A 57,671-nucleotide genomic window follows, 5' to 3' on the forward strand; every position below is an offset into this window, starting at 1 on the left:
TATTTAGTCCCGGGTGCGGCGAGTCGCAAGCGCTTTTTTACAGGAAAATGAAAAAACTTCACCGACTGACCATTTTTTTCGCAAAACCTCCAATTTTTAAGGGGTTTGAGAGAGTGGTATTTTATCGGGTTTTCGGTTTTGGGCAAACCCGCCCGCCCCACCGGTGGCTCACATTGCGAACCACCTGGCTTTTAGGAAGGCACAGTCACCTTGACGTCCGCGCCGCTGCAAGGAGTCACCACCTGAACTTCAGCATAGCTCATTGTGATCAGGGGCGTCGCGACATCAGCGACAGCAAATCCGCGGCCAATGGCGTCAATCGCGCACGCGCGGCGCTCACCAAAGACGCAGCCTTCTCGGTGACCTGCACGGGCACCCCTTCGCTCACAGCAGCAGCCAGCGCCTGCGCGGATTGAGGACCCGAGGAAATGCACCGCGCCAAACCCGCAGCATCCAAATCCAAATAGTCCTGTGCAAAGTTGTGGGTGATCGGACCGTGCAACACAGGGCACCCAAGGCAAAGTGCTTCCCAGGGGTTATGACCACCGACGTCATCAAACGATCCTCCCACAAAGGCGGACTGCGCCAAACGATACCACAGCCCAAGCTCACCAAAGCTGTCCGCAACAAACACCATGTGCTGGGGCTTTGGCCTGCCCCCTTCGCTGCGAACGATATATGTCAGATTGCGCGCTTTGACGGCCTCCACAACCGCGCCCACGCGATCTGGTGCGCGCGGCGCTATGATCAGAAGCGCCTCGGGGTCGCGCGCCAAAATCTCTTGGTGCGCCTCCAGAACAACAGCTTCATCCTTTGCATGTGTGGAGGCCGCCACCCAAACCCGCCGCCCCAATAGCGCATGGCGCAGCTGTTCTAGTTCCGCGTCATCAACGGACAAGGGCAATGCAGCAGGTTTTAAAGATCCCATAACCTCTGGCTTGGGCACGCCGAGATCACTTAAGCGACGCGCCGTTTGTGGATCTTGCGCGTAGATCCGGTCAAATCGCGACATCAACGCCGTAAAACCCGACTGAAACCGGCGGCGGCGAGCCATTCCATCTTCACTCAGACGTGCATTGATATAGGCCAAAGGAATCCCGCGCTTTGCCACATCACAAATCGCGCCGGGCCATAAATCTTGCTCAGACCATACCGCCAAATCCGGCTGCCAGTGGTCAAGAAAACGCCGCACAAAGACCGGACCGTCCAAAGGAAGAAACTGATGCACAGCATTGCCAGGAAGGTTGGCGCCCACAACCTGTGCAGAGCTACGGGCCGTGGAAGTCACCAGAAAGGACATTTCAGGCGCCTGCTGCGCCAACTCCGCCAACAAAGGCCGCAGCGCCAAGACTTCCCCCAGACCAACGGCATGAAGCCAAATCAAACGCCCCTCAGGTCGCGCCAGAGTGGCCCGCCCAAACTTTTCTCCGCAGCGCTCCGGATCTTCTTTGCCCTGACGGACACGCCGCGCAACAATCAAGCGCATCAAAGGTTGCAGAAGCGGACGTAGCATCAAATAGCTACGCAGCTGCATCCCAACCGCCTTTGAACCTTGCTCCACGCTTCTCGCCCCACACTTACAGATGACGTATCACCTTCGCCCACACGTCCAAACTGTTTCGCACAGACATGCATAACTTGCCACAACCTCTCATCCGCACCACAAAACTTCTGGCGTTACCATCTCTGCTGATGGGGGGCTGAACTCGCCGAATCGTTGGCCGTTACCATTAAGACATGATGTCCAAACCAACTAGGTTCCGCGCCACGCGATCAACGCAAACAGCGTTGTTTCGCGCTCACAGACGCCTGCGGGGCTCAATTCACACCATATACCTTTGCAAAAATCACGGTTCTTTCTAAGATCATTGTTGTTTGCGCTTGACGACGATTGCTCGACGAAAGTCACAACCATTCGACAAAGCGCCCCGCACGCGCATTAACGGCTGAAGAAGTTTATTGTGCTAATCTTGGCCATTAAACAGTTAGCTGCTCACTTAGGATCGATCACGCATGCTTCCTCTGACTTCCTTTCAGGCTGTGACTCGGTTTTTGGGTACACGGCCTTATGTGTCATCTGTGGTGGCAATGGCGGTTGTGCTCGTATTTGCTGTTATCGCGGAAATGCAAAATCGGACGATCGCGCTACAGGAGCAGCGCACTCTGGCACATAGTGAGACAAGTCGCCTGCGCGCGCAGATCGAAGGACACATCGGCGCCAATATTCAACTGGTGCGCGGCATGGTGGCTGCTTTGTCCTCCAACCTAGACATGTCTCAGAACGAATATAGCCAAACCGCAAGGCTTGTTGTTGGTGACCATCCGGAGTTCTTAAACATTGCCGCCGCGCCCAATTTGGTGGTCACCCGCGTATTCCCTTACGTACCCAACATCGCCGCACTGGGACTGGACTACAACCAAAACGAAGCACAGCGCGCCGCTGCATTTCGGGTCCGCGACGAAGAGGACATGGTTCTGGCTGGGCCTGTCGACCTTGTGCAAGGTGGGCAAGGCTTTATCGGCCGCTTTCCGGTTTGGGACACACGCAATGGAACGCGCGTGTTCTGGGGCATTGTGTCCGCAGTCATTGATGCGAAGCAGCTATATCAGAAAACTGGTCTCCTCGATGAGACGCTATCACTAGATATCGCCTTGGTCGGTAAGGATGGTACTGGCGCGCAGGGCAGCCTGTTTTTTGGGTCTCCCGATATATTTGCCGACGACCCCATCTTGGTCGACGTCCAGCTGCCAAGCGGCACGTGGCAGATGGCAACGCGTCCAAAAGAAGGCTGGACCGCCAAACCGCAAAACATCTGGGGCACGCGCCTCTTCTATTTGCTGGCATGTGTTCTGATACTCGTGCCAATTATTTCCGCCGGGCGGCTTTCAAACAGCCGACAGGACGTCATCAGAACTCTGCGCGCCCGAGAAACCGAGCTTGAGCGTCTATCGCTTGTGGCGAAACACGCATCAGACAGCATTGTTCTGTCCAACGCAGACGGTAAGATAATCTGGGTAAATGCGGGTTTCACGCGCATGACGGGCTACGCAGCGGAAGAAGCCCTCGGCAAAAGTGTTGGTACGCTTCTCAACGCGGATGAGACCGCACCTTACACAATTGAAGCGATCAAAAGTCACCAACGCAGGGGACAGCGCTTTCAAACAGAGATTCTGAACAAAACCAAATCTGGAAAGCTCATCTGGGTCGACACAAACCTGTTCCCGGTCCTGGACGACGACGGCAAAGTCGAGCTCAGTATCGCCATCGAGCGCGAGATCACCCAAGCCAAGCGTTACGAAACCGAACTGGCGGAGGCCAAAATTGCGGCAGAGAAGGCAGATCGGGCAAAGTCCGAGTTCCTTGCCAATATGAGCCATGAAATCCGCACACCGATGAATGCCATTATAGGGATGTCGGAGCTCTTGGCGGATTCACCTCTGTCCAAAGAGAACAGTCAAAGCGTGGCCACCATCCGAGATTCCGGCAATGCACTTCTGAAAATCATCAATGACATTCTGGATCTGTCTCGCCTTGAATCTGGAAAACTTGAGATTTCGGAAGTTGATTTTGACCTACATCGCTGTGTCGAAAGTGTGGTTGATCTTCTCAAACACAAAGCTGAGCAAAAAAAGATCCACCTCAGCGTTGAGTTTGATGACGATGTCCCAACCGACATCCGGGCCGATGATGGGCGGCTTCGCCAAATCCTACTCAATCTGATTGGGAACGCGATCAAATTCACATCAGAGGGCAGTGTCCGGATCCTGGTTCAGCACGATGCCGCATCCCCCTACTGTATTACTGTTAAAGTATGTGACACGGGCATTGGCATCTCAACAGAGCAAGCCAAGCACATCTTTGACCGCTTTTCTCAGGCGGATGCCGCCACCACGCGCGCGTTTGGTGGCACCGGGTTGGGACTGACCATTTCAACCATGTTGGCCCGCCGCATGGGCGGCGATATCACACTGGATGCAGACTATACTGAAGGCGCGTGTTTCGTCGCAACCATCCAGGCATCGGCCCCTTACGGAGATCAAGCAGCGCAGGCCAGCCAACCGCAGTTTGACCCCAGCCGCCTTGAAGGCGCGCGGGTTCTGCTCGCCGAAGACAACAAGACCAACCGTATGTTGATCCGAAAATATCTCGATGACTATGACCTCGAGCTCACCGAAGTTCAAAATGGGTTGGAAGCCGTGGAACATTGCCGCCTGCATACGCCGGATATTGTGCTCATGGATATGTCGATGCCAGAACTGGACGGCGTGACTGCCACCCGTATCATTCGCAGCCTGTCGATTACACAACCGCCAATCATCGCGTTGACGGCAAACGCCTTTGAGAGCGACAAGAAAACCTGTCTAGATGCGGGAATGAACTATTTTCTGTCGAAGCCGATCAACAAGACCCACCTTCTGCAAGCCTTGTCGACCCATCTGGAACATCGCCTGGCCTCCTGACCGCCGCGTTTCCAGATAACCGGCCGCACCTGTTCGTGCGGCCTTACAATTTTACTTAAACTGCTGGCATCCGTTTTTCAACTATTTCCGCCCACCAGCTGCATCCGGCCGGAATCGCATCATCATTAAAGTTGTACTCTGGGTGGTGCACCATGGCGCCATCTTCACCGTTGCCAACCAAAATATAGGCGCCGGGACGCTCTTCCAGCATAAAGGCGAAATCTTCTCCGCCCATCACAAGTGGCGCCTCATCACACTGTCCAGAAATGGATGTCGCCACCTCCGCCGCAAATTCGGTCTGAACGTCGTGGTTCACCATCACAGGGTAGCCCCGATGATATTTGACATCCACGGTCCCACCAAAGGTTGCCGCAACCCCGTCACAAATGGCACTGATCCGAGCTTCCGCCAAATCCCGCATCTCTTTGGACATGGTCCGAACGGTCCCTTTGATATGCACTTTTTGAGGGATCACATTGAACGCATTTGAAGAGGTCTCAAAGCTGGTCACAGACACCACAACTTGATCCACCGGATCCGCATTGCGGCTTGCAATCGTCTGCAGCGCCAAAATCGCCTGCGCCGCCATCACAGTTGTGTCCACCGTGTCATGCGGCTTAGCCGCATGGCCACCGCGGCCCTCAAAGTGGATGTCAAACTGATCTGTGGCGGCAAAAAACGCGCCGGGCCGGATCGCAAAGCTGCCCAAAGGCCGTCCGGGCCAATTGTGCATGCCGTACACTTCTTGAATGCCCCAACGGTCCATCATGCCATCTTCACACATCTCACGACCGCCGCCGCCGCCCTCTTCGGCAGGCTGGAAAATCACCACAACCGTTCCGTCAAAATTGCGCGTTTCCGCCAGATACTTCGCTGCGCCCAGCAACATCGCTGTATGTCCATCATGGCCACAAGCATGCATCGCACCAGGTGTCTTGGACGCATATTCCACGCCGGTCTGCTCATGAATGGGCAGCGCATCCATATCTGCGCGCAACCCGATCACTTTTCCAGATCCGGTTGCCTTACCTTTGATCACACCAACAACACCTGTGCGGCCAATGCCGGTCACAACCTCATCCAACCCAAACTCTTGCAGCTTTTCGGCGACTATGGCGCTGGTGCGGTGGGTTTCAAACAGGATCTCTGGGTTCTCGTGCAGATCGCGTCGCCAAGTGGTGATCTCATCATGTAGCTCCGCAAAACGGTTCTTAGTGGGCATCTCGTATCCTCGCTTTTTTTGGTTTAGTCCGCGACCGGCATGCGCTGTTCGATCAGTTCTACAAACCAGCTACAGCCCGCCGGGATGGCATCGTCGTTGAAGTTAAATTCCGGATGGTGGCATTGCGCACTGTCGCCGTTGCCAAGACAAATGTAGGCACCTGGGCGCTCCTCCAGCATAAAAGAAAAATCCTCGGCTGGCATGATGGGCTCGACGTTTGGGTCAACTTTGTCCACCCCAACCACCGCCTGCGCCGCTTTGATGGCGTATTCGGTTTCTGCCACGTGGTTCACTGTGACCGGGTAGCCGTCTTCCCAAACAACCTCAGCCGTCGCACCAAATGCCAGCGCCGTATGTGTCGCGATATCTCGAATGCGCTGCTCCACCAACGCGCGGTTGGCATTATCAAGCGTGCGCACTGTGCCTTTCATGCGCACCGAATGCGCAATCACATTTGACGCGTTGCTGTCGGTGTCCAATGTGCCAACCGTCAAAACCACACGTTCGATTGGCTTCACGTTTCGCGCCACGATGCTTTGCAACGACACAACGATTTGCGCAGCCACCAATGTCGTATCCACCGCCATATGCGGCTCTGCGGCGTGACCACCCTTGCCGGTCACCACAATTTCAAATTCATCTGCACTGGCCAATTGTGCCCCGGGACGGATGGCAAATTCTCCAACAGGCAATCCCGGTGCGTTGTGGAGCCCATAGACTTCATCAATGCCCCATCGGTCCATCAAACCATCGCGACACATCTCGCGCCCACCCGCGCCGCCTTCTTCAGCGGGTTGGAAAATCAACACCGCTGTGCCGTCAAAGTTGCGGGTCTCCGCCAGATATTTGGCCACACCCAACAACATGGACGTATGTCCATCATGACCGCAGGCATGCATTTTCCCCTCAACCTTTGAGGCATAGCTCAGCCCCGTGGCCTCATGAATGGGCAGCGCATCCATATCCGCGCGCAGCCCAACGGTATGACCTTTTGTATCCGTCTTACCTTTGATCACAGCCACAACGCCGGTGCGACCAATACCCGGTGTGATCTCGTCCACACCAAAGTCTTTCAGCCGCGCCTGAACAAAGGCGGCCGTGTCGTGCACATCATACATCAACTCTGGATTCTCATGCAGGTGGCGGCGCCACTCTGTGATCTCTTCCTGCAACTGTGCAAAACGGTTTCTGATTGGCATTGCGACCCCCTGCTGATTTGACGGCAGACTGAACGATTGTTCACCGCAGGGCAAGAGCATGGAAGTAAAGAACTTCACATATCAACAAAACTGTTACTCGGTGCCACAAACTCACGCCGCCAAGTACTTCTATAGGCAGTGTTTTCACAGCAGTGCACGAATATTGGAGCCCTTCCGACCCACGGGTAAACCCGATAGTCTTACGGGTATGACGACATGGATCCGCCACCGCGCGGCGATTCTGGCTGTATTTCTTCTCATCCTCTTGGCTGTGGCCACTGGGGTATGGAACTATGGATATTCGCAGGCGCTCGATCAACTCGCCCGGCGCGGAGAGGCCGATCTCGCGCTTGGCGCTGATCGGCTCATTTCACAGCTTAAGCGCTATCAAGAACTGGCGGTTTTGACCTCCGACAACCCCACTTTGGTTGGCCTCACCAACAACACAACATCCAGCGCAGAGGGCGCAAAGCTGTTACGAGAAATCGCGGACAAAATGACCGCCCGTGACATGGTATTTGCTGCGGCGGACGGCACCATTCTTGCGACGGCGCAGGATCAGGTCGCATCGTTCACCAGCCTGCGCGAAACCCCTTATTTTGCGCGCGCTTTGCACGGCGCACTCGGCATGCACCACACTGTGGACACCCACTACAACGAGCGCGCGTTCTACTTCTCTGCGCCAAGCTTTGACATCACAGGTCAGGTGATTGGCGTGCTGACCGTGGTGGTCGATGTCGAAGATGTGGAAGAAAACTGGCGGGGTGATGGCCCAACGGTGTTCTTCATTGATGATGCCAACGAGGTCTTCATCTCAAATCGCTCGGAGTTGATTTTCTGGCGGCGCCCTGCCGGACAAGCTGGTTTGGTGCCGCCCCAATCAACCGACATCACCCACGCTGCATTTTCTGCCTACACGCAAAAAGGGTACGACATTTGGCAATTGGATTGGGGGCCCTATATCCCCAAACGCGGCTTGCATTTGGTGCAGGACCTGCCGATCATCGACATGGCTGCCGAGGCCATTGTGGACGTGAGCCCGGCACGCCGCATTGCCGCGCTACAAGCAGGCGCCATAGCGGCAGTGGTGATGGTGTTTGGGCTGATAATGCTGCAAGTTCTGGAACGTCGCCGGGTCCTGTCACAAGCCAACACGGAACTGGAACAGCGCGTGGCTTTGCGCACACAGGCTCTCAGCACGACCAACGAGGCCCTGCGCCATCAAATCAAAGAACGAGAGGAAGCTGAAGCCGCGCTAAAACAGGCGCAAGCTGACCTGGTCCAAGCGGGTAAGCTTTCCGCCCTTGGCCAAATGAGCGCCGGCATCAGTCATGAGCTCAATCAGCCGCTGCAAGCGATTCAGACCTTTGCCGACAACGGCACGCGTTTTTTGGAGCGCGACAATGTTGGCAAAGCGGGCGACAACCTCATCCGCATCTCACAAATGGCGATCCGGATGGCGCGTATCATCAAAAACCTCCGCGCCTTTGCCCGCAACGAAAGCGAACCCATGGGCCGTGTCGATTTGGTGGCAGTGATATCTCAAGCCGTGGAGCTAACAGAGCCGCGCCTCAAAGAACACGAGGTCTCACTCACATGGAGACCTGACGCCGCCGGGCCGGTCTTTGCCCTTGGCGGCGAGGTCCGCCTGACGCAGGTGTTTGTAAACCTCATCAACAACGCCATTGACGCAATGTTGGCACAAGAGGACCGGCTGATTCATATCGAGATCAACACGGGGCGTAAGCTCTGGGTCACGGTGCGCGACATCGGCCCTGGACTCGCAGACCCCGAGCGCGTGTTTGATCCGTTCTACTCCACAAAATCTGATGGCACAGCAGACGGCATGGGACTGGGCTTGTCGATCAGTTACGGATTGGTACAAAGCTTTGGCGGCAATATCCGCGGCTCCAATGCCCCAGACAATGGCGCGGTGTTCACGGTCGAGTTAAACCACTGGCAGGAGGAAAGCCTTGCATGACATCTCCAGTTCTCATTGTGGATGACGACCCGATCGTGCGCGAAGCCCTTGCTCAGACCTTGGAGCTTGAAGATTTCTCGGTGATCGCCACAGGCTCCTTTATTGAGGCCAAGGACCATATCAGCCCGACATTTGCAGGCGTGATCCTGTCGGATATGCGCATGCCGGGCCGCGATGGCTTTCACCTATTGGAGTACACCCGCACCACAGATACCGAGTTGCCCGTGATCCTGCTGACGGGCGAGGGCGACATTCCCATGGCTGTGCGCGCCATGACCCAAGGTGCATTTGGTTTCTTGGAAAAACCCTGTGCCCCAGTGGAATTGGTGGCCGTGATCCAACGGGCACAAGGCGCGCGCGCCATGGCGCTGGAAAATCGCCGCCTTAAAGCTCAGTTGGAAACCGGTGACGCCGCGGCCCGTCTGATCTATGGCACCTCACCTCAAGCAGATGCCCTGCGCCGCCGTGTCCGCTCGGTGGCCCGCATCACCGCCGAAACTCTTGTGGCTGGGCCAACCGGCGCAGGCATTTCCAAAGTCGCCGAGGTGATCCACCTCTGTGGTGCGCACCCCGAAGGCCCCTTTGGCAAAAACACCGCCGCCGGCATGTCCCCCGTGGCCCTCACAGAGGCGATCGACACCGCCAAAGGTGGCAGCCTGTTTCTGGACGAAATCCAATCCATGCCGATGCAGACCCAGTTTGCGCTGCTCACCCTACTGGAGACACCAAATCACCCGCGCCTGATCTTTGGCAGCGCGGCCGCGCTTGATGAAGCTGTGCAATCTGGTGCGCTCCACGCAGACCTCTATTACCGCCTTGAAGCCCTACAGGTCCGCATCCCGGCCCTCGCTGACCGGCCCGAAGACATCCCTGTGCTGTTCCGACACTACGTCGCCCAAGCCTCTGAGCAAGCTGGTGTTGAGGCCCCCGAAATCACCCCAGAGGTGATCTCACATCTTATGGGGCAGGATTGGCCCGGCAACGCCCGTGCGTTGATGAGTGCAGCCATGCGGTTCACCCTTGGTCTGCCCGGCGAAGACGCCCCAGACAATGGGTTGGGGCTGGCTGAGCAAATGGCGCAGGTCGAACGATCCCTGCTGGCCGAAGCACTACGCAAACATCGCGGTCGCGCCGCCGCCGCGGCGGAAACGCTCAAGCTTCCCCGCAAGACCATGTATGACAAACTGACCAGATACGGGCTCAAACCGGAAAGTTTCCGATGACCACCACTGATTTCAACGCGCCTGACACCCTGTCCCGCCGCGGAACTTGGGTGGCCATAGCCGCCATGTTTGGCCTCAACGGCGCGCTCTTTGGTCTTTGGGCCAGCCGTATCCCCGCGCTGAAGGCCACCCATGAGCTCAGCCACGCTGGCCTTGGCGCGCTGCTTCTTCTGCTGGCTGGCGGCGCCATATGCGCCTTCCCGCTTGCTGGTCGTCTTGCTGATCACTACGGCGCGGCGCGCGTTACAAAGGTCTTTGCGCTTGTAAAAATCTCCGCCCTGTTAGCGCTCGCAATCGCCCCCGACGTCCCCACACTTGCCGGTGCACTCTTTGTTTTTGGTGCCATTCACGGCGGCATGGATGTCACGATGAACGCCTGGGGCGCCGAGGTGGAACGCTGGGCCAAACGCCCGCAAATGTCCTCCTACCATGCCATGTGGAGCCTCGGCGCAGGGCTTGCGGCTGGAACAGGATTTGCCGCCATCTCATTGGGGGCCAGCCCGTTTGTACACTTTGCGCTCATCGGGTTGCCTCTGGCTGTCCTGCTGTGTTGGCTGGGCAATATCCCATGGGCGTCACCCGTCAACCGTGATGCCAAAGCGCCGATATTTTCGATCCCCAAAGGACAGCTTGTGCTGGTCGGCCTCTTGGCGTTTGGTGCGTCAATGGGCGAAGGCGCCATCGCGGATTGGAGCGCGGTCTATCTGGTCGACGTGGGCGGCGCGCCCGAAAACTGGGCGGTGATGGGATATGCTATCTTTTCGATCACGATGGTTGTGATGCGCCTGTTGGGGGACTGGATAACCCGGCTAACCTCACCCGAGATCGCCGCCCGCGCCAGCGGCCTCGCCGCCGCCAGCGGCGCAGCCGTCACCGTGCTCTTCCCCACACCTCCTATGATGCTCGCCGGCTTCGTGCTTATGGGGGTCGGCTATGCCTTGATCTTCCCGCTGGCCTTTAGCCGCGCTGCCAATGACCCTGTCGAAAGCCCCGGCAAAGCGCTGGCTGGCACAGCCACCTTTGGCTATGGCGGCATGTTGCTTGGCCCACCCCTGATTGGATTTGTGGCCAACGCAACCTCGCTGCGCGTGTCCTTTGGCGTGCTGGCGGTGTTGGCGCTGATGATCGCGGTACTAAGCGGTGCGCTTAAAAGAGACTAATCGAAAGTATAGTTTCTATAAACCAAGGGTCATTGGATCATGCAAAAGCTCCGCCCTGAAAACGACAGAACTCGTATGATGAACGCCTGCACATTGTTGGGAATGAGTCATGATCTTAAAGCGTCCCTCACAACCGCAAAACATGCTCATGTCGCGAATGAGATCGATGCGAACCTTCATCTTTCTGGCATTGGTATTTGTGGTTTTGGCACCGATGGCTTTGGTGGTTCAAAATCGAGAACGCGTTGCCTTTGAGAGGGAACTCGCGAAAGTTGAGCAGGCCCATCTGATCATCGCTCAAAACCTCGCATCATCCATGCAAAGGTTTGCCACAGACCTCACAACCACCTTTGAGTTTCTGTCTCGAAGCGAAATTGACATCCAGAACACCTCAGCCCTGTCTGATCTACTTTCAGTATACGGTGTCTATGCAGTCGCCGAACTTGATGAACAGTCCACCGTCATTCGCGGGATCGTTGGCTCGCCCAACTCCGTGCCCTCCTCCGCCATTGTCCGACAGCTGCAAGCCACGGCTGTTGCAACCGAAGCGAACTTATCAGGCGTCTACCAAGTTGGCGGCCAACCGACCATGTACGTCTACCAAAAAACCGCATCAGGGTCGCTCCTGATTGGCACCATGGACACCAGTTATGTTCGGACGCAACAAAAGCAAATTGCATTCGGCGACCGTGGCCATGCGATGGTTGTTGACCAAAATGGGCGTGTCTTGGGTCACCCAAAACAACAGTGGACAGATATTTCGAAAGACGCCTCTGGGCTTGAAGTTGTCCAACGAATGGTGTCCCGTCAAACTGGCGTCATGCAGTTTTTCTCCCCTCCGTTACAGGCAGATATGATCGCCGGGTACACATTCGTCCCGGCAACCGGCTGGGGCGTAATGGTCCCACAACCGATTTCAGAACTCCATGACGCCGCAATGGTCGAAGTGAAGGAACTCATTTGGACGTTGGCATTTCTGTTTGTGCTCGCCTCTGCGGTTGCATGGGTTCTGTCAGGACTTATCGTAAGGCCACTCAAAAAAATCAGCCAAACCGTACAAGACGTTCAATCTGGCAATATCTCAGCGCGTGTGCCCGACCTCGGCAAAGGTGCTCCACTGGAGCTGGCGTCGTTGCGCCTTCTGCTAAATGGTGTCATGGATGAGTGGTCTCAAAACCGAGACATGCTTGAAAGTTCTTTGGAAGCTGCCAAGGCTGCCAATACCCACAAAGCCCATGCCATCTCCGTCCTAAGCCATGAAATGCGCACCCCTCTTAACGGCGTCCTTGGTGGGGCCGACCTTCTAAAGGGCTCAAACCTCGACCGAAAACAGTTGCGCTATCTGGACATGATCATCACGTCGGCTCACAGCCTTCTGGACCATGTCAACGATGTCTTGGAAATCGGTCGGTTGGGGGCCAAACACAACTCACCAACCTCCAGTCAGATAGATATCCGTGCGATGTTTACCGAAACCCGGAAAAAATACGCCCGCAAATCCGAAGCAAAGGGCGTTCGATTTTCCCAAACCGTCTCTGAAAACGTGCCGCGACTGATCGTGGCGGACTTTGCGAAGGTACGAAACATTATCGCAAACCTGACGTCCAACGCCGTCAAATTTACCGATCAAGGCTATGTCGACGTCACTGCAAAAATGTCCGCGCTCGACAGGTTGAGCCTGACAGTAAAAGACACAGGCTGCGGCATTCCCATCGAAGACCTGGGACGGATTTTTGAGCCCTTTTCCATGGTTGACGCCAGCTTCAATCGACAACAATCCGGGACCGGCCTTGGACTTTCCATTGTGAAACTCTCCGTTGAATCCATGGGCGGAACGGTAGAGGTGCAAAGTACCGACGGCGTCGGAAGCACCTTTCGTGTTGAAGTTCCCGTTACGCCATTTGACGGTGAGCCACCGCAGGCCGCCACGTCAAACACATCCGTTTCAGAGGCCTACGCGCTCCAAGTTTGATGTCGCTTGGTTAAGAACTTGCGCCAAGAATTTGCACCTCCGCAAAGCAGACGCGATACCGACGGGATACCGACATCAAAATCGCCGTGTTTAGAGAAACCGCGATTTCTTAACGCTTAGAGCGGCAACATGCTGGTGGACTTGATTTCTTCCATAGATAACAAGGCCGTAACATTGTGCACTTTCACTTCAGAAATCAAAGCTTGGTAAAAGGTGTCATAGGCGCGCGCGTTCTGCACCTGAACTTTCAGAATATAGTCAATATCCCCCGCCAGCCGGTGTGCTTCCAACACCTCAGGGCGCTCACGTAGAGCTTTTAGGAATTTCTGCTGCCAGTCCGCCTCATGTTCGCTGGTGCGGATCAGAACAAAGAAACAGGCATCAAAACCAAGCGCTTCGGCGTCAAGCAGGACCGTTTGCTGGCGGATCACCCCACCCTCGCGCAATTTGCGGATCCGATTCCAAACAGGCGTCTTGGATGAGCCCACTCGCTTGGCAATTTCGTCCAAAGATTGCGCCGCGTCCCGCTGCAACTCCCCAAGAATTTTCTTATCCATTTCGTCGATACGCAACGCCATCCCATTTCCCCTGCCAATTGTGGAACTTTGGCGCAATCCCCACGCAACGCCAAAACATGTGTTTCTATTTTCGCCGGCATCTGGCGGATTGGCGGGAATATTTCCTATATTCTACTCAAAGTCAAACACCGGAGTCGGATCAATGCCCCGCGCATTCACACCCAAAGTCATCACCGCCAACGCCCTCATCGAGGGCGACGTGATTTACTTCACTGTCGAGGACACATGGACCCGCAATTTGGCCTCTGCTGAATACTTGACAGACGAAGCACACGCACAACTGCGCCTACTAGAGGCAGAACAGCAAGTCGACGTGGTTGTCGGCGCCTATTTGGCCGACACAACTGAGGGCGAAGACGGCCTTCAGCCGACACACTTCCGCGAGGAATTCCGCCGCACAGGTCCGTCAAACTACTTTCACGGCAAGCAAGCAGACACCAAGCAACAGGATGGTCAGACCGCCTAAACGGTCTCTCCTGCAGCAAGATAAAAGGTCCAGCCATGTATCAGTACAACGATTTTGACAAAGACTTTCTGGCAGAGCGTAACCGCCAGTTCCGCGCTCAAGTAGAGCGCCGCATCGCCGGAAATCTCACCGAGGATGAATTCAAACCGCTCCGCTTGATGAACGGTTTGTACCTCCAATTGCACGCGTATATGCTTCGTGTGGCGATCCCCTACGGCACTCTGAAATCTGCCCAAATGGACACGCTGGCGCTGCTGGCGGAGAAGTGGGACAAAGGCTATGGCCACTTCACCACCCGCCAAAACATTCAGTACAACTGGCCCAAGCTAACCGATGTCCCTGACATGCTGGACGCGCTTGGTGAAGTTGGCATGCACGCCATTCAGACATCTGGAAACACGATCCGCAACGTGACGGCAGATCATTTCGCAGGTGCCGCAGCCGATGAGCTCGAAGACCCACGCCCCTTAGCTGAACTGATCCGTCAATGGTCCACGGACCACCCGGAATTTCAGTTTATGGGCCGTAAGTTTAAGATCGCCGTCAGCGCAGCGAAACAGGACCGTGCCGTTCTAAAAGCACATGATTTGGCTGTACGCATCGTTCAGAACGATACAGGCGAGACCGGCTACCAAATCATAGTTGGCGGCGGCTTGGGCCGCACACCGATGATTGGCAAGATCCTGCATGATTTTTTGCCCCGCGAAGACCTGCTGCCCTACATTGAGGCCACTGTTTCTGTTTGGAACCAAGTCGGTCGCCGCGACAATAAATATAAAGCACGCATCAAGATTACCGTGCATGAAACAGGCTTGGATGAGTTCCGCGCCCTAGTTGATGCGCGCTATGTCACCATACGCCCCACCTTCACCGGTGTGGATCAAGAGCTTCTTGCCGAGATCAAAGAGCACTTCGCGGCGCCAGCCTTCCGCAATGCGCCAACCGAGGCGTTTGACGCCGAATACGAAAAGAACGCAATTTTTCGGAGTTGGGTAGACACAAACCTGTCCGAGCATCGCGCGTCAGGTTATAGCATTGTCACTGTTTCCCTGAAAAAACAGGGAGCTACGCCGGGCGATGCGACCGCTGATCAAATGCGAGTTTTGGCGCAGATCGCACGCGACTACGGTCACGATGAGCTGCGCATCAGCCATGAGCAAAACGTGATATTGCCTCATGTTCACAAGAGCGACCTGCCCGCTGTTTACGCGGCATTACGGGCCGCTGAGTTGCATACTGCCAACATCGGTTTGGTCAGCGACATCATCGCGTGCCCAGGCATGGACTACTGTGCGCTTGCAACAGCGCGCTCGATCCCTGTTGCGCAGCAAATCGCAACTCGGTTCGACGAGCTGAAAATCGAACATGACATTGGCCATCTGCAGATCAAGATTTCAGGCTGTATCAATGCCTGCGGCCACCATCACGTCGGCCACATCGGCATCTTAGGTCTTGATCGTGCTGGTGTGGAAAACTACCAAATCACGCTTGGCGGCGATGCCACCTGGGATGCAGCCATAGGTCAGCGCGCCGGCCCCGGCTTCGCCTACGATGAGATCGTGCCAGCCATTGAGCGCCTGATCAGTGGGTATCTGGAGCTACGCGAAAGCCCCGAAGAGACCTTTATTGAAGCCTACCGTCGCCTGGGTCTGGCGCCGTTCAAAGCGTATCTTTACCCTGAGGCACAGGCCAATGCGGCATGATGGAGTGACACCTTTAACTTCCCCTCTGACCACCGGCCTTGCGCCGGGGTCTGAGCGGGTCGACCCTTTGCAAGCCAAAGTGGATGCACTGAATGCACGTTACCGGCATCATTCGGCGACGGCGGTTATGGAAGCTGCTCTCAAAGACCCGCAGGCCGGCAAACTTGCATTGGTGTCTTCATTTGGGTCTGAGTCAATTGTGCTGTTGCATATGGCCGCCATCGCTGATCGCAACATTCCCGTTCTGTTTGTCGACACGGAAATGCTTTTTGCAGAAACTCTGGTTTATCAACAGGATGTGGCAGAGCGTCTGAACTTGCAAAATGTGAAAGTGGTTCGCGCTACGGAAACGACTCTCGCGGCGGAAGATGCAGACAGAACACTTCACTTGCGCGACACAGACGCCTGCTGTGCTTTGCGCAAAACACGTCCGCTGCAGAAAGAATTGCGTGGCTATGATGGCTGGATCACCGGTCGCAAACGTTTCCAATCCGGAACACGTGCCGCATTGGATTTCTTTGAGGTTGAGGAGTTTACAGGTCGCATCAAGGTAAACCCGCTTGCGCACTGGTCGCCTGAGGATGTGCGTTCGTACATGGAAGAAAACCGCCTGCCCCGTCATCCGCTCGTGGCGCAGGGTTACCCATCCATTGGCTGTGCCCCTTGCACGAGCAAGGTGGCCGAAGGCGAAGACCCACGATCCGGTCGCTGGCGTGGACAGAACAAAGAAGAATGCGGCATTCATTTTGTGGACGGCAAAATGGTGCGAAAAGGAGTAGAAACATGACTGTCATCGTGACGGATACCGGCTTTGGAGCCGATGATTGGACTTTGGGGTTTGTGCCCTTGGATGAAGCCGCAAATGACGTGGCATCCTTGGACGTGCCCTCTGATACCAACCCAGCCCAATTGATCGAACAGATTTCGGGTGTGCAAATGGTGCGCGTGGATTTTCCAAGCTTTGCAGACGGTCGCGGCTTTACCATCGCGCGCCAGCTGCGCCTTGCTGGCTACACTGGACGCTTGCGCGCAAAAGGTCACGTGATTTCAGATCAATATGCCATGGCGCGCCGCTGTGGCTTTGATGAGGTCGAAATCTCCAACGATCTTGCCGACCGCCAACCCGAAGACGAATGGCAATTCCGCGCCGATTGGCAAGCAAACGACTATCAAGCACGCATTCGCGGTTGACCATTTGGTCAAAAAATGTGCAACTGCCCTTAATGCAATGGCTTTTGCACTGATATTTCTTCAAAACCCAAGCAGAAATGATACATGAGGAGGCGTGGCAATCCCGCCTGTTTAAATATGACTGAGCAATCGCCTGTGACCCAAGAAAAATCCGCTAAAGTACCAACACTGCCCGACGCGCAAACCGTGACGGAAGTGAAACACTATACAGATCGCCTGTTCTCTTTCCGCTGCACACGGCCTGCATCGCTGCGCTTTAGGTCTGGCGAGTTCGTCATGATTGGCCTGATGGGCGACGCCGACCCCAAAACGGGGAAGCAGAAACCTCTGCTGCGCGCCTATTCCATTGCGTCTCCGGCGTGGGACGAAGAGATGGAGTTCTACTCAATTAAGGTGCCAGATGGCCCGCTGACATCTAAGCTTCAGCACATCAAGCCCGGAGACGAAATCATTCTGCGCCCCAAACCGGTTGGAACACTTGTGCATGACGCACTGATCCCCGGAAAAAGAATTTGGTTCTTCGCGACAGGTACGGGTTTTGCTCCATTTGCCTCCCTTCTGCGCGAACCGCAAACCTATGAAGACTACGATGAAATCATCATCACCCACACCTGCCGCGAGTTGGGCGAATTGACCTATGGGCGTGACCTAATCGAGAGCATTCGCAACGAGGAGATGCTTGCCGAGCTTATGGGTGAAGGGTTCGCAGATAAAATTCGTTACTACCCCACCACTACACGTGAAGAGAGTCCAAAAATGGGCCGGATTACAGATTTGATCCGGTCCGGTGAACTTTTTGAGGATCTCGGTATTGAACCGCTTAACCCAGATACCGACCGCGCTATGATCTGTGGTAACCTCGCATTCAATCTAGAGCTCAAAGAGCTATTTGAAGAGGCGGGCCTTGAAGAGGGTGCGAACTCCAAACCAGCGCAATATGTTGTCGAAAAAGCCTTCTTAGATTGAGATAACGCTCTTCGAAACACAGTCATAAGGGCGCCCACAACATCGCTAGGGCGCCCTTTGTTTGTTTTAGCTTTACAGACCCAAGGCGGATTTGGCGGATCCAAGCGCTTGCGTCAAAAGCTCAGGGTTGTCGACCGCGCCTTGAATCGCTGTTTTCAGAGACATCTTTTGCAAGTCACCCAAAGGCGCAGCATCAATCGCTTGTTCTACCTTGCTGAGGTCGAACCCTTCTGCCGTAAAGTACTGCGCCACATCGGTCAGCCCTCCTGCGGTATCAGCCACAGAATCGGTCGCAGCCTCGGTGACATCGCTTGTCGCGGTCGTGGCCTGCTCGGCAGCTTCCGTCAGCTCTTCAGTTGCACCTTCAACCACATCGGAAGCTGTTTCGACTGCGGTTTCGGTGGCATCACTTGCGGTTGTTGCGGCTTGTTCAAGTGTGTCTGAGACTACCTCTGTAGCGGCTTCCACAGCAGAGTTTGCGTCGTCCACGACATCATTTACAGCAGATTCCGCTTCATCTGAAATCGCTTCAACAGTATCTGTAACCGCTGCAACCGCTTCTTCGGTGGCGTTCTCAACGTCCTCAACCGCGGCCTCAACCATTCCAGTTTCGGTGTCTTCTGCCGCACTTTGGGCTGAAACTTCTGGCGACGTCGATCCGCTTAAAGTTTCAGACTCGCTTTTGCCAAAAACAAAGTAACCGACAGCGAGAACCGCGACCGCCACGACCACCCAAATAAGATTCTTCATCATCAAACTCCCAGATTATGAACTCCGGCACATGCTGCCGGGCTTTGATGACACACACCTCGTGCACCGAAAGCACACTCTCAAGGGGGAAAGCCTGCCGATTTACATCATGCGGACGGATTCGAAGGTTGTATCGGCGCGCAACCCCGAATAAATTGCCTTCTCAAAGGTATCCACCATCGAAGGAACAAAACGATAGCCCGCAGACCTCACAACGCACCGCCTCAGCGTGAAACCGGCCCTCGCGTAAACGAACGCATCCGTGCCCCTGAAATCCGCTTGATTGGCGCAGACGGCGAAAACGCCGGTGTCGTGCACCCAGCCAAAGCCATGACCATGGCAGAAGAAGCTGGTCTGGACCTTGTCGAGATCTCTCCAAACGCGACTCCACCTGTTTGTAAGATCATGGATTTCGGCAAGTTCAAATATGAACAGCAAAAGCGCGAATCCGAGGCTCGTAAGAAACAGAAGACCATCGAGGTCAAAGAGGTGAAGTTCCGTCCAAACACGGACACGCACGACTACGAAGTCAAAATGCGCAACGTGTACAAATTTTTGGAAAACGGTGACAAAGTAAAGATCACCTTGCGGTTCCGTGGCCGCGAAATGGCGCACCAAAATCTCGGGCGTGAGCTACTGCTTCGCGTGGCCGAGGATATCAAAGAGTTGGGCAAAGTCGAAAACATGCCCAAGATGGAAGGCCGCCAAATGATCATGATGATCGGACCTCTGGCTAAGTAATTCGCGTCTATAAAACTATTTTTTTGCCCTCGCAGCTCCGCGCCGCGAGGGCAATTTCATTTGTACCCGGCACTTGCCTGACAACGGACAGCAAAAGGGCCCCAACATCGCGTTGGGGCCCTTAGACACTCACGTCCAAGTTCTATTTTGCAGCGGCAACTGCTCTGCGTGTGAGAACTCCCACCAGATGCGCGCGATACGCCGCAGTTCCGTGCAAATCAGTGATCATACCGTCTGCACTAGGTGCCATATCGGCAATTGCGTCCGCTACGAAATTACTAGACAAAGCCGCCTCTGCATCACTCCAGCGGAACACCCCCTCTTCTGAAGCACCAGTCACGGCCACACGTACGCTGTCGTTGTATTGCGCGACGAACACCCCAACCAAAGCAAAGCGAGAGGCCGGTTGCTCAAATTTCTGGTAGTTTGACGCGATAGGTACCGGGAAACGCACCTCTGTGATGATTTCACCCTCATCTAGCGCGGTCGCAAACATCCCTTGGAAGTAGTCGTCTGCGGCAATTTCGCGGCTGTTGGTTATGATACTCGCTCCAGAAGCCAATGTGCCAGCAGGATAGCAAGCCGCCGGGTCGTTGTTGGCAAGTGAACCGCCAATAGTGCCACGCGCACGGACAGCTGGATCGCCGATCCCTGCTGCAAGACCGGCAAGCCCCGGATAGACACCGGCGCCAGAGGCTACGTCTGCATGGCAGGTCGCGCTTCCGATACAAAGCGCACCATCATCTGCGGTACAGATACCTTGCAGCTCGGCTATTCCCTTTAGACTCACCACCTTGCTTGGGCTGGCGAGGCGCTGCTTCATAGTTGGCAGCAGCGTCTGTCCACCGCCCAGCGGGAGTGCTTCTTCGTCTCCCAATGCACTAATTGCCTCTGCGATCGTCGAGGGCTTTTCGAACTCAAAATTGTACATAGCTTTTCTCCCTCAGCCGTTCATCGCTTGCCAAACGCGCGATGGCGATACCGGCATATCGATATGATAAATATCATGTCCACCAGAGCGTAAGGCGTCAACAACTGCGTTAACAACCGCAGGCGGCGAACCAATAGCTCCGGCCTCGCCGCATCCTTTCACACCCAATGGATTGTGCGTACAGGGCGTCTGACTTGAATGATCCACGCCGTAGAAGGGCACATCGTTGGCACGCGGCATGGCATAGTCCATGTAGGACGCACTAAGCAGTTGACCGTTTTCATCATACGCTGCGTTCTCAAGCAGTGCCTGTCCGATACCTTGGCCGATCCCGCCGTGCACCTGTCCGTCTACAATCATTGGGTTGATAATGTTGCCAAAGTCATCTGCAGCATTGAAATTCTCGATTGTAACTTTGCCCGTATCTGGATCGACCTCGACCTCACAGGCATATGCCCCTGACGGATATGTGAAGTTCGCCGGGTCATAAAACGCAGTTTCCTCCAAGCCGGGTTCAATGTCTTCCAACGGATAATTGTGAGGCACGTAAGCTGCCAGAGTCACATCGCCCCAAGCGACAGATTTATCTGTGCCTGCGACGCTAAATTTACCATCTGAAAGCTCAATGTCGGCGTCAGCCGCTTCCATAAGATGTGCCGCAATTTTCTTCGCTTTGGCGATTATTTTTTCCGTTGCGCGCACCATGGCTGATCCACCCACCGCAATAGAGCGAGACCCGTAAGTGCCCATGCCCATTGGTGCTTTCGATGTGTCGCCATGCTCGATCTCGACCATGTCTTCATCAATCCCGATCATTTCTGCGATCACTTGCGGGAAAGAGGTCTCGTGCCCCTGACCATGTGAGTGGGATCCGGTCATGACAACGATGCCACCCGTGGCATTAACACGAACTGTGGCGCTTTCGTAAAGGCCTGCGCGCGCTCCCAGTTGCCCTACCAGATTGGACGGGGCGATGCCGCACGCTTCAATATAGCAATTGACCCCAAGACCTCGAAGCTTGCCACGCGATTCGCTTTCTTTGCGCCGCGCCTCAAACCCGGACAAGTCCGCCATCTTTTCCAAGATATCCATCGTCCCATGATAGTCACCTGTGTCATAGGCAACAGCTACAGGCGTTTCATATGGAAACTCTGTGATGAAATTTTGGCGCCGCAGTGCAATGGGATCAACACCCAATTCCCGCGCCGCTTTGTCGATCACTCGCTCCAGCTGAAAGGTAGCCTCAGGGCGACCCGCTCCGCGATACGCATCAACCGGAACCGTATTCGTGAACACCGCCTTCACATTTACGTAAATCAATGGCGTTTTGTAGTTCCCAGCCATTAGCGTCCCATGAAGCCATGTTGGCACAGAGGGAGCGAAAGTCGACAGATATGCGCCCATATTGGCGTATGTATCAGTGCGAACAGCCGTGAAGTTGTTCTCCGCATCTAGTGCCAATTCAATTTTAGTCACATGGTCACGCCCATGCGCGTCCGAAATGAAGGCTTCCGCGCGCGTGGATGTCCACTTCACCGCACGGTTGAGCGCCTTCGCTGCAAAAGTACAGAACGCTTCTTCGGCATAGTGGAAGATTTTTGTACCGAACCCTCCACCAACGTCTGGAGCAACAACGCGCAACTTGTGCTCAGGGATGCCCAGCACGAATGCACCCATCAATAGCCGGATCACATGCGGGTTCTGACTGGTGGTATAAAGTGTACTCTCACCGGTGGCGCGGTTGAAATCGCCAATGGCCACACGGGGTTCCATTGGGTTGGCGACAAGGCGGTTGTTGCGGAGCTCAAGCGTGGTAACATGCGCTGCAGCATCAAATGCTGCGTCAACAGCTGGTTTGTTCTCTTCGACAAACCCCCAATCATAACAAAGATTGCTGGTCAAATCGTCGTGAACCTTTGCAGCGTCCTCTTTCAGCGCAGCCTTCATGTCCACTATGGCTGGCAGCTCTTCAAGATCCAGCTCAATTGCTTCTGCTGCATCGCGTGCTTGTTCAACGGTCTCGGCCACAATGGCAGCAATCTGATCACCGACATATCGCACTTTCCCTTGAGCGAGAACCGGATGCGCGGGCTCCTGCATGGGTTCGCCATGACGATCGGTGATTTGCCAGCCACAGGGAATGCCACCCACGCCTTCAAAGTCAGCACCAGTAAAGATCCTCAGGACACCCGGCATCGCCGATGCCACTGACGTGTCGATGGATGTGATGTTTGCATGGGCCACATCTGAGCGCAGGAAGTGCACAAACGCTTGCCCGTTCACTTGAATGTCGTCCGTGTAATTGCCAGTTCCACTTAGAAACCGGACGTCTTCGCGCCGCTTGGGGCTGGCGCCGATGCCATGATCCTTAGGCATGTTTTCTCCTCCCTATTGACCGGGGCGGGCAAATGCCTCGCGCCACCGGTCCCTGATCCGAAGTACAAATGTCCGCGCCTCCTCTTGCGCGGGCATCTACTCTATTCGGCAGCGATGCTGCTCACGTCTTGCCCGCTCGCCGCAAGAATCGCCTTAACGATGTTGTGGTAGCCGGTGCAGCGGCAAATATTGCCCTCAAGATGGTGACGCACCTCCGCCTCTGTTGGCTGCGGGTTGTTCTTCAAGAGATCTGCGGCGGACATGATCATACCGGGCGTGCAGAAACCGCACTGAAGACCATGGTGATCTTGAAAGGCTTGCTGAAGTGCATTTAGCGTGCCGTCGACGGCCGCTTGCCCCTCAATGGTTGCAACGTCCGATCCGTCAGCTTCCATGGCCAGCATCGTGCAAGCCTTCACGGCAACGCCGTCCACATGCACGACACACGCACCACACTGGCTCGTATCGCAACCAACATGGGTTCCAGTTAACCCAAGGGTTTCACGTAAGAATTGACTGAGCAAGGTGCGTCCTTCGGCATCTCCAGACATTTCCTTGCCGTTCACGGTCATGGTGACCTGTGACATTGGCTCCTCCCGAAATTGCTTATGTCATTGTCGAAGAGTAAAGCAGCCGCATCCTAAATTGAGAAGGCGCTTTTTGTGATGTTTCATGACACCGGTCGTAGACATTGGTCGTAGCTGCGTATGCGGCACACAAAAACACACTGCTTACACGCCTTTCTCGCGCGGCATGGGGCGGGTAGGAATTTCCTTCAAAAGCCCCCCTACCCCCATGGCGGAAATATCGTCATGGCTGACGTCTAAACCACAGATCACCCTTTCAAGCACCCAATCCGCGCCATTCAGCGCAGGTGAACGGGCACAACCCGGCAAACCAATTACTGGGCGATCGCCCACTCGCCCCAAAAACAAAAGATTGCCTGGATCAACGGGCATCCCGAAGCGTTCCACGACACCACCTGCTTTGCGGAGCGCCTGCGGAGCGACATCCAATGGATCCGATGTTGCGGACGCCGTCAGCACAAAAATCACTTCACCCGTCGCCTGAGAGATAGAAGAAGCCAGTGCCTCCATTTCATGCGGAACTGAGACACGGGGCGTTAGTGCCATCCCCATACGTTCTACCCTACCCGCCATCGCGCGCCGTCCTTTGTCTGAGAGCGTGGTACCAATCGTTGTTTCGATCAGCGTTGCGGTCTTGTAGATCGGTTTTCGCAATTGGACCGCTGCCGCAGCAGCAGAACAGGCGCTTTCTAAAGCATCTTCAGCGACTGCGTAGGTGATGATTTTGATCGTTGCGATCATCCCATCAGCATCAACGCGATGGTGATCGGACACAGTTGCAAGCGTGATCATAGGATCGACCGCGTTGATCTTGTGTACTGTATCCGAGTCAATACGCACCACTCCACAATGGTCCGCATAGAGGTTTACGCGCCCCGCCCCGGCACCCGTCGCACGAACGCCCTTCACACCTTTGAGGACAGCATCCGCCAAACGGGCTGCAGCGCGGTTCTCGTCAATATCGCCATCCTCAAGTGAAGCGACCGTGACTGTGTCAAAACCCGCAGCAGCAAGCATTTCTAAATGCGCGCGCGTCAAAACAGTCCCTTTGGGAATCCGACGATCCGCCACCAAAGAATGCGCCAAAACCGCGCCCTCAGCGCCGCTAAGAGGAACAGTGCCAAACTTCATGCGCCTTTCCTTAGCACTGAAAGAATCTCTGCCATAATGGACACCGCAATTTCAGACGGTCCCGCGGCGCCAATGTCCAAGCCAATTGGACCATGGATACGCGCCGTCTGGTCAGGCAGAAAACCCTTTTCGGACAAACGATCGAGACGTTTGGCATGTGTGCGAGCACTGCCCAGCGCGCCGACATAAAAGGCCTTTGAACCGAGGGCGATTTGCAACGCTGGGTCATCTAGCTTGGGATCATGGCTCAACAAGACGAGAGCCGTCCGGGCGTCCAAGCCAATTGTCTCCATGGCCTCGTCGGGCCAATCATCCAAAATGATTTCGCCCGGAAAGCGAGCCTCTGATCCGAAGGCCTCTCTGGGATCTACAATGATCGGATCGAAACCAGCGATGCGCGCCATGGGCACCAAAGCCTGCGCAATGTGAACAGCTCCGACCAGCACCAAACGTAAGGGAGGATTGTGGATCGCCACAAATCGCCCGTCTTCCTCGACGCCGGAACGGTCCATCCTAAACCGGTCTTCAAACCCGGTGGAGATCAGAGCACCGCCGCCGGTTTCCACGTGAGCCACATAGGCCACGGGCTGCCGAGCTTCACGTGCAGAAACCAAGTCCTCCAAGACGGACTCTGGCAGCACCGAACCCACAGGTTCCACAAGCACCTTGATCGTACCGCCACAGGCCAGACCAACGGCGAACGCATCCCCGTCTGAGACGCCAAACTCCAATAGTGACCCTTTGCCAGTCTCAAGTGCGTCCATCGCCTCGACCATCACAGCACCTTCGACGCAGCCACCGGAAACGGAGCCCTCGATTTGACCATCGCCAGAGACAACCATTTGAGCCCCAACTCGACGCGGAGCGGATCCCCAAGTCTGCACCACGGTGGCCAAAGCTGCGCCGCGTCCAGCGCGGTGCCATTGTAGCGCCAATTCTGGCGCACCGTTACGTGACTGGTTCATTTGCCTCTCCCAATTGCCACCAGAACATGGGTGTATACGACCCCAAGGACAAGCCCCACTGCGGTAGGCTCTCTTGCCGCAAGACCCAGTAGGTCATTGGATATCCTGCAAAAGTCGCGATTTCTCACCAACTTCGTCGGGGCGCGCCAGTGCCTCCGCCAAAGCTTCGATTGATGCGATGGAGTGTCCTGCCTGAAACCTGTCAACATAAGGTAGCATCGCACGAATGCCCTGTGCCTTGGCGGCAAACCCCTCCCAACGAAGTAGAGGGTTGAGCCAAATGAGCCGCCTAGAGGACATATTGAGACGTTGCATCGCTTTGGCCAAATCTTCGGGTGAGCCGCGATCCAACCCATCTGTAATCAACAGCACGACCGCCCCTTGTCCCATCACACGCCGAGACCAATCCCGGTTGAAGCTATGCAGGCAGTCACCAATACGCGTACCACCTTCCCAGTCCTGCGCTTCCGCCCCCGCCGCTGCCAAAGCTGCGTCGACATCTTTGGTTGCCAGATGGCGTGAGATATTGGTGAGCCGAGTGCCGAAAGTGAACCCATACACCTTCGCCCAGCCTGCCCCTTTCTGATTGGCCACAGCGTGCAAAAAATGCAGCACCATACGGCTGTACTGGCTCATCGATCCGGAGATGTCGCAGATCACGACAAGATTGGGCCAGCGGAGGCGGCGACTCTTGCGCACAAAACCAGACAGATCCCCCCCCTGCCGCATCGATTGCCGCATCGTGGCTTGCCAATCGATACCTGCGCCCGACGGATCGTGCCGTGTGCGACGTGAGACAATTGGCTGAACCGGCAGCTTAAGGCGCGCCAACATGCGCTTAGCTTGCGCAATTTCATCAGTGCTCATTTGCTCGAAGTCTAACGTGCGCAACTTTTCCTCGTTCGACATGGTCATCGAGGCGTCGATGTCTATCGACGTACCTTGCTCCTCTTGGTCACCCCCCTCTGGCAAGGCCTGATCGGCACCATCAAGCAGGGCTTCTGCTGCGCGTTTTTCCGCAGCTTGGCCTGCACGCTCCTCCTGAACACCCCGTACAGCAGGCAGCATCATCGACATCATGTGTTCAAGAAACCGAGGGTCGCGCCAATACAAGCGAAATACCTGCGCAAACACAGTCCGATGTTCAGGCCGAGACACAAAACAAGCGTGCAAAGTCCAATAGAAGTCAGCTTTGCTGCTAAACCCCGCAACCTCCACAGCACGTACGGCATCAATCACACGACCAGGTCCAATTGGAAGCCCTGCTTTGCGCAAAGCACGTGCAAACCATATTATGTTATGCGTGAGTTTGGGCGCGTCAGGGATTTCAAGCGGCAGGAACTCAGGCATAACGGTCTACCGCGAAGCACATCTCGATCCTTGGCACGATAAGTATCAAGGCGCGCGACACTAGGCGGGCTCCAAAGTGGCGCGAGCCTCATCCAACAAACGCTTGGCTTCTGATCCTTGCAGCTTGGCGATGTCGTCCTGATACTTGAGAACAGCACCCAGCGTGTCTGCAATCACCTCAGGACTTAGGGTAAGCACGTCTAGCGCTAAAAGGCATTTGGCCCAGTCTATGGTTTCCGCAACACCAGGTTTCTTGAACAGATCTTCTGTACGCAACCGTTGGACAAACGCCACAACTTCGCGGCTCAGATTTGCAGCAACCTCTGGCGCGCGAGACTGCAAAATCGACAGTTCGCGCTGGAAATCAGGATACTCAACCCAGTGATATAGGCAACGTCTCTTAAGAGCGTCGTGTACTTCACGTGTGCGGTTGGAAGTAACAATCACAATAGGTGGCTCAGGCGCTTTGATCGTGCCAATTTCGGGAATAGTGACTTGAAAATCGCTTAACGCTTCGAGCAAGAAAGCCTCAAAGGGTTCGTCGGTCCGATCAAGTTCATCGATCAACAGTACCGGGGATCCGGCAGGATCTGGCCGCATCGCTTTGAGTAGAGGGCGCTCCACCAAATAGTCCGGTCCGAACAGTTCCTCTTGCAGAGCACTACGGTCCGCGCTGCCAGTGGCCTCTGCGGTGCGTATTGCCACCATCTGTGCCGCGAAATTCCACTCGTATACGGCACTTGAGGCATCAAGGCCTTCATAACATTGCAACCGTATCAGACTGCGGCCCAAAGCAGCAGAAAGCGCCTTGGCGATTTCGGTCTTGCCTACGCCAGCTTCGCCTTCCAGAAAAATCGGCCGCCCAAGTTTCAGCGCCAAAAACACCACTGTCGCTAGTGGTCGGCCGCAAACATAACCTTCAGCCGCCAAAAGAGATTGAACCTCATCTATGCTTGCAATGGTGTCCATGAGGCCTCGCTGATGACATGGCTAGGGTTTGGGTCTGTCCAAGCTGCACAGCAGGTTCGTTCTCGTCAACCTCTCGGAGACGGGACAAAAGTTGTAGAAAATCTTGCAGACCTCCCAACTTTCGCCGCAAATAGAAATTAGCTCGTTGCATAACAAAAACGTATCGGGCCATTTCGATTGGCCCGTCGGGGCGTAAGGAAAGAAGATGCACGATTCTCCCAACGGGTTTGACACTCCGATGCTGGGTTTGCCTAAAGCTGCCTGGCTTTCCAAACTGAAACATGTGGCGGAACACCACGGCGCCTTCCAACCGTTGGGCGATCGACATTGGGCCAGCTTGATACAAGACAAACCGGTCTTATTGGTGACATTTGAAACCGTCGACGAGATCCAGAAACGCGATGACACCGGCCAGCCTTTGGGCTGGGAATTGGTGCGCGAACTGGGATGGTCTCATCTTTGCATCCTGAGCGATGGAGAAACTTGGTTTCGTGATCCTGCCGTCTTTAGCTATTTTGATCAGCTGATCGAAGATGATTTCTTCGAAGAGTTTGAAGAGGTTGTATTTTATGGCGCGGGCTCAGGCGGCTATGCTGCGGCCGCGTTTTCCAGTGCAGCGCCGGATGCTCAAGTGGTTGTGGTGCAACCCCAAGCGACGCTTTCTCCGCGCCTTTCCAGTTGGGATCGACGGTTCCCCCAAGCACGCAAACTCAGCTTTGAAGGGCGCTACGGCTTCGCTCCAGATATGGCGACATCGGCGGATCGCACCTTTTTGGTCTATGATCCCAAACAGGATGAGGACGCCATGCATGCCGCTTTGTTCATGCGCGAAAACACAGTGATGCTGCCAACGCCACATTTGGGAGACACCATCGAGCGCGATCTGTTGGATATGCAGATTCTGTACCGTGTGTTGGTGAAAGCTGGTGCAGGCACTCTGAGCCGCACCGCCTTCTACAAGCTCTACCGCGCGCGGCGCAGCCATTCACCTTATCTCAATCGGTTGCTGGATGCGGTCAATCGCAAGCGGCGGCCGTTTGTGTCTGCTCTCTTGTGCGCCAACGTCGCCAGGCGCCTGCGTGAGCCAAGGTTCCTGCGGCATCTCAACGGTCTGGTTCAGGCCGCAGATCAAGGGCGTCTGGCCAGCTAAATTTGGCCAATTTGGCCCACAATTCCATTCAAAGACTAGCCAGCCCACCGTGCTTTGTGTAAGCCGCATTTATGACCCAAAGCCTGACAATTGCCCGCCCTGATGACTGGCACCTGCACCTGCGTGATGGCGCGATGTTGCAAGCCGTCCTGCCTGAAACCGCCCGCCATTTTGGCCGCGCGATCATTATGCCAAACTTGGTGCCCCCGGTGATTTCCGGTGCGCAGGCGGTGGCATATAAAGACCGCATCATGGCGGCTTTGCCCGAGGGCATGTCATTTGAGCCTTTGATGACGCTCTACCTCACGGAGGAAAGCGATCCGGAAGACATCGCCGCCGCGCACGCCACGGGTCTCATCAAAGCGGTGAAGCTCTACCCCGCAGGCGCAACAACAAACTCCGCAAGCGGCGTTGCAAACTTCAAAAATGTGCGGGCCGCACTTGAAAAAATGGCTGAAATTGGCCTGCCGCTCTGTGTCCATGGCGAAGTCACCGACCATGACGTAGATATTTTTGATCGTGAGGCAGTGTTTATAGATCGCGTGTTAGACCCGATACGCAAATCCACTCCCGGGCTGCGAGTCATTATGGAACATATCACAACACAAGACGGTGTTGCCTATGTACAGGATAATGCGGACGGTTTGGGCGCAACGATTACCACGCATCATCTGATCATCAACCGTAACCACATTTTGGTGGGCGGGATCAAACCACACTATTACTGCTTGCCCGTCGCCAAACGAGAAGAACATCGTTTGGCGCTGCGCGCGGCAGCCACATCTGGTGATGCACGCTTCTTCCTTGGAACCGACAGCGCGCCACATCTGGATGGTGACAAAGAAAGCGCCTGCGGTTGCGCCGGCTGCTTTACAGCGACCAATACAATGCCGCTTCTTGCGCATGTTTTTGAAGAAGAAGGCGCACTTGACCACCTGGAAAGTTTTGCAAGCCGCAACGGGCCGGGGTTCTATGGTTTGCCAGTGAACCAAGACACACTCACTTTGGTTAAAAACCAGCAAGCCACGGCCTTTCCAGACAAAATCGAAAGCCCTCAAGGGCCTGTCACTGTCTTTTCCCCCGGCTACGACGTGTTCTGGACCGTCGCCGAGTAAGTCCAACAGCTGTCAAAGGAAACGAAAATGATCCCCACCGCCTTCCCGCCAAAAGAAGAAATCGCTCGCCTGACCGCTCGTATGCTGTTGGAAATTGGCGCGGTGAATTTCAACACGGATGAACCCTACACACTGGCATCAGGCCTACCGAGCCCCAGCTATATCGACTGTCGTAAGCTGATTTCGTTTCCACGCATCCGCGCCACTTTGATGGATTTTATGACTGTCACAGTCATGCGCGACGCCGGGTTTGAAGCGTTTGACAATATCGCTGGTGGCGAGACCGCAGGCATTCCCTTTGCGGCCTTGGTGGCAGAGCGCATGGCATTGCCGATGACATATGTGCGCAAAAAACCCAAAGGCTATGGCAAGAATGCACGCATAGAAGGGGCGATGCGTGAAGGCGAGCGGGTGCTTCTGGTGGAGGATTTGACCACAGATGGCGGCTCTAAGCTGTCGTTTGTCGATGCGATCCGCGAGACTGGCGCGACCTGTGGCGACACAGCGGTGATCTTTTACTATGACATCTTCCCGGAAACCGAGAAGACACTGGGTGATCATGGCGTCGCACTTCACTATCTGTGTACATGGTGGGATGTGCTGGCCGAAGCAAAGACGCAGGGTCTGTTTTCTGAAAGCACGCTGACGGAGGTGGAGAGCTTTCTAAAAGATCCGCGCGCATGGCAAGAGTCCCGCAGTAACGGCTGATTTCAGCGCAGTCATCGGACCTCCGCGGCAGCAAGAAATCGCGGATTTCTTGCTCTTTGCCACTAGATATTGACCTGCCATACGAGAAGATGACACAATCAAGTATGGCAGGAGTTATCCACAGACGATCCACAAAAACATACAATTTGCTCGTCCAAAACACGGTTGCTAGAACCGTCGCCACGGGGACTTTGGGGTAAGACATGAACGAAATTTCGAGCATCAATTCGAACGAAACGGAAGCAGCGAACGCCAATCCCGTGCCGCATTCCCTCGAAGCCGAACAGCAGCTTTTGGGCGCGATCCTGACCAACAACGACATTTTTGACAAAGTCGCGTCGATCATCACCTCAAAACACTTCTATGAGCCCGTGCACGCCCGCATCTATGAGATTGCTGCGGCACGGATCGCCAAGAACAATCTGGCCTCCCCAGTCACGCTTAAAGCCTTTCTGGAAGATGATGCAGGTCTGATCGAACTTGGTGGCCCTGCCTATCTTGTGCGTCTGGCCGGAGCGGCAATTTCTTCTTTTGCCGCAGCGGATTACGCCCAAATGATCTACGACATGGCAATGCGCCGTGAGTTGATCGAACTTGGCAACAACATCGCAACCAAAGCCAAGAAGGCTGATGTAAAGCTAGAACCCAAAGAACAAATCGTTGAAGCTGAACAGGCGCTCTACAAACTGTCGGAGCAAGGCTCCGCTGAACGCGGTTATGTGAGCTTTCTGAAGGCTGTGACCGAGGCGGTGAACACCGCCAATGCAGCCTATCAACGCGAAGGTGGTTTGGCCGGAATTTCCACCGGTTTGATCGACCTTGATAAGAAGCTTGGCGGACTGCATCCTTCGGACCTCTTGATCCTAGCTGGACGCCCTTCAATGGGCAAAACTTCGCTGGCAACAAACGTCGCGTTTAACGTGGCAAAGGCTTATAAAAAAGGCATAAAACCCGACGGTAGTGAGGGCGCTGTTGAAGGCGGCGTGGTGGCCTTTTGTAGTCTTGAGATGTCTGCCGAACAGCTGGCGGCGCGTATCCTTTCTGAAGCGGCGGAGATCCCGTCTGAACAGATCCGTAAGGGTGACATGACCGAGGAAGAATTCCGCCGGTTTGTGCAGGCGGCCAAAGACCTTGAGGCCTGCCCGCTGTTCATTGACGACACCCCTGCTCTGCCAATTGCGCAGCTGGCAGCACGGGCGCGGCGTTTGAAACGAACCCACGGGCTTGATCTGCTGATCATCGACTATTTGCAGCTGTGCCGTGGTACCGCCGACAACCGTGTGCAGGAGATTGGTGAAATCTCCATGGGTATGAAAGCCATCGCAAAAGAGCTTAACATTCCGGTGATTGGCCTATCTCAGCTGTCACGTACTGTCGAAAGCCGCGACGATAAACGTCCACAACTCAGTGACTTGCGGGAATCTGGTTCGATTGAGCAAGATGCCGACGTGGTGATGTTTGTGTTCCGTGAAGAATACTATGTTGAGCGCGAAAAACCCTCTGATGAGCGGCTGGACGAAATGGCAGCTTGGCAGGAGCGTATGGAACGGTTGCATGGCAAAGCTGAGGTGATCTTGGGCAAGCAGCGTCACGGCCCGATCGGCACCGTGGAGCTCTCGTTTGAGGGGCAGTTCACACGGTTTGGCAACCTTATTCAACCTTGGCAGCAAGGTGGCGACGACGGTTACTAAGCGCTCAGCGAATCGATGTGTTAACGGCTCTCGGAGGGCTTTTTGCGTCATCGGTATCGCGTCAGTATTGCGACTGTTTTGCGGAGGTGCCCAGCGCACAAGCGGACGCCAAAGCCTTTCGTGACAGCACCGTACGCTGCAACGGGGAGAATGGACGCTTCTTAGGCCTTGACCTTGCCCCGCCAGAGGTCAACAAACACCGTCATGGCTACTGGAATTTTGACAATCGACCTCGACGCCCTGATCAGCAATTGGCGGGCTTTGAATGCACAAACAGACTGTGCCACTGCTGCTGTGGTAAAGGCTGACGGTTACGGGCTTGGCGCGGACCGGGTTACGCGCGCCTTGATGCGTGCGGGGGTGACCCAGTTTTTTGTCGCCGCCGCCGAAGAAGGTGCCGCTCTGCGACAGTCCGTAGGTCCAGACCCTGAGATCAATATCTTTGGCGGCCACATGCGCGGTGATACAGATATGATCAGCGACATGGGCCTGACCCCGATGTTGAACTCGGTGGATCAGATTGTACGCCATGTTGAGGCACTGCCAGCCCATCCATTTGGCGTTCAGCTGGACACAGGTATGAACCGACTCGGCCTTGAACCTGCAGAGTGGTCTGCGGTTCGGGATCTTGTGCTGCAACAAGGCCCAACTTTGCTGATGTCCCATCTGGCCTGTGCTGATGACCCGGAGCATCCGATGAACCCGCATCAGTTGGCTGAGTTCAAGGAGATGACCGACGGCCTGAACGTGCCGCGCTCTCTGTCTGCGACAGGCGGTATTCTTTTGGGCAGCGACTATCACTTCGATCTGACACGCCCCGGCGTGGGGCTTTACGGCGGGATGCCGTTTGTGGATGCGAGCCCGGTGGTAAATCTGCGCATCCCAATCATTCAGGTGCGCGATGTGGCCGAGGGCGAAAGCGTTGGGTACGGCAACAGTTGGATCGCGACGCGCGACAGCAAAGTTGCCACCATCGCCGCCGGGTATGCTGACGGCATCCTTCGCGCCATGGGCGGCCGGGTGGATACGTTCTCTGGCGAAGATCGCTGCCCGATGATTGGCCGCATCTCCATGGATTTGATTGCCGTGGATGTGACCGATATGGCTGAGCCACCCCGCGAAGTAGAATTGCTGGGACTGCACCAATCGGTGGACACCTTGGCGGACGCAGCCGGCACCATTGGCTATGAAATTCTAACGTCCATGGGGCAGCGCTATCAGCGCCGTTATAAATCAACATGACCGCCCTGCTTGCGCCGCTCAACGCCATTGGCCGCAACGTGTTGGCCCTGCTCAGCATGCTGGGCGACGTTGCTGTGTTTGTTTGGGGTGCAATCAGCCATATCTTTCGCCCACCGTTTTATGGTCGCGAGTTTCTAAGCGCACTGTTCAACATCGGCTGGCTGAGCTTGCCGGTGGTGGGCATGACCGCGATATTCACAGGTGGCGCGCTGGCGCTTCAGATTTATGACGGCTCGTCGCGCTTCTCTGTGGAAAGCGTGGTGCCGCAGATCGTGGCCATCGGCATGGTCCGCGAGCTGGGCCCGGTTCTGGTTGGTCTGATGGTCGCCGCGCGGGTCACCAGCTCCATTGCGGCAGAAATTGCCACGATGAAAGTCACCGAACAAATTGATGCATTGGTCACACTCTCGACCCATCCGATGAAATATCTCGCAGCCCCACGTGTGTTGGCAGCGGTTCTGGTGGTGCCTGCCTTGGTCGGCATCGGAGATATCATCGGCATCTATGGCGGCTTTTTGGTGGCCACCGAAAACCTTGGTTTCAATCCCGCCACCTATATTCGCAACACCGCCGACTTCCTGCAGCTCAACGACATTGTTTCCAGCCTTGCGAAAGGTGCTGTGTTTGGCGGGATTGCCGCTGTGATGGGCTGCTACTATGGCATGAATTCAGGGCGCGGTGCCCAGGGCGTGGGTCAAGCGACCAAAAGTTCCGTTCAAGCTGCCGCCGTGCTCATCTTGGCCGCTAACTTTCTCCTCACCAGCATGTTTTTCTCGTCATGATCCAGTTTGACAACGTCCATAAAAGCTTTGGCCCTAAACACGTGCTGCAAGGGGTGAATCTGGAGATCACCAAAGGCAGTTCGATGGTGATCATTGGCGGCTCTGGCACCGGGAAGTCCGTGATGCTCAAATCGGTGCTGGGATTGATCACGCCGGACAGCGGGCAGATCACTGTGGGTGGGCAAAGCGCCACACAGGGCGACCGCGATGCGTTTCTGGCCCGGTTTGGTATGTTGTTTCAAGGTGGTGCGTTGTTTGACAGCATGGCAGTCTGGCAAAACGTGGCGTTTCGCCTGCTGCGCGGCCGCCTGAAACGTCCCAAAGACGAAGCCCGCGAGATCGCCATTGAAAAGTTGCGCCGTGTTGGATTGACCCCGGATGTCGCAGATTTGTTCCCGTCCGAGCTTTCAGGTGGCATGCAGAAACGTGTGGGACTTGCGCGCGCCATTGCGGCAGAGCCAGAAATCATCTTCTTTGACGAGCCGACCACAGGCCTTGATCCGATTATGTCTGGCGTGATCAATGATTTGATCCGCGAGATTGTTGTGGAAATGGGTGCCACCGCGATGACCATCACCCACGACATGAGCTCAGTGCGCGCGATTGCTGATAACGTGGCCATGTTGCATGGTGGGGTGATCCAGTGGACTGGTCCTGTGGCGCAGATGGACGCAAGTGGGGATCCGTATTTGACCCAGTTCATCGCGGGGTCTGCTGATGGGCCGATAGAAGCGGTTCGGTGACACCGACCGTGACAGTTCGGCCTCAACTCCGTTTACAACATCCTCTACTCTGAGCGCATTTACCTTTCCTTAGCATTTTGTTCGCACAATGTTCCTTGTGTATTGGTAATGAGTGTTTTGGTATGCCAGAGAACGAGCCGCAAGCGCCCGTAACCCGTGTTGTGGGTACAACAGGCGATGACTCCATAGTAACAGGCGACGGCGTTGACAGCCTCAACGGCCACGCCGGAGACGACACACTACAATCGGGTGACGGCAATGACCTTGTCGCGGGCGACATGGTCGGCAACGAATGGGTCTTTGTCGATGGGCGATGGGTTTATGACCCAAGCGCCATTGTCTCTAACGGAGACGCGGCTGACCGCAGCTACAACGATGTGATTTCGACAGGTGCGGGTGATGATGTGGTCCTGGGCAATGGAGGAGAGGACTTGCTCTCCTCCGGCGCAGGCCATGACACGGTGAACGCAGGCACCGGCAATGACACGGTGGACGGCGGCGACGGCGACGATGTGTTAAATTTAGAAGATGGCCACGACCAAGCCGTGGGGGGCATGGGGGCGGATACAATCAACGCCGGAGACGGCGATGACTTGGTGCATGGTGATCTGGAAGGTGGAAATCTGTTGTCCGGTACCAGTGGTGGCGCAGCCACGTTGGGCCAACTGGGCGCTGCTGGAACATGGCAAATGGCCAATGTCGGCGGGCAGACATCGCTCAGCCAGCAGGTGGCCACGCAAGCCGGAGAAACCTACACCATCAGCTTTGAATTGGCAGCCAACCTTGCAGGGGGCGCGCAATTGGGCTGTGTCGAAGTGCTTTGGAATGGTGCGGTTATTGGCACGGTGGAAGCCTCCTCAGGCGTGTTTGAGACCCACAGTTTTGACGTCACGGGCACCGGCGATGCGGGGGGGCTGACGCTGCGCGAAGTTCACCCACCTGAGAGCAGTGTCAACGCCGGGCCAGACATCAACATGGACGGCCCGATCTATTCGTATCAGGCTGAGGTGACCCTGGGCGATGACATAGTCGAGGTCGCCGCCTTTGCCCCGGGCCAATCCAAACTCTTTCAGATGATCGATGGCCAGCTCAATGTGTTTGATCCTGAGACCGAACAATATGAGGTGGCCGGAGAACCAACGGGGCTGCGGATCAATGCGATTGGATTTAACACCGAAGACGATCTGATCTACGGCATCGCTAAGGCCAACGGTGTGGATGCTCTGGGCAACCCCGTGTCTGTGCGCGATTTGGTGATGGTGGATGCCGAAGGCAATGCCTATCGCGTCGGCGAGACGCCTGTGGCCGACTATGTCGGCGACTTTGACAGTGACGGCAACCTATGGACATTCCAAAGCAGTCTCAATCGTGTCACCAAAATTGACGTCAACGCTTTGGATGACAACGGAAACCCTGTGGCGGTGCACTACGATTTGCCAAACGATCTGTTCCATGGGCGCAGCTATGACGTGGCTTACAACGCAACAGAAGACGTGTTTTACGCAGTGGAATCTCCGGGTCGCAACGGCGAAGCGGGGGCTGTGCATCGCATCGATCTGTCCGATGTACCGGCAGGTGGTGCCCCGGAAATCAGCTCAATCCCCATCACCGGCACGCTTTATGAGGATGAGATGACCGCTGGAATGCCACGCGGCGCCTATGGCGCGGTCTTTCTGGACGGAGAAGGCAACCTCTACTTCGGGCTCAACCGCGGCGACCACGATCTGGACGGCAACAGCGACGCCTCAGGCGCCATCTATCGCGTTGAGATGGATTGGACAGCAGGCACAGCCTACTCCGAGTTTATGGCAGAGGCCCAAAGTACGGGCAGCAACGATGGCGCAGTGGATCCGCGCGCGCCCGACCCATTTGCGCCGGTAGATCCCAACGCGACCATCCTTCTGCGAGACGCCAGTGTCAGCGGCGCAGACGGCGGCAACGACGATCTGCGCGGCGGACAAGGTGACGACACCATGCACGGCGGCGGCGGCAACGACACGCTGCATGGCGGCGCCAACGACGATGTGTTGCACGGGGACGCGGGCGACGATCGCATCATGGGCGGCACGGGCCATGACGCCGCAACCGGAGGCGCAGGCGATGACCGTATCACCACCGGGGACGGTGACGACACCGCCAGCGGTGGCACAGGTAGGGATTACATTCATGGCGGCGCAGGCAACGACGCGCTTGCGGGGGGCGCTGGTGCGGACAAACTCGTGGGCGGCGCGGGCAGTGACACATTGGAAGGGGGAAGCGGGAACGACCATCTTTGGGGCGGCAACTGGTGGCAAGACGGCGATGCTGACACCTTTGTCGCACAGGCCGGTGGGGGCCGAGATATGATCCACGATTTTGAGGTCAATCACGATGTCCTGGACCTCTCAAGCTATGGCATCACCTACGAGGATCTACAGGCCCACATCCAGGATCAAGGATGGGCCACTGTTATTGATCTGTCGGCTTTGACCGGCGGCGAGAGCAATGATCGACTGGTCCTGAAGTCGGTTGATCCTGACGACCTAAATGAAAGCAACTTCCTACTGTGAGCGGCATGTGATGCAGGCCCCTTTGTCACAACTAAAGCGGTTGGGACCACCGCTGCTCGCGTTGAGCGCAGTGTCCAATCTCGCCGTTCTCATCAGTCCGATTTTCATGATGCAAGTGCTTGACCGGGTGCTGCCCACCGGCAACCTGCATACGTTGATCTTGCTTTTGGCAGTGGCATCAACGGCTTTGTTGGTGCAGGCAAGCGTAGATGGCTTACGCGATCTCAGCTTTCAATATTCCGCGCGCTGGACAGAACGGACACTCTTACCCGCCATTTTGCGCGCGCCACCGCAAAAACATCAGGCACTGCTCACCAAACTCGCAACGGTGAAAGCGGCGCTGAACGGTGTAACCGGCGCGGCCGCATTGAGCCTGCCATGGCTGCCGATGTTTTTCTTGGTGCTCTGGCTGATCCATCCATGGTTTGTGGCGCTTGCATGCGGCCTGATCTGCCTCAGCACAGCTGCCAGATTGATCGCTTCGGCCATGGTATCCGCCCATGAGCTGGACATGCAAAACGCACAGGCCGCAGAGACCGGGGCTTTGAGTGACGCGCAAAGTCTGGCCGCCACTGCTGGCCTTGCCAGCCTCTCGCGCAACCTGCTTGACCGCCTCACCGCAGCGATGCATCACAGAGGCCTTATCGAAGATAGGATCACGCCAATCTCGGTTGGTGGGGCGACATTTGTCAATTTCCTGCGCAGTTTGACACAGCTCTTGGGGCTCAGCCTCGGCGCCGCTCTGGTGGTCCACGACCTGTTGAGTGCCGGAGGCATGATTGCGGCCAGCTTGATCCTGACCAAATCCGTGACCAGCTTTGAAACTGTGGTCAACGCGTGGCCCGACATGCATCGGGTGCGCGGCGCGTTGGCACAACTGAATGCGCTGCCCGCGGCCCCAACAGAGGGCACGGGCATAGCGTCTTTGTCTGGTGCGTTGCGGTGTGAAGGATTGATTTTTCCACGCCCGGGAGGGGCACCCCCGCGACTTGAACGCATCAGTTTTGCGGTGCCGGCAGGCAGTTGCACCGCGATTGTGGGCGCCTCTGGCTGCGGAAAAACCACTTTGCTGGAAGCCATAAGCGGTGTGGCCCCCTGCCCGATTGGGACGGTATGGTTGGAAGACACGGAAGTGACCACTTTGCCGGAAAGCTGCCAAACCGCGCATATTGGCTATTTGCCACAACAGGCGCAGCTGTATCATGGCACCCTTGCGGCCAATATTTCTGGCTTTGCGGCGGGGGCGCAAGACAAGCAGGTGATCGCTGCCGCAAAAACCGCCGGGGTGCATGGATTGATTTCTGCACTTCCGCACTCCTACGATACCGACATTGGGGCCTGCCCACATATTCTTTCCGCAGGACAGAAACAACGCGTCGCGCTTGCCCGCGCGATCTTTCACGCCCCGAGGTATCTGTTCTTGGACGAGCCCAACGCGCTTTTGGACGCGGCGGGCGAGCGTCAACTCTGCGCGGTTCTGGCCCGGCTAAAAAAGCAAGGTACGACAATTTTTATGGTCATTCACCGATCCGGGCTCATGGGTCTGGCGGATCGTGTTTTGGCGTTGGACAACGGCCGTATCGCCGATTTTGGCCCCCGCTCAGAAGTGCTGGGCCGCATGAGTGGCGGCCGCAGGCGCGTGGAATTGCCACTGCAACCGGACAGCTTGCAGGATTTGGTGGATTGGGTTGGGGCTCAATTCACCCGTGGCAACGATGCGGAATTGTCAAACCGCACCGAACTGATTGCGACGGAGCTCTTTAATCTAACGCGCGCCAGTGGAAAGCCAGACGTGCCACGCCGCGCAAGTTTTGTGTTTCGCTTCCTTTCAGAACAAAGCTGCGAATTGACCGTGTCTGAAACAGGCGAGACTGCAGCGCAGGCCAAAATGGAACGCATCAGCCAGCTGCTGCATCATCCGGACACCGATATGGGGAAATTACCAACCGATGAAGCGGCACTCGCTGTGATTTCACAAATGAGCGACACGTTTGATATCGCCAATATCGATGGTCAGGCCGTCTACCGTGCTGCGGTGTCCATGCGGCCGGTGGCCTTACACGGGATGGCAAGACATTGAGTGCTGTTGATACGTCCTTTGCGCTTAACGGCAGCAGCCCGGGTCTTCCGCCACATTTGCTCCACCCATTGTATGTTGGATTTGGGATTGTAGCGGTCGCGCTGCTGGGTTTTGTGGTTTGGGCGGCAACCGTGCCTCTGGCGACCTCCATTCCGACCCTTGGGCATCTGAACGCAGCAAGGCCGAGCTATGATGTGCAACACGCCTTTGGCGGCAAGATTGCAGAGGTGTTTGTCAAAGAGCATGAACACGTGGCCGCCGGACAGCGGTTGTTGCTTTTAGATGTGGCACAGGAGCGCGAAGAATTGGCAACGTTGCATGCCACCTTGGCCCCACTCACCGAGGAACGCGCAGCTTTACGGGCGGCTTTGCGCGATCAGCTGCCCTCCGAAGGACAGGGGCCAGAAACCGCACCCGGTGCAGATCTGGCGGTTCGACGGTTGCGCAATATGCAGGCCGCCATGCAGTTGCGGGCCAATATGAGCAGCGATTTGCAGGCCTCTTTGGAATTGCGGACCCAAAGTCTTGAGCAAAGCGCGGTGCGACGCAGACAGCAGTTGGCCTCCATGAAGGACCGTCACACACGTTATGCTGGTCTGTTGGCACGAGGGGCCTTTCGCGCCGCTGACGCCGACGCGCTGGCAGAAGATATTCTGGAGCTGGAGGCAGCGTTACAGCGTGTGCACTCTGAGCTTGTTTCTTTGCGCAGCCAAGCTGCGCAGGCGGAAATGCAGATCACCCGCGAGCAGCTTGAGTTTCGACAAGGTCTGCTGGATCGGTTGGCGCAGTTGGGTGAGACCATCCCCAAGCTGCAACTTCAGATTTTGCGGCTCGAAGCGCTTGTGGCACATGCGGAGGTGCGGGCTCCGGACGCAGGGGTGATCGCCGCTTTGCCATTTGACACCAAAACCATGATCATCCCGCGCGGCGAAACAGTGCTGACATTGGCCCGTCCAGAGGGACGTCATCATGTGTCATTTGTCACCAGCCCGCAAAGCATAGACCAACTGCGTGTCGGTATGCGCGGGCACTTGACGGTGACGGCGTTGTCACAGCGCGACCATCCGCGGGTCAATGTCACCATTCAATCGTTGTCCCCCGAAGCACGGCGCAATCCCGAAGGGGACATTGTGGGCTATGATGGCGTGTCGCAAATTGATCCAGCCGATTATGCTGACCTGTTGGCACAACTTGGCGAGCATGGATCTCTGTCCACCGACATGCCTGTGAGTCTTGTGTTCTCTGGGCGCACCATCACGTTTGGCGACTACCTCATAGGGCCCTTCTTGGATTTCCTCAAAAAGGCAATGCAGGACTGACGAGCGCAGTTTTGCCTTCTCTGGACCGCGTCAGGTGATGTGTCTGGCACCGGGATTGAGCTCTGAAAACATCGCAGTCCTTTCTTGTTGTGAGGTTCTTTGGCAGCGGGTTCGACCCAAGCACAATCGACTTTTGATTTTTTAATAACGCTTCTGAGATGCTGAACGCACTTGCAGAGCCGCATCCGTCTGACTTTGGCCATCACCCATTGAAATACTGGGCAGGGTCTAGGTTGCAAGGACAAGTGGATTGGGTCTGTGGCTCTTGAACCGCCAGAGATAAGGCACTGCGCGACGCGCCCTGAGACCTGCGATATGCTTTGCGGAAAGCGGCGAAGATCGGTCGATGCGGCAAAGCAAGCTTGGTCGTTGTGACACGGTTGGTGGTGAAGGTGCCCGTCGCCATAAGGCCGAGAAAGGCAAAAAGACGACGCAACGCAGGTTGCGTATTGCAAACTTCACGCTCTCACAGGTTTGGCGCATCCAACCGCTGGTGCCAAACCACGTTCGGCAGGTGCGGATTTCAGCAGACGTCTGACGGGCTGTGTCCAGATTTCCACAAATGAGCTGGGGTTTGATTGCCTTTCCGCCTGCAGCAGCCTTGTCGTCTGTTGTCTTAGCGCTGTTATTGAGGCCCGCGCATCGTCAGAAAAGTAGATGGGTACTGGGCTTCCTCGCCATGACGATGCTCTCTGCCGGCTGGGTCCTTTTCCATGACAATGCGCGAAATACATCAGGCTTTGCTTGGTTGCCCGCGCCGGAATTCGCTGTTGCATGGGTCGCCATCGCTTTGGCCGGCCAGCTATTTTATTTGATCTACCTGCTCCTCGCCCTTTCGGAAGCCACGAGATTGCGATGGGCGATCCTGATAAGCGTTTTGCTTTGGACAGCTGCATCGCTGATGATTTGGTTGCTTGCTGGATTTGCGTTGTTGTCTCATTGACGTCGGGATTGGACATCGCAAGATGCAACTTGGCCGACGCCTGAGGCATTGCCCTTGCACCTGCAAGGGGAACTGCCTAGCTATTTGCGCATGAACAATATTTTACGTCTTGCCAATTTATCACTCCTCATTCTCTTTCCGATCGCGTGGTTCGCGCCTCTGCTGCGCGCCGGGTTGTTGCCAATTTTCGGATTGAGCGAGATCTCCATCATTTCGGGCCTGCAATCCCTGTGGGACACTGATGTCGCGTTGGCGCTCTTGGTGACCTTTCTGGCGATTTTCGCGCCTTACTTGAAAGTCATCGGCGTGGCGCTGATCCAATTTGGCTTGATGCGGCGAAAAGTGCTGCCTGCGCTGGAAATTTTGGGAAAGCTTGCGATGGGTGATGTGTTTTTGATCGCGCTCTATGTCGTCTTGGTCAAAGGCGCCGGAGGGGTCACTGTGGAAACCGGCTGGGGCGTATACCTGTTTACGGCGTGCATATTGGCCTCCATGGCAATTAGCCATTTGACCCGCAAGCGGTAGTGGTCCAAAACGGGAACATGGCAAAGAGCAAAACCCAATTCACCTGCTCCGCGTGCGGCGCGGTATCGTCAAAATGGTCCGGCAGGTGTGAAGCCTGTGGCGACTGGAACACCATCGTCGAGGAAGCGCCGTTTGGCGCGGGCCCGGCAGGCAGCGCTATTGGCAATGCCAAGGGCCGACGGATGGAACTCTCCGACCTATCGACCAAAGAAACCCCGCCGCCGCGCACCATGAGTGGCGTGAAAGAACTGGACCGCGTTCTGGGTGGCGGTTTGGTGCCTGCCAGCGCGCTCTTGGTGGGAGGCGATCCCGGTATCGGCAAATCCACATTGTTGTTGCAGGCTGCCGCGCGCTTTGCGCGACAAGGTGTAAAAACCATTTATGTAAGTGGAGAAGAAGCCAGCGCACAGGTGCGCATGCGGGCGCAACGGCTTGGGCTCACGGAAAGTCCGGTGATGTTGGCCGCAGAAACCAATCTGCGCGATATCTTGACCACACTTGAAGCGGAGCGACCGCAGCTGGTGATCATTGATTCCATACAGACCATGTGGAGCGACACCGTTGGCAGCGCACCGGGGTCAGTCAGTCAGGTCCGCACCGCCGCACACGAGCTGACCGTGTTCGCCAAACGCAAAGGCATGGCGGTCATTCTGGTTGGGCACGTCACCAAAGAGGGACAGATCGCCGGACCGCGCGTGGTGGAGCACATGGTTGATACCGTGCTCTATTTTGAAGGAGAACGTGGGCATCAATTTCGCATCCTGCGCGCGGTGAAAAACCGATTTGGCCCTGCCGACGAGATTGGTGTGTTTGAGATGACCGGGCGCGGATTGGCCGAAGTCGGCAATCCCTCTGCGCTGTTTTTGTCAGACCGCGGTGCGCCCACAGCAGGCAGTGTGGTTTTTGCCGGTATCGAAGGTACGCGCCCGGTGTTGACCGAGTTGCAAGCTTTGGTTGCGCCGTCGCCACACAGCCAATCGCGACGTACAGTTGTGGGGTGGGACAGTGGACGCTTGGCGATGATTCTTGCGGTTCTGGAATCGCGGTGCGGAATCCCTTTCGCCGGACTGGATGTCTATCTAAACGTGGCTGGCGGTATGAAAATTTCCGAACCCGCCGCGGATCTCGCGGTGGCATGTGCGCTAATTTCCGCACGCGAAGACAGTGCATTGCCAGCAGATACCGTTGTTTTTGGCGAAATTAGCCTGTCTGGAGCGCTTCGCGCCGTCAGTCAGACCGAAAATAGGTTGAAAGAAGCCCAAAAACTTGGTTTCACAACGGCAATCGCTCCGAAAGGTGGCAAGGCGCAAACGGTTGAGGGTATGAATCTCAACCGAATTGGGGATTTGGCAAGCTTTGTCGGAGAGGTTTTCGGAGCAGGCTGATGCGCCACAAGCGCCAGGCCCGGAAGTAACAGGGCCGAGAGGCGGACCGGGGGCGGTCTAAGGGGACGGGAATACATGGAAGGTTTCACCATTATCGACGCCGTGGTTGCGGGTGTCATAGTCATTTCAGCATTGCTGGCGTATAGCCGCGGTGTTGTGCGCGAAACCATGGCCATTGCGGGCTGGGTTGCCGCCGCTGTTCTGGCATTCATGTTTGCCGGGTCTTTACAGCCGCTGATCAAAGAAATTCCTGTTGTGGGTGAATATCTCGCAGACAGCTGTGAGTTGTCCATTATCGCAGCCTTTGCGGCGGTTTTCGCCTTGGCGCTGGTGGTGGTCTCGCTGTTCACACCGCTGTTCTCGTCGATTGTGCAGCGCTCTGCACTTGGCGGGTTGGATCAAGGCATGGGCTTCATATTCGGGGTGCTGCGCGGCATTCTTTTGGTGGCGATCGCCTTTTTTGTTTATGAAACCGTGATCACCAGCCAATCCATTGCCATGGTGGACGACAGCCGCTCTGCCGAAGTGTTTGGCCGCATCACCCGCCAGATCGACGATCGTGATCCACAACAGGCTTTGGGCTGGATCACCAGCCAATATGAACAACTGGTTGGCGTCTGCGAACAGTAACGCAAAAGCGTGATCACACGACAGGAGCCCGCATCATATCGTTGCGGGCTTTTTTTATGGCGCACTGAGACCTCTTGTTTGCGCCCCTATCGCCCGTTACCGTGCAGGCAACTTTCGGTTTTTAGAGCCTTTTCATGCGCCTTTGGATTTCGATCACCATACTGACATTGGCCATGTGCCTGTCGCTGATAATGTTTATGCTGCTGCCGCCCAAGTCGCTGACCTTGGCGGCGGGGGCACGCGGTGGCGCTTATGCTTTGATGGCAGAGCGATACCGAGACGTGTTGGCACGTGACGGCATCGAAGTGGTGATCCTTTACACAGACGGCTCGCAAGACAACGCCACCTTGTTGTCAGAGGGCGGTATTGACGCGGCCTTCCTCCAAGCCGGTGTGTTTGTGGCGCCCGGACATGCCGAAGCCATTGGCGGCGTGTTCTATGAGGCAATGATCTTTCTGGCCAGAAGCGACCACGACATACCATCCAACCCTGCTCTGTGGCGCGATTTGCGCATTTCGAGCGGGCGTCCGGGATCAGGAACCGCAGCCGCGTTTCGGGATTTTCAAGAAGCGGTTGGGCTGTCGCAGAATGCCAATGAACATCTGGAGCTTGGGTTCGCCCAAAGCGTTTTTGCGCTTGAGGCTGGCGGTATTGATCTGGCGTTTTTGGTGAGTAGTATCGAAGCCCCCTACCTTGCTCAGGCCTTTAGCTCAGATGGTCTCACGCTGTTGCAGCTGTCTTACGCCGATGCGATCTCGCGCCATCTGGACTATGCGGATCTTGTGTCCATTCCAACCGGGGCCGTATCACTGGAACCAGTGCAGCCTCAAACCAGTCAGACCATGCTGGCATTGAAAGCGCAGCTTGCGATAAACCCTCAACTGCACCCAGCTCTGGTCAACCGCCTGACAATGGCGGCCAAAGAGCTGCACAGTGGTCGAGATATCCTGACCGAACGCGGCGTCTTCCCCTCCCCGCAAGGCATCGGCATGCCAATCAACAACGTGGCACGCCAGTTGATTCAGGAGGGCCCAACAACGTGGCACAATCTGCTGCCTTATTGGGCGGCGGCTCAGGTCAATCGGATGCTGCTTTTAACTTTGCCCATTCTGCTTTTGCTGGTGCCGCTTCTGAGAGTCGTGCCAATGATGTATGCCTATTTTCGTGGCTGGCAGGTCTGGAAACACTATGGCCGCATTCGTGAGATCGAGACCCAGATCGGGGCACATACCAGTGCCCATGAGCTTGCAACGCTGTCGGAGGAGCTGGAACTGGTTGATCGTCGCATTTCTCGATTGAAGCTGCCGCTTCCCTATCGGCAAACCGCGTATCATGCGCGCATGCATATCGATCTGGTGCGCAAACATATCGCACATTTGGAGGCGCAAACCTCCTAGGCTTTGTGCAGAAAGGATACAGAAATGGACGTGACTGCGGAGACACAACAGGTGCTGTTTTCTGGGATTTTCTCAGCGGTGATTATTGGCGGGCTCGCAGGATGGCTTGCCGCTAAAATCATACGTGGCGGAGGCTTCGGTCTGATTGGCAATGTCTTGTTGGGGATTGGCGGGGCGATTTTGGCGAACTTTGTTTTGCCGATGGTTGGTATCGGGCTGGGAAGTGGATTTTTTAGTTCTGTGCTGACCGCGATGTTGGGGGCGGCCGTCGTGCTGGTGATCATTCGATTGGTCAAGAGCGCCTGAAGCCAACAATTTGATGGGACAGCCCGCTTTCTTTACCTCAACTTGTGATCCTTTCGTGACATGCCCGGGCTGAGCGCTTAAGAGAGGCCAAGCACGAAACTGGGATTCGGAGCCACCTCTGTGGTCAATGGCCTGACACACGTCACTCACACCGCCGCACATAGCGGCATGCTGGCCTGCATCCAAATGTTTGCAACCCCGGTTGCACGTGTTCTTCATCCAACCTCCTTCACATATCATGCGTCAGCAACCTGTGAAGGACGCCTAGCCACCCAACAACCTAGCTTAGCCTAGTCCGAACAAGGGAGCGCTGCACGTGTGCGGAATTCTGGGGATCGCCAATCGCAATGACGATGTATTTGCGGAGATATACGACGGGCTGCTGATGTTGCAGCACCGAGGACAGGACGCCTCGGGCGTGGTGACCTACACCGGCGGTTTCTTCCGCGAACGCAAAGCCAACGGCTTGGTAAAAGACGTGTTTCAGCCAAGTGACGCGGACACGCTAACCGGTCGGGTTGGTATGGGCCATGTACGCTACCCCACAGCGGGCAGCCTTTCGGCCTCTGAGGCGCAGCCCTTCTTTGTGAACGCGCCTTACGGTATCTACTTGGTGCACAACGGCAATATCACCAACACAGAAGCCCAGCGTGAAAAAGTCACCGGCAAGTACAGCCGTCATTTGCGCACCACCAGCGACAGTGAGATTTTGCTCAACGTGTTGGCCGACAAAGTGGCCGATGCAATCAAAGTCAACGGCAGCGGAGATGCAATTCGCAACATCTTTGCCGGTGTAAAAATGACCATGGAGCGGGTGCAGGGAGCGTATTCCGTGATCTGCCTGATTGCTGGTGTTGGTATGCTGGCTTTCCGCGACCCGCACGGCATTCGGCCGCTGTCGGTGGCCAAACGCGACGCAGAGGGTGAAGGCGACGACTATGCATTTGCCTCTGAGGATGTGGCCTTTGGCATCAACGGCTTTGACAAGCTGCGCGATGTAAAACCTGGCGAAGCGCTTTTGGTCGATCTGGACGGAAAGCTACATGAATTCCAAGCGGTGGACGGCAAGCTCACTCCTTGCATTTTTGAGTACGTTTACCTCGCGCGGCCTGACAGTGTGCTGGACGGTGTGTCCGTCTATCAAGCGCAAATACGGATGGGCAAAACGCTGGCCAAACAGATTGAGGACAGCGGGCTGGACATTGATGCGGTGATCCCGGTCCCTGACAGCGCCCGCCCGGTGGCGCTTGAGGTCAGCAACATCACCGGCATTCGCTACCGCGAAGCGCTGGTGAAGAACCGCTATGTGGGCCGCACCTTTATTATGCCCGGTCAGGCAGAACGACAAAAATCTGTACGCCGCAAACTCAACGCCATTCCGCGTGAAATCGATGGGCGTAACATCCTGTTGATTGACGACAGCATTGTGCGTGGCAATACGATCAAGAAAATTGTGCAAATGTGCCGGGACGCAGGCGCAAAGAAAGTCTATATCGCCTCTGCATCGCCTCCCGTGGCTTATCCCAATGTCTACGGCATCGACATGCCGACCAAACACGAGTTGATCGCCAACGATTTGAGCATCGAGGGCATCCGTGAAGAGTTGGGCGCCGATGCGCTGTTCTATCAGAAACTCGACGATCTGATTTGGGCAGCCAAAGAGGGCAATCCTTCGATTGAGAGCTTCGATTGTTCCTGCTTTGATGGCAACTACATCACCGGAGGCGTGACGCCAGAGTATCTGGCCGCGCTAGAAGGCAGCACCAGAGTCAGCAAAAAAATTGAAGAAGCCCCCGCGCCCGGGTCAAGTTGGAACGGGGCCACTTTGGTTCCGTCGCAGGGCTAGCGCACAGATGAGCTTGCTTGCGCTCGACAGCCGCTGGCGACGCCTAAACGATGAAACCTACGCCTGCCCCTGTTGCGGGCGTAGCTTCGGTGGGCTGATCGACATCGGATTTGGCCATCCCGATGCCTGGCCTCATGGTGATTTGCAACCGACCGCAGGCGCAACTCTCAATGTGGGCGCAGATCAGCTCAGCGCCGACTTGTGTCGCTGTGATGGATTGTATTTTATCCACTGCGTTCTGCCGATCCCGATCCGAGGCAGCGAAGAGACCTTTCTGTTTGGAGTCTGGGCGAGCGTCACCGAAGATGATTTCATGTCTTACGTTGCAGACGCCACTGGCGAGCGACCGGGATTTCAAGGCTGTGCGGGGTGGTTGATGAATGACTTGCCGCGGTTTGAAAACGCCGAGCCGTTGGCATGTGGTCTTAAAGCGCCGGAGACAGCTTCAGAGCGCCCCACACTGATCGCACAAGATGGCCCGCTGGCGCGCGCGCAGGCTGAAGGCATTTCGTTTGATCATCTTCTGGATATCTATGCAGCCAGCGGTGAGGATATCCGCCCCCATCTGAACGGCTGATTTCCGCTTTTTACTCAAATATCGCGGCAACCTTCCGCCTGTTCAGGCCGTATTAACCAAAAACCTCGTATCTGTGGCTGGCGGCCACTGACCATCCGACTATAAGGCCGCCTTCACTCACGAACACAGGTTTGGCCATGACGTCAAAGACCCCTCCCCACGTGGCCACCACGGCCACGCAAAGCGGTGTGTTGAAAAACCGCTCTCGCCTGACCTTGATCGGCGTGATGGGCTCGACCAATGCGCCCCGCGCGCTTTTGATGACCACCAGTGGGCGCACCCTGCGCGTCGAGTTGGGAGATCGGACCCCATCTGGCAAAGTGGTTGCCATTGACGGCAGCAGCATTGTGCTCAATGGCGGTCAAGGCACCACGCGTCTTTCCATGCCAAACTGACACCGCCGCCGTTTTGCCGCACCGTTGCCCCTCTTGACCTCACCCGGCTTTGGCCGCATTGACGGTGCATGACCAATACAGCTTCTTCCGTGGCCCAGTCGGGCGAGAAAATCGCGCTTATCACCGGCGCTTCCCGTGGACTTGGTGCGGCATTTGCCGAAGCTCTTGCGGCTGATTATCACGTTGTGGCTGTGGCCCGAACCACCGGTGGGCTTGAAGATTTGGATGATCGCATCCAAGCCAAAGGTGGGCAGGCCACGTTGGCGCCAATGGACATCACCAACGCCGATGCGATGGCACAATTGTGCCGTTCGATTCATGATCGTTGGGGAAAAGTCGATCTTTGGGTTCATACCGCGATCCACGGCGCGCCGCTGACGCCCGCAGATCACATCGACGCAAAAGACTGGCAGAAATCCATGAGCATCAATTTGGATGCCACCGCGCGCCTGATCCCCTTTGTGAGCCCCCTTTTGGGTCAGAGCGGTCAGGCGGTGTTCTTTGACGATGATCGCACCGGGCAGAAATTCTTTGGCTCATATGGGGCCACCAAGGGCGCACAGATTGCTTTGGCCAAGAGCTGGCAGTTGGAAACCGCAGCGATTGGGCCAAAAGTGTCGATCTTGACTCCCAATGGCATGCCAACCGGCACACGCGCTCGCTTTTTCCCGGGCGAAGACCGTGCACCACTGGCGCATCCGCATGATGAGGCAAAGCGGTTGTTGGCTCAATTGGCGCTTTAAGCTCTGGCCACCTGTGACGTCAATTCCCCAACGCCAATGACATCTGAGCTTGTGGGCGGTCCGATGCTTGCTCCGTCTGGCCCGCTCCTCTAGATAGGTCGAATAATCAGAGGCCACAGGCGATTTTCAGGGGCAGCGGCATGCGTATTCTCATCACCAATGACGACGGCATCAATGCCCCCGGACTGGTCACACTTGAACAGATCGCACATGATCTGGCTGGGCCAGATGGCGAGGTTTGGTGTGTGGCACCTGCCTTTGAGCAGTCTGGCGTTGGACACTGCATCAGCTACACCCACCCAACCATGATAGCCAAGATGGGTGAACGCCGGTTTGCCGCAGAGGGCAGCCCGGCCGATTGCGTTCTGGCAGGCGTGCATGATGTGATGATTGATGCGCGGCCAGATTTGATCTTGTCAGGTGTGAACCGGGGCAACAACTCGGCTGAAAATGCTTTGTACTCAGGCACTTTGGGGGCCGCGATCGAAGGGGCGTTGCAGGGCATTCCTTCCTTTGCTCTGTCGCAGTTCTTTGGCCCACAGAATTACAATGTTGATGACCCGTTTCAAGCGGCGGGCGCGCATGGTGCGCAGGTTCTGCGTAGCATCTTAGATACAGACGTGCCCAATGCCGCCGATTACGGTCTGTTCTACAACATCAACTTCCCCCCGGTTTTGGCCAAAGACGTACAGGGCGTTCGCGTGACCGCACAGGGTTTGCGAAAAGGCACTGGTTTCTCAGTGGAGCCACATACGTCGCCGTCTGGACGGCGGTTCTTGTGGGCACGTGGCGGGGATCAGCAACAGAAAACCGCTGAAGGCACCGACGCGGCGGCCAATTTGGACGGCTACATTTCTGTCACGCCGATGCGCGCCGATTTGACAGCACATGATGCGTTGTCGGCACTTAAGGGCATCGAATGACCGAGCCCGATCTCATTGCGGAACGCAAAATGCAGTTCTTGTTTGCGCTGCGGTCGCGTGGCGTGACCAATCAAGCTGTGCTCAGCGCAATGGAAGAGATCGACCGCGGCCTGTTTGTGCGTGGATTGTTTGCAGAGCGCGCCTACGAGGACACGCCGCTGCCAATTTCTTGCGGCCAGACGATTTCACAGCCTTCCGTGGTGGGTTTGATGACCCAAGCCTTAGAGGTCAGCCCGCGCGATAAGGTGTTAGAGGTTGGCACCGGTTCAGGCTATCAAGCGGCCATTCTGAGTCAGTTGGCCCGGCGTGTTTACACCGTCGATCGCCACAAGCGACTGGTGGGTGAAGCGCGGTCCGTGTTTGACACGCTTGGCATTGTCAACATTACGTCTCTGATTGCCGATGGCAGCTTTGGGCTGCCCGATCAGGCGCCATTTGATCGCATCATTGTGACAGCCGCAGCAGAGGACCCGCCGGGCCCCCTCTTGGCGCAACTGAAGATCGGCGGTATCATGGTGGTGCCTGTTGGACAGTCGGATGCGGTGCAAAGCCTAATTCGCGTGCGACGCACCGAAGACGGGTTTGACTACGATGAATTGAGATCCGTGCGGTTTGTGCCCTTGCTGGAAGGCGTTGCACGCGACAATGACTGACTAATTGAGGTTTTCCCCTTGGCATCTGGGGGCGCCTCGCCCATGTGTGGCACAAAGAAACCATTGGATCAGAGCGGCTTTGGCAAAAGACCCCCTTTGAAGGGACCGCGTGTGAGGATATCGAGATGGATTATTTCCTGCCCAAGAGCGCCCGTTTGTTTGGCACCGGTTTGGCCCTGTGCCTGCTGGCTGCGTGTGAGGGCGGGTTTGACTACGATTTCCGAGGTGATGTTGGTGGCGGGTTGGACACCAGCAATGCCGCGTTGACCGCCACTGCAGAGCGGCCCAAGCCCGACAATCGTGGCGTGATTTCCTACCCGAACTATCAGGTGGCTGTGGCAAAGCGCGGCGACACGTTGCAAGACGTCTCCGGCCGCGTCGGCATACCTGTTGAAGAGTTAAGCCGTCACAACGGTATCGCAGCAGACGCGACATTGCGCCAAGACGAGATCATTGCTCTCCCATATCGCGTGGCCGAACCCTCTGCGGCCACGGGTGGCGCAGGGATGGTGACACCTCCGGGTGGTGTGGACATCACCGCACTGGCGGGCGGCGCGATCAATAATGCTGACCAAGGCGTGGAAACCGAAACATTGCAGCCAGCGGCGCAGCCAAAGAAAAGTGCGCCCACCGGCGTCGAGCCCATTCGTCATAAAGTAAAGCGCGGCGAAACGGCCTTTACGATTGCACGTTTGTACAATGTTTCTGTGCGCTCGCTGGCGGACTGGAATGGATTGGGCAGCGATTTCACAATTCGTGAGAACCAGATCCTCCTGATCCCACCGGCAGATCCAAACGCGCAGAAACCCGCGTCGACCACTGTTGCGGCAACCAGTGCAGCAGCTGTGACAAAACCGGGGCAAGGATCACCAACGCCCACACCGCCCAGCGCGTCCAAACCATTGCCAGATGACAGCGCAACCGAGGCTGCAGCCGATATCAAGCAACCTGAAGGCCCAGACTTGTCCAAGGAGCAAAGCGCGTCCAAGGCCGCGATGAGCTACCCTGTGTCAGGCAAAGTCATCCGTCCGTATTCCAAGGGCAAAAACAACGGGATCGACATAGCCGGAGACCCAGGTGCGCCGGTGTCAGCGGCGGCCGACGGCAAAGTGGCTGCGATCACCACAGATGCGGATGACGTGACCATTTTGGTGGTGCGCCACCCCAACAATTTGATGACCGTCTACTACAACGTCGCGGACGTGAAAGTGTCCAAAGGAGCAAACGTGAAACGGGGGCAAGCGATGGCGCAATTGCCCGCGGAGAACGCCTTTGTACACTTTGAAGTGCGTGATGGTTTTGACAGCGTGAACCCAGGCCCCTACCTAAAATAGGGCTGGGGATCAGGCGCAGGCTAGAGCGTCACGCCTTCGCGGCCCGCAAGGTCCAAGAAAAACTGCCATGCGACCCGACCAGAGCGTGCGCCACGGGTGGCTTGCCATTCGATCGCTTCCGCCCGCAAGCGGCTCGGATCAACCTGCACACCATGGGCAGCGCAGTAGCCATCGATCATCGCTAGGAAGTCGTCTTGCGAGCAGGGATGAAAGCCCAGCCAGAGGCCAAAGCGATCTGACAGTGAGACCTTTTCTTCGACGGCTTCAGACGGATTGATGGCGCTGGACCGTTCGTTCTCGATCATGTCCCGGGGCATCAAGTGACGGCGATTGGAGGTGGCGTAGAACACCACATTGTCAGGCCGCCCTTCGATGCCACCATCCAAAACCGCTTTGAGCGATTTGTAGTGTTGGTCATCGTGGCTGAAGCTAAGGTCATCACAAAACAACAGAAATCGCTCTGAGCTGCTGCGCAGCAGGTTCAGCAGACGCGACACAGTGGGCAGGTCTTCGCGTTGAAGCTCCACAATTTTGAGCGCGTGGCCTTCTTCGAGAATCTGTGCATGCACGGCTTTCACAATGGAGGACTTGCCCATGCCACGTGCGCCCCACAAAAGCGCGTTGTTGGCAGGCAGGCCACGCGCAAATTGGCGGGTGTTTTCCAAAAGTGTGTCGCGGGAGCGATCGATCCCCACCAGCAGGTCCAGTGAAACCCGGTTAATATCTGGCACGGGCTCCAAACGGTCGGGCTCTACGTGCCACACAAAGCCATCCGCGACGTTAAAATCAGGAGCCTGTGTTGGCACGGGAGACATGCGCTCCAGCGCTTCGGCGATACGGTTCAATGTGGTGTCATCCATGGCAGGCTCCGGTTTTTGGTGGGGATAGAAACCATGTTCACCGCGCAACAACAAGAGCTTGGCAACGATTGCGCCCAACGCAAATAAAAAACGCGCCCCAAAGTTTGGAGCGCGTTTGGATTTTTCCGCATTGAGGCGTTACTTGCCTTCGGCGTCAGCAATGTCAGCTTCGTCTTCGCCTTCTTCGTCGTCGTCAAAGTAGACGCCTTCTTCCTTAAGCTTGGCCACGCGTTGACGATCAACCCGACGCACAAGGAAAATGGACACTTCATAGAGACCATAGACCACCGTGAAGAGGATCAACTGGGTCACCACATCAGGTGGCGTCACGAGGGCGGCAAGCACCAGAATGCCGACCATGGCGTATTTGCGCACAGAACCGAGGCCTTCCGCGTTGACCAGACCCGCCTTGCCCATCAGGGTCAAAAGCACAGGCAGCTGAAAGCACAGGCCAAAGGCCATGATGAACTTAAGCGTGATATCAAGGCTTTCGTTCACCTTGCCAAAGAAGGTGATCTGTACCCCTTCAGATGTCTCAGGCACAGTGGCCGCGACAGTGCCGGGCACATCTTCGACAGCAGGCGCCATTAGATTGGCAAACACCGACGCCACATCAGCAAATCCCAAGAAGAACTGCATCGCCAACGGTGTCACAACCAGTTGGGCAAAAGAGGCGCCCAGCAAGAACATAAATGGCGAGGCAATCATGAACGGCAAGAAAGCTCCGCGCTCGTTTTTGTAGAGCCCCGGCGCAACAAAGCGCCACATCTGAAAGCCGATCACCGGAAAGGCCAAGGCAAACCCGCCAACCATAGAGATGCGGAACAAGGTGAACAGGTATTCCTGTGGCGAGGTAAATTGCAACGTCGGTGACGGATCACCAAGGTCGCGCAGAACCTCTACAATCGGGCTCACAAGAAAATGCAGAACATGTTCTGCAATGAATTGCCCACCGATTGGGATGAAGAAAAAGCTGATCGCCACAATGAACGCCAGAACCGAGCGGATCAGGCGTGTGCGCAGCTCCGCCAAGTGTTCGATCAACGGGGCGGAGCTGTCTTCGATCTCGTCCGTATTGCTCATGCATCGTCCTTTTTCGGCGTCTCATCAGCAGCGGCTGCAGCCTCTGCCGCGGCCTTTTCAGCGGCTTCCTTGTCCAGACGCGCTTGGGCCATTTCCGCGGAGTGCTTATGAATTTTTGCGGCAGCCTCTGCGCGCTCTTTTGACAGCGTTGTCTCTGTTGCTCCGGGCTCGTAGCTCATGGAGCGCTTGACTTCATTTGCGCTGTCTTTGACGGCATCTGTGGCCGCCTTAAGCGGGTTGGACACTTTGTTGAGCCCATCTGTTGCCCCTTTCAGAGTGTCAGTGACATCTTTGACACCCGCTTGATCAGCGGCTTGGTTCATGGCGCTGGAAAACTCGCGCGCCATGCCTTTGGCCTTGCCCACAAAGCGGCCCACCGAGCGAAACAACATTGGCAAATCTTTGGGGCCAACCACGATCAACGCAACGACACCAATTACCAAGAGTTCTGGTAATCCCAAATCAAACATGGATTTAAGACCTCAGATCAGACTTTGTCTTTTTCATCTTCTGGTGTGACATCTTTGGCCACCTCAGCAGCGTCTTCTTCCAGCTCTTGCTGGCCTTCGTTGATGCCCTTTTTGAACGATGTGATGCCTTTGCCCACTTCGCCCATCAAGCCGCTGATCTTACCGCGCCCAAACAGCACAAGCACAACAACAGCAATCAGCAGAATGCCCGGCAGACCAATGTTTCCAATACCCATGTTTCTTCTCCTGTGTCCCGGGCGCTGGCCCGGTTGTCTAAATCCTCATTCTTGGTAGCGGCTGCGCGGCGGGTCGAAAAGGCGTAGAGACTGCTAAAGCTTCTCGAATTCGGGGTTTTCGGCATACATTTTGCCACTATTGTGTCAGTTGCCACTATTTTGGCAGGAAATGACAGGAATCACCCTTTGGCAAGTTCACAAAATCGCTCTGATCGGCTCTTTGAAGTGATGGAGGTGCTCAAAGATGGGCAGCTGCATCGGGCCGAGGATCTGGCGGCGCGATTGTCCGTGTCGCTACGCACGATCTATCGCGACATGAAAACACTGGCGGACAGCGGGGTGGCCATCGAGGGAGAGCGCGGTACGGGGTATCGGGCCAAGGCAGCGCTCACTCTGCCCCCGCTGAACCTGACAGAAGAGGAACTTGAGGCTTTGCATGTGGGATTGGCGGTGGTTGGCGCGGGCATGGAAGGTGGCCTGCGCAACGCAGCCGAAAGTCTCAGTGCAAAAATAGACGCAGTGCTGCCAGAGGAGGTCGGCGGCGTGGTGGCGGGTTTTGGCTTTGCGACCTATCCGTTTGAAGGCACGGCGCAGGCCTTGCCCCATCTGACGCCACTGCGCACCGCCATCCGGGCCAAACAAAAGCTGCGTGTGAACCAGCGCGATGAGAGCGCACAGGATGTCCGGCCTTTGAAGCTTGAGTATTGGGGACGTGTCTGGACATTGACCGTCTGGGATGAAACGCATTCGGACTTTGCGCAGATCCGTGTCGATCAGATCACGCAATTGGCGCCGCTGCCGGGTTTGTTCGTCGAAGAGCCGGGAAAGAGCCTACAGGACTTTCTCGCCAAGAGCCGCAGTTAGCCTAGGCCGGGAAGACAAAACACCGATCACGGCGGATGGTGAGCCACAACGGTGTGCCTTCTTTTGGCAAAAAGACGTTTGGCACCGTGGCTTTGAGTTCAGAGCCGTCGTGATCCATCCGGAACTCCACAAGACTTTCATTGCCCATAAAGCGCGCGCGTTTGACCACCCCGCGCGCGGCAACCCCATCCGTGGATGTGGGCAGCGGTCCCTTGCCCCCCCGGTCAAAGTCCAACTTGAGATGCTGGGGACGGATCACAATTTCGACCAAAGCTCCATCTTGCAAACCCGGCGTCAGAAACTGACCAAAAGGGGTATCTGTCAGTGCGCCGTGGCTGGTGGAGCAGATCACGTTGACGTCGCTGAAAAAGGCCACTGCCTGTTTGTCCACGGGAGCGTTGTAAATGTTGTAGGGTGCGCCCTGCTGTACAATTTTGCCGTCGCGCATCAGCGCAATCTCGTCCGCCATGCGCATCGCCTCTTCAGGTTCATGCGTGACCAAGAGCACGGCGGTATCCTCTTCTTTGAGGACCGCCAAAGTTTCGTCGCGGATGTCATCTCGCAGGCGGTTGTCCAACCCAGAGAACGGTTCGTCCATCAACATAATCCGAGGACGTGGGGCCAAGGCACGGGCGAGCGCGATACGTTGTTGTTCGCCGCCTGAGAGCACATGCGGATATTTGTCTACAGCCCAGCCGAGGTTGACCTTGGCCAGAAGTTCCTCGACCCGGGTGCGTTTTTCGTCGCGATTGCCTCTGAGCCCGAAGGCGACGTTGTCACAAACTGAGAGATGCGGGAACAGCGCGAAGTCTTGAAACATCAGGCCAATTTGGCGCCGTTCCGGTGGCACGCGAAACACCGTGTCACAAATCAGATCGCCATCAACATAGATTTCGCCGCTGTCTTGCATGTCAACGCCAGCAATCATGCGCAATGTGGTCGACTTTCCGCAGCCAGAGGGGCCAAGCAAACAGGTCACCTGCCCGGATTTCACGGACAGCGACACATCGTCCACCACCTGACGGTTGCCAAAGCGGCGACGCAGGTTGCGGATTTCAAGGCGGGGTTTGGGCGTTTCGATCTGCGACTGCACCTGTGGCCTCATGCGATCCCGAGAGTTTCCATCGGGTTTCGCGAAGATGTATCAGCCCCCTACCCGCGCATCAACCCTGCGGCTGCCAGAGGACACTGCGGCAAAAC

Annotated in this window: 54 protein-coding genes (1 of these 54 running past the window's edge); 36 read left to right on the forward strand and 18 right to left on the reverse strand. The window is 56.1% G+C overall.

Annotated elements, in window-relative coordinates; translation table 11 throughout:
• Window positions 1-268: 268 nt before the first annotated feature.
• Window positions 269-1,534, reverse strand: coding sequence for a 3-deoxy-D-manno-octulosonic acid transferase (locus tag ABWV47_RS12010; protein ID WP_353312115.1), 1,266 nt, complete (start codon window positions 1,532-1,534; stop codon window positions 269-271).
• A gap of 479 nt (window positions 1,535-2,013) precedes the next feature.
• Here ABWV47_RS12010 and ABWV47_RS12015 point away from each other — a divergent pair, with 479 nt between their 5' ends.
• On the forward strand, window positions 2,014-4,461 hold the full coding sequence (locus ABWV47_RS12015) for a response regulator (RefSeq protein WP_353312117.1): 2,448 nt from the start codon (window positions 2,014-2,016) through the stop codon (window positions 4,459-4,461).
• Window positions 4,462-4,516: 55 nt separating this feature from the next.
• Here the strand turns inward: ABWV47_RS12015 and ABWV47_RS12020 are convergent, their stop codons facing one another.
• Entirely contained in the window at window positions 4,517-5,683 is a 1,167-nt protein-coding gene (locus ABWV47_RS12020) for a M20 aminoacylase family protein (RefSeq protein WP_353312119.1), read from the reverse strand.
• A 23-nt stretch (window positions 5,684-5,706) separates the two neighbouring features.
• Window positions 5,707-6,882: a M20 aminoacylase family protein gene (locus ABWV47_RS12025; protein ID WP_353312121.1), complete on the reverse strand. Its 1,176-nt coding sequence runs from the start codon at window positions 6,880-6,882 to the stop codon at window positions 5,707-5,709.
• A gap of 208 nt (window positions 6,883-7,090) precedes the next feature.
• Between ABWV47_RS12025 and ABWV47_RS12030 the strand changes: the two genes are divergently transcribed.
• The 4 genes from ABWV47_RS12030 to ABWV47_RS12045 all read left to right on the forward strand — a co-directional run bounded on the left by ABWV47_RS12030 (window position 7,091) and on the right by ABWV47_RS12045 (window position 13,218).
• A complete protein-coding gene (locus ABWV47_RS12030; RefSeq protein ID WP_353312123.1) occupies window positions 7,091-8,863 on the forward strand; it encodes a sensor histidine kinase in 1,773 nt (590 codons plus the stop codon).
• The gene (locus tag ABWV47_RS12035) at window positions 8,860-10,086 is read left to right on the forward strand and encodes a sigma-54-dependent transcriptional regulator (protein ID WP_353312125.1); all 1,227 of its coding nucleotides are present in this window, start codon (window positions 8,860-8,862) and stop codon (window positions 10,084-10,086) included. The genes ABWV47_RS12030 and ABWV47_RS12035 overlap by 4 nt, the downstream gene beginning before the upstream one ends.
• Entirely contained in the window at window positions 10,083-11,246 is a 1,164-nt protein-coding gene (locus ABWV47_RS12040) for an MFS transporter (RefSeq protein WP_353312127.1), read from the forward strand. The genes ABWV47_RS12035 and ABWV47_RS12040 overlap by 4 nt, the downstream gene beginning before the upstream one ends.
• Before the next feature lie 166 nt (window positions 11,247-11,412).
• Complete coding sequence (locus ABWV47_RS12045) at window positions 11,413-13,218, forward strand: sensor histidine kinase (RefSeq protein WP_353312128.1); 1,806 nt, start codon at window positions 11,413-11,415, stop codon at window positions 13,216-13,218.
• A gap of 116 nt (window positions 13,219-13,334) precedes the next feature.
• On the opposite strand, the gene ABWV47_RS12050 is transcribed toward ABWV47_RS12045, so the two are convergent.
• Entirely contained in the window at window positions 13,335-13,796 is a 462-nt protein-coding gene (locus ABWV47_RS12050) for an Lrp/AsnC family transcriptional regulator (RefSeq protein WP_353312130.1), read from the reverse strand.
• Between the two features lie 142 nt (window positions 13,797-13,938).
• Here ABWV47_RS12050 and ABWV47_RS12055 point away from each other — a divergent pair, with 142 nt between their 5' ends.
• The 5 genes from ABWV47_RS12055 to ABWV47_RS12075 all read left to right on the forward strand — a co-directional run bounded on the left by ABWV47_RS12055 (window position 13,939) and on the right by ABWV47_RS12075 (window position 18,122).
• Window positions 13,939-14,262 (forward strand): DUF2849 domain-containing protein, encoded by a 324-nt coding sequence (locus ABWV47_RS12055; RefSeq protein ID WP_353312132.1) that lies wholly within the window; start codon window positions 13,939-13,941, stop codon window positions 14,260-14,262.
• A gap of 35 nt (window positions 14,263-14,297) precedes the next feature.
• The gene (locus ABWV47_RS12060; protein WP_353312134.1) at window positions 14,298-15,965 is read left to right on the forward strand and encodes a nitrite/sulfite reductase; all 1,668 of its coding nucleotides are present in this window, start codon (window positions 14,298-14,300) and stop codon (window positions 15,963-15,965) included.
• On the forward strand, window positions 15,955-16,752 hold the full coding sequence (locus ABWV47_RS12065; RefSeq protein ID WP_353312136.1) for a phosphoadenylyl-sulfate reductase: 798 nt from the start codon (window positions 15,955-15,957) through the stop codon (window positions 16,750-16,752). Before ABWV47_RS12060 ends, ABWV47_RS12065 begins: the two co-directional genes overlap by 11 nt.
• Window positions 16,749-17,156 (forward strand): DUF934 domain-containing protein, encoded by a 408-nt coding sequence (locus ABWV47_RS12070; RefSeq protein WP_353312138.1) that lies wholly within the window; start codon window positions 16,749-16,751, stop codon window positions 17,154-17,156. Before ABWV47_RS12065 ends, ABWV47_RS12070 begins: the two co-directional genes overlap by 4 nt.
• 117 nt (window positions 17,157-17,273) lie before the next feature.
• Window positions 17,274-18,122, forward strand: coding sequence for a ferredoxin--NADP reductase (locus ABWV47_RS12075; protein WP_353312140.1), 849 nt, complete (start codon window positions 17,274-17,276; stop codon window positions 18,120-18,122).
• A 72-nt stretch (window positions 18,123-18,194) separates the two neighbouring features.
• On the opposite strand, the gene ABWV47_RS12080 is transcribed toward ABWV47_RS12075, so the two are convergent.
• Entirely contained in the window at window positions 18,195-18,872 is a 678-nt protein-coding gene (locus ABWV47_RS12080) for a hypothetical protein (RefSeq protein WP_353312141.1), read from the reverse strand.
• 195 nt (window positions 18,873-19,067) lie between these two features.
• On the opposite strand from ABWV47_RS12080, the gene infC reads away from it, so the two are divergent.
• Entirely contained in the window at window positions 19,068-19,613 is a 546-nt protein-coding gene (gene infC / locus ABWV47_RS12085; protein WP_353313854.1) for a translation initiation factor IF-3, read from the forward strand.
• A 142-nt stretch (window positions 19,614-19,755) separates the two neighbouring features.
• On the opposite strand, the gene ABWV47_RS12090 is transcribed toward infC, so the two are convergent.
• The 7 genes from ABWV47_RS12090 to ABWV47_RS12120 form a co-directional block, all read right to left on the reverse strand.
• Complete coding sequence (locus ABWV47_RS12090; protein ID WP_353312143.1) at window positions 19,756-20,544, reverse strand: FAD binding domain-containing protein; 789 nt, start codon at window positions 20,542-20,544, stop codon at window positions 19,756-19,758.
• Window positions 20,545-20,556: 12 nt separating this feature from the next.
• Window positions 20,557-22,920: a xanthine dehydrogenase family protein molybdopterin-binding subunit gene (locus tag ABWV47_RS12095; RefSeq protein WP_353312145.1), complete on the reverse strand. Its 2,364-nt coding sequence runs from the start codon at window positions 22,918-22,920 to the stop codon at window positions 20,557-20,559.
• Window positions 22,921-23,021: 101 nt separating this feature from the next.
• Window positions 23,022-23,507, reverse strand: a complete 486-nt coding sequence (locus ABWV47_RS12100) for a (2Fe-2S)-binding protein (protein ID WP_353312147.1) — start codon at window positions 23,505-23,507, stop codon at window positions 23,022-23,024.
• Between the two features lie 144 nt (window positions 23,508-23,651).
• On the reverse strand, window positions 23,652-24,638 hold the full coding sequence (locus ABWV47_RS12105; protein WP_353312149.1) for a molybdopterin-binding protein: 987 nt from the start codon (window positions 24,636-24,638) through the stop codon (window positions 23,652-23,654).
• Complete coding sequence (locus ABWV47_RS12110; RefSeq protein WP_353312151.1) at window positions 24,635-25,603, reverse strand: XdhC family protein; 969 nt, start codon at window positions 25,601-25,603, stop codon at window positions 24,635-24,637. The genes ABWV47_RS12105 and ABWV47_RS12110 overlap by 4 nt, the downstream gene beginning before the upstream one ends.
• Before the next feature lie 93 nt (window positions 25,604-25,696).
• Window positions 25,697-26,953 (reverse strand): vWA domain-containing protein, encoded by a 1,257-nt coding sequence (locus ABWV47_RS12115; protein ID WP_353312153.1) that lies wholly within the window; start codon window positions 26,951-26,953, stop codon window positions 25,697-25,699.
• A gap of 60 nt (window positions 26,954-27,013) precedes the next feature.
• Window positions 27,014-27,922 (reverse strand): AAA family ATPase, encoded by a 909-nt coding sequence (locus tag ABWV47_RS12120; RefSeq protein ID WP_353312155.1) that lies wholly within the window; start codon window positions 27,920-27,922, stop codon window positions 27,014-27,016.
• Window positions 27,923-28,127: 205 nt separating this feature from the next.
• Here ABWV47_RS12120 and ABWV47_RS12125 point away from each other — a divergent pair, with 205 nt between their 5' ends.
• The 24 genes from ABWV47_RS12125 (at window position 28,128) to ABWV47_RS12240 (ending at window position 52,958) form a co-directional block, all read left to right on the forward strand.
• Window positions 28,128-29,072, forward strand: coding sequence for a phosphoadenosine phosphosulfate reductase (locus tag ABWV47_RS12125; protein WP_353312156.1), 945 nt, complete (start codon window positions 28,128-28,130; stop codon window positions 29,070-29,072).
• A 71-nt stretch (window positions 29,073-29,143) separates the two neighbouring features.
• A complete protein-coding gene (pyrC, locus tag ABWV47_RS12130; RefSeq protein WP_353312158.1) occupies window positions 29,144-30,187 on the forward strand; it encodes a dihydroorotase in 1,044 nt (347 codons plus the stop codon).
• A gap of 27 nt (window positions 30,188-30,214) precedes the next feature.
• Entirely contained in the window at window positions 30,215-30,895 is a 681-nt protein-coding gene (locus tag ABWV47_RS12135; protein ID WP_353312160.1) for an orotate phosphoribosyltransferase, read from the forward strand.
• Window positions 30,896-31,098: 203 nt separating this feature from the next.
• Entirely contained in the window at window positions 31,099-32,586 is a 1,488-nt protein-coding gene (locus ABWV47_RS12140) for a replicative DNA helicase (protein WP_353312162.1), read from the forward strand.
• A 204-nt stretch (window positions 32,587-32,790) separates the two neighbouring features.
• Window positions 32,791-33,828 (forward strand): alanine racemase, encoded by a 1,038-nt coding sequence (gene alr / locus ABWV47_RS12145; protein WP_353312164.1) that lies wholly within the window; start codon window positions 32,791-32,793, stop codon window positions 33,826-33,828.
• Entirely contained in the window at window positions 33,825-34,610 is a 786-nt protein-coding gene (locus ABWV47_RS12150) for an MlaE family ABC transporter permease (RefSeq protein WP_353312166.1), read from the forward strand. Before alr ends, ABWV47_RS12150 begins: the two co-directional genes overlap by 4 nt.
• Window positions 34,607-35,353 carry an ABC transporter ATP-binding protein gene (locus ABWV47_RS12155; RefSeq protein WP_353312168.1) on the forward strand — a complete coding sequence of 249 codons (747 nt, stop codon included), beginning with the start codon at window positions 34,607-34,609 and terminating at the stop codon, window positions 35,351-35,353. The genes ABWV47_RS12150 and ABWV47_RS12155 overlap by 4 nt, the downstream gene beginning before the upstream one ends.
• Window positions 35,354-35,475: 122 nt before the next feature.
• On the forward strand, window positions 35,476-37,902 hold the full coding sequence (locus ABWV47_RS12160) for a calcium-binding protein (protein ID WP_353312170.1): 2,427 nt from the start codon (window positions 35,476-35,478) through the stop codon (window positions 37,900-37,902).
• Window positions 37,880-39,982, forward strand: a complete 2,103-nt coding sequence (locus ABWV47_RS12165) for an ATP-binding cassette domain-containing protein (protein WP_353312172.1) — start codon at window positions 37,880-37,882, stop codon at window positions 39,980-39,982. The genes ABWV47_RS12160 and ABWV47_RS12165 overlap by 23 nt, the downstream gene beginning before the upstream one ends.
• Window positions 39,979-41,301 carry an HlyD family secretion protein gene (locus ABWV47_RS12170; protein ID WP_353312174.1) on the forward strand — a complete coding sequence of 441 codons (1,323 nt, stop codon included), beginning with the start codon at window positions 39,979-39,981 and terminating at the stop codon, window positions 41,299-41,301. Before ABWV47_RS12165 ends, ABWV47_RS12170 begins: the two co-directional genes overlap by 4 nt.
• Before the next feature lie 346 nt (window positions 41,302-41,647).
• A complete protein-coding gene (locus ABWV47_RS12175; protein ID WP_353312176.1) occupies window positions 41,648-41,839 on the forward strand; it encodes a hypothetical protein in 192 nt (63 codons plus the stop codon).
• 24 nt (window positions 41,840-41,863) lie between these two features.
• On the forward strand, window positions 41,864-42,244 hold the full coding sequence (locus tag ABWV47_RS12180; protein ID WP_353312178.1) for a hypothetical protein: 381 nt from the start codon (window positions 41,864-41,866) through the stop codon (window positions 42,242-42,244).
• A gap of 90 nt (window positions 42,245-42,334) precedes the next feature.
• The gene (locus ABWV47_RS12185; protein ID WP_353312180.1) at window positions 42,335-42,769 is read left to right on the forward strand and encodes a paraquat-inducible protein A; all 435 of its coding nucleotides are present in this window, start codon (window positions 42,335-42,337) and stop codon (window positions 42,767-42,769) included.
• Between the two features lie 17 nt (window positions 42,770-42,786).
• Entirely contained in the window at window positions 42,787-44,154 is a 1,368-nt protein-coding gene (gene radA / locus ABWV47_RS12190) for a DNA repair protein RadA (RefSeq protein ID WP_353312182.1), read from the forward strand.
• A 75-nt stretch (window positions 44,155-44,229) separates the two neighbouring features.
• Window positions 44,230-44,784, forward strand: a complete 555-nt coding sequence (locus tag ABWV47_RS12195) for a CvpA family protein (RefSeq protein ID WP_353312184.1) — start codon at window positions 44,230-44,232, stop codon at window positions 44,782-44,784.
• 134 nt (window positions 44,785-44,918) lie between these two features.
• On the forward strand, window positions 44,919-46,181 hold the full coding sequence (locus ABWV47_RS12200; protein WP_353312186.1) for a TAXI family TRAP transporter solute-binding subunit: 1,263 nt from the start codon (window positions 44,919-44,921) through the stop codon (window positions 46,179-46,181).
• Between the two features lie 24 nt (window positions 46,182-46,205).
• Window positions 46,206-46,487 (forward strand): GlsB/YeaQ/YmgE family stress response membrane protein, encoded by a 282-nt coding sequence (locus ABWV47_RS12205; RefSeq protein WP_353312188.1) that lies wholly within the window; start codon window positions 46,206-46,208, stop codon window positions 46,485-46,487.
• A gap of 316 nt (window positions 46,488-46,803) precedes the next feature.
• Complete coding sequence (gene purF / locus ABWV47_RS12210) at window positions 46,804-48,333, forward strand: amidophosphoribosyltransferase (RefSeq protein ID WP_353312190.1); 1,530 nt, start codon at window positions 46,804-46,806, stop codon at window positions 48,331-48,333.
• Between the two features lie 7 nt (window positions 48,334-48,340).
• Entirely contained in the window at window positions 48,341-48,910 is a 570-nt protein-coding gene (locus tag ABWV47_RS12215; protein ID WP_353312192.1) for a DUF2199 domain-containing protein, read from the forward strand.
• A gap of 137 nt (window positions 48,911-49,047) precedes the next feature.
• Window positions 49,048-49,305: a hypothetical protein gene (locus ABWV47_RS12220; RefSeq protein WP_353312194.1), complete on the forward strand. Its 258-nt coding sequence runs from the start codon at window positions 49,048-49,050 to the stop codon at window positions 49,303-49,305.
• 68 nt (window positions 49,306-49,373) lie between these two features.
• Entirely contained in the window at window positions 49,374-50,048 is a 675-nt protein-coding gene (locus tag ABWV47_RS12225) for an SDR family NAD(P)-dependent oxidoreductase (RefSeq protein WP_353312196.1), read from the forward strand.
• Between the two features lie 140 nt (window positions 50,049-50,188).
• On the forward strand, window positions 50,189-50,971 hold the full coding sequence (surE, locus tag ABWV47_RS12230; RefSeq protein WP_353312198.1) for a 5'/3'-nucleotidase SurE: 783 nt from the start codon (window positions 50,189-50,191) through the stop codon (window positions 50,969-50,971).
• The gene (locus tag ABWV47_RS12235) at window positions 50,968-51,624 is read left to right on the forward strand and encodes a protein-L-isoaspartate(D-aspartate) O-methyltransferase (protein WP_353312200.1); all 657 of its coding nucleotides are present in this window, start codon (window positions 50,968-50,970) and stop codon (window positions 51,622-51,624) included. The genes surE and ABWV47_RS12235 overlap by 4 nt, the downstream gene beginning before the upstream one ends.
• Before the next feature lie 125 nt (window positions 51,625-51,749).
• Complete coding sequence (locus ABWV47_RS12240; protein WP_353312202.1) at window positions 51,750-52,958, forward strand: LysM peptidoglycan-binding domain-containing protein; 1,209 nt, start codon at window positions 51,750-51,752, stop codon at window positions 52,956-52,958.
• A gap of 20 nt (window positions 52,959-52,978) precedes the next feature.
• Here the strand turns inward: ABWV47_RS12240 and ABWV47_RS12245 are convergent, their stop codons facing one another.
• The 4 genes from ABWV47_RS12245 to ABWV47_RS12260 form a co-directional block, all read right to left on the reverse strand.
• A complete protein-coding gene (locus tag ABWV47_RS12245) occupies window positions 52,979-53,818 on the reverse strand; it encodes an ATP-binding protein (protein ID WP_353312204.1) in 840 nt (279 codons plus the stop codon).
• Between the two features lie 138 nt (window positions 53,819-53,956).
• Complete coding sequence (gene tatC, locus ABWV47_RS12250) at window positions 53,957-54,901, reverse strand: twin-arginine translocase subunit TatC (RefSeq protein ID WP_353312206.1); 945 nt, start codon at window positions 54,899-54,901, stop codon at window positions 53,957-53,959.
• Entirely contained in the window at window positions 54,898-55,371 is a 474-nt protein-coding gene (gene tatB, locus ABWV47_RS12255) for a Sec-independent protein translocase protein TatB (protein ID WP_353312208.1), read from the reverse strand. The genes tatC and tatB overlap by 4 nt, the downstream gene beginning before the upstream one ends.
• A gap of 17 nt (window positions 55,372-55,388) precedes the next feature.
• Entirely contained in the window at window positions 55,389-55,607 is a 219-nt protein-coding gene (locus ABWV47_RS12260; protein ID WP_353312210.1) for a twin-arginine translocase TatA/TatE family subunit, read from the reverse strand.
• A gap of 141 nt (window positions 55,608-55,748) precedes the next feature.
• On the opposite strand from ABWV47_RS12260, the gene ABWV47_RS12265 reads away from it, so the two are divergent.
• Entirely contained in the window at window positions 55,749-56,471 is a 723-nt protein-coding gene (locus tag ABWV47_RS12265) for a helix-turn-helix transcriptional regulator (RefSeq protein WP_353312212.1), read from the forward strand.
• A gap of 1 nt (window position 56,472) precedes the next feature.
• Here the strand turns inward: ABWV47_RS12265 and ABWV47_RS12270 are convergent, their stop codons facing one another.
• The gene (locus tag ABWV47_RS12270; RefSeq protein ID WP_353312214.1) at window positions 56,473-57,564 is read right to left on the reverse strand and encodes an ABC transporter ATP-binding protein; all 1,092 of its coding nucleotides are present in this window, start codon (window positions 57,562-57,564) and stop codon (window positions 56,473-56,475) included.
• Window positions 57,565-57,615: 51 nt separating this feature from the next.
• Window positions 57,616-57,671, reverse strand: the end of a protein-coding gene (locus ABWV47_RS12275) for a sodium:proline symporter (RefSeq protein ID WP_353312216.1). Its footprint extends 1,330 nt past the window's final position; the window shows 56 of its 1,386 coding nt (coding positions 1,331-1,386); the start codon falls outside the window, past its right edge; it ends in the stop codon at window positions 57,616-57,618.

Origin of the sequence: Shimia sp. NS0008-38b (assembly GCF_040370365.1) — a bacterium.
Lineage (GTDB): Bacteria > Pseudomonadota > Alphaproteobacteria > Rhodobacterales > Rhodobacteraceae > Shimia.

What these genes read in the sequence shown, in the direction of transcription:
- ABWV47_RS12010 (WP_353312115.1), bottom strand. Translation starts at nt 1,534, where the DNA reads ATGCAGCTGCGTAGCTATTTGATGCTACGTCCGCTTCTGCAACCTTTG.
- ABWV47_RS12015 (WP_353312117.1), top strand. Translation starts at nt 2,014, where the DNA reads ATGCTTCCTCTGACTTCCTTTCAGGCTGTGACTCGGTTTTTGGGTACA.
- ABWV47_RS12020 (WP_353312119.1), bottom strand. Translation starts at nt 5,683, where the DNA reads ATGCCCACTAAGAACCGTTTTGCGGAGCTACATGATGAGATCACCACT.
- ABWV47_RS12025 (WP_353312121.1), bottom strand. Translation starts at nt 6,882, where the DNA reads ATGCCAATCAGAAACCGTTTTGCACAGTTGCAGGAAGAGATCACAGAG.
- ABWV47_RS12030 (WP_353312123.1), top strand. Translation starts at nt 7,091, where the DNA reads ATGACGACATGGATCCGCCACCGCGCGGCGATTCTGGCTGTATTTCTT.
- ABWV47_RS12035 (WP_353312125.1), top strand. Translation starts at nt 8,860, where the DNA reads ATGACATCTCCAGTTCTCATTGTGGATGACGACCCGATCGTGCGCGAA.
- ABWV47_RS12040 (WP_353312127.1), top strand. Translation starts at nt 10,083, where the DNA reads ATGACCACCACTGATTTCAACGCGCCTGACACCCTGTCCCGCCGCGGA.
- ABWV47_RS12045 (WP_353312128.1), top strand. Translation starts at nt 11,413, where the DNA reads ATGCGAACCTTCATCTTTCTGGCATTGGTATTTGTGGTTTTGGCACCG.
- ABWV47_RS12050 (WP_353312130.1), bottom strand. Translation starts at nt 13,796, where the DNA reads ATGGCGTTGCGTATCGACGAAATGGATAAGAAAATTCTTGGGGAGTTG.
- ABWV47_RS12055 (WP_353312132.1), top strand. Translation starts at nt 13,939, where the DNA reads ATGCCCCGCGCATTCACACCCAAAGTCATCACCGCCAACGCCCTCATC.
- ABWV47_RS12060 (WP_353312134.1), top strand. Translation starts at nt 14,298, where the DNA reads ATGTATCAGTACAACGATTTTGACAAAGACTTTCTGGCAGAGCGTAAC.
- ABWV47_RS12065 (WP_353312136.1), top strand. Translation starts at nt 15,955, where the DNA reads ATGCGGCATGATGGAGTGACACCTTTAACTTCCCCTCTGACCACCGGC.
- ABWV47_RS12070 (WP_353312138.1), top strand. Translation starts at nt 16,749, where the DNA reads ATGACTGTCATCGTGACGGATACCGGCTTTGGAGCCGATGATTGGACT.
- ABWV47_RS12075 (WP_353312140.1), top strand. Translation starts at nt 17,274, where the DNA reads ATGACTGAGCAATCGCCTGTGACCCAAGAAAAATCCGCTAAAGTACCA.
- ABWV47_RS12080 (WP_353312141.1), bottom strand. Translation starts at nt 18,872, where the DNA reads ATGAAGAATCTTATTTGGGTGGTCGTGGCGGTCGCGGTTCTCGCTGTC.
- ABWV47_RS12090 (WP_353312143.1), bottom strand. Translation starts at nt 20,544, where the DNA reads ATGTACAATTTTGAGTTCGAAAAGCCCTCGACGATCGCAGAGGCAATT.
- ABWV47_RS12095 (WP_353312145.1), bottom strand. Translation starts at nt 22,920, where the DNA reads ATGCCTAAGGATCATGGCATCGGCGCCAGCCCCAAGCGGCGCGAAGAC.
- ABWV47_RS12100 (WP_353312147.1), bottom strand. Translation starts at nt 23,507, where the DNA reads ATGTCACAGGTCACCATGACCGTGAACGGCAAGGAAATGTCTGGAGAT.
- ABWV47_RS12105 (WP_353312149.1), bottom strand. Translation starts at nt 24,638, where the DNA reads ATGAAGTTTGGCACTGTTCCTCTTAGCGGCGCTGAGGGCGCGGTTTTG.
- ABWV47_RS12110 (WP_353312151.1), bottom strand. Translation starts at nt 25,603, where the DNA reads ATGAACCAGTCACGTAACGGTGCGCCAGAATTGGCGCTACAATGGCAC.
- ABWV47_RS12115 (WP_353312153.1), bottom strand. Translation starts at nt 26,953, where the DNA reads ATGCCTGAGTTCCTGCCGCTTGAAATCCCTGACGCGCCCAAACTCACG.
- ABWV47_RS12120 (WP_353312155.1), bottom strand. Translation starts at nt 27,922, where the DNA reads ATGGACACCATTGCAAGCATAGATGAGGTTCAATCTCTTTTGGCGGCT.
- ABWV47_RS12125 (WP_353312156.1), top strand. Translation starts at nt 28,128, where the DNA reads ATGCACGATTCTCCCAACGGGTTTGACACTCCGATGCTGGGTTTGCCT.
- pyrC (WP_353312158.1), top strand. Translation starts at nt 29,144, where the DNA reads ATGACCCAAAGCCTGACAATTGCCCGCCCTGATGACTGGCACCTGCAC.
- ABWV47_RS12135 (WP_353312160.1), top strand. Translation starts at nt 30,215, where the DNA reads ATGATCCCCACCGCCTTCCCGCCAAAAGAAGAAATCGCTCGCCTGACC.
- ABWV47_RS12140 (WP_353312162.1), top strand. Translation starts at nt 31,099, where the DNA reads ATGAACGAAATTTCGAGCATCAATTCGAACGAAACGGAAGCAGCGAAC.
- alr (WP_353312164.1), top strand. Translation starts at nt 32,791, where the DNA reads ATGGCTACTGGAATTTTGACAATCGACCTCGACGCCCTGATCAGCAAT.
- ABWV47_RS12150 (WP_353312166.1), top strand. Translation starts at nt 33,825, where the DNA reads ATGACCGCCCTGCTTGCGCCGCTCAACGCCATTGGCCGCAACGTGTTG.
- ABWV47_RS12155 (WP_353312168.1), top strand. Translation starts at nt 34,607, where the DNA reads ATGATCCAGTTTGACAACGTCCATAAAAGCTTTGGCCCTAAACACGTG.
- ABWV47_RS12160 (WP_353312170.1), top strand. Translation starts at nt 35,476, where the DNA reads ATGCCAGAGAACGAGCCGCAAGCGCCCGTAACCCGTGTTGTGGGTACA.
- ABWV47_RS12165 (WP_353312172.1), top strand. Translation starts at nt 37,880, where the DNA reads ATGAAAGCAACTTCCTACTGTGAGCGGCATGTGATGCAGGCCCCTTTG.
- ABWV47_RS12175 (WP_353312176.1), top strand. Translation starts at nt 41,648, where the DNA reads ATGCGGCAAAGCAAGCTTGGTCGTTGTGACACGGTTGGTGGTGAAGGT.
- ABWV47_RS12180 (WP_353312178.1), top strand. Translation starts at nt 41,864, where the DNA reads ATGAGCTGGGGTTTGATTGCCTTTCCGCCTGCAGCAGCCTTGTCGTCT.
- ABWV47_RS12185 (WP_353312180.1), top strand. Translation starts at nt 42,335, where the DNA reads ATGAACAATATTTTACGTCTTGCCAATTTATCACTCCTCATTCTCTTT.
- radA (WP_353312182.1), top strand. Translation starts at nt 42,787, where the DNA reads ATGGCAAAGAGCAAAACCCAATTCACCTGCTCCGCGTGCGGCGCGGTA.
- ABWV47_RS12195 (WP_353312184.1), top strand. Translation starts at nt 44,230, where the DNA reads ATGGAAGGTTTCACCATTATCGACGCCGTGGTTGCGGGTGTCATAGTC.
- ABWV47_RS12200 (WP_353312186.1), top strand. Translation starts at nt 44,919, where the DNA reads ATGCGCCTTTGGATTTCGATCACCATACTGACATTGGCCATGTGCCTG.
- ABWV47_RS12205 (WP_353312188.1), top strand. Translation starts at nt 46,206, where the DNA reads ATGGACGTGACTGCGGAGACACAACAGGTGCTGTTTTCTGGGATTTTC.
- ABWV47_RS12215 (WP_353312192.1), top strand. Translation starts at nt 48,341, where the DNA reads ATGAGCTTGCTTGCGCTCGACAGCCGCTGGCGACGCCTAAACGATGAA.
- ABWV47_RS12220 (WP_353312194.1), top strand. Translation starts at nt 49,048, where the DNA reads ATGACGTCAAAGACCCCTCCCCACGTGGCCACCACGGCCACGCAAAGC.
- ABWV47_RS12225 (WP_353312196.1), top strand. Translation starts at nt 49,374, where the DNA reads ATGACCAATACAGCTTCTTCCGTGGCCCAGTCGGGCGAGAAAATCGCG.
- surE (WP_353312198.1), top strand. Translation starts at nt 50,189, where the DNA reads ATGCGTATTCTCATCACCAATGACGACGGCATCAATGCCCCCGGACTG.
- ABWV47_RS12235 (WP_353312200.1), top strand. Translation starts at nt 50,968, where the DNA reads ATGACCGAGCCCGATCTCATTGCGGAACGCAAAATGCAGTTCTTGTTT.
- ABWV47_RS12240 (WP_353312202.1), top strand. Translation starts at nt 51,750, where the DNA reads ATGGATTATTTCCTGCCCAAGAGCGCCCGTTTGTTTGGCACCGGTTTG.
- ABWV47_RS12245 (WP_353312204.1), bottom strand. Translation starts at nt 53,818, where the DNA reads ATGGATGACACCACATTGAACCGTATCGCCGAAGCGCTGGAGCGCATG.
- tatC (WP_353312206.1), bottom strand. Translation starts at nt 54,901, where the DNA reads ATGAGCAATACGGACGAGATCGAAGACAGCTCCGCCCCGTTGATCGAA.
- tatB (WP_353312208.1), bottom strand. Translation starts at nt 55,371, where the DNA reads ATGTTTGATTTGGGATTACCAGAACTCTTGGTAATTGGTGTCGTTGCG.
- ABWV47_RS12260 (WP_353312210.1), bottom strand. Translation starts at nt 55,607, where the DNA reads ATGGGTATTGGAAACATTGGTCTGCCGGGCATTCTGCTGATTGCTGTT.